General features: G+C 68.5%; 55 protein-coding genes (1 of these 55 only partly in view). 42 read left to right on the top strand and 13 right to left on the bottom strand.

All coding sequences use genetic code 11. The features are described 5' to 3' along the window. Positions 1-267 precede the first annotated feature (267 nt). From VK92_RS21630 to VK92_RS21615, 4 genes are all read left to right on the top strand, one after another. A complete protein-coding gene (locus VK92_RS21630) occupies positions 268-567 on the top strand; it encodes a YXWGXW repeat-containing protein (protein ID WP_027791779.1) in 300 nt (99 codons plus the stop codon). A 250-nt stretch (positions 568-817) separates the two neighbouring features. Beyond that, the gene (locus VK92_RS21625; RefSeq protein WP_081076237.1) at positions 818-1,582 is read left to right on the top strand and encodes an RNA polymerase sigma factor; all 765 of its coding nucleotides are present in this window, start codon (positions 818-820) and stop codon (positions 1,580-1,582) included. Further along, positions 1,579-2,001 carry a hypothetical protein gene (locus VK92_RS21620; protein WP_021162949.1) on the top strand — a complete coding sequence of 141 codons (423 nt, stop codon included), beginning with the start codon at positions 1,579-1,581 and terminating at the stop codon, positions 1,999-2,001. The genes VK92_RS21625 and VK92_RS21620 overlap by 4 nt, the downstream gene beginning before the upstream one ends. Continuing rightward, positions 1,998-2,501: a periplasmic heavy metal sensor gene (locus VK92_RS21615; protein ID WP_048025056.1), complete on the top strand. Its 504-nt coding sequence runs from the start codon at positions 1,998-2,000 to the stop codon at positions 2,499-2,501. The genes VK92_RS21620 and VK92_RS21615 overlap by 4 nt, the downstream gene beginning before the upstream one ends. A 150-nt stretch (positions 2,502-2,651) precedes the next feature. On the opposite strand, the gene VK92_RS21610 is transcribed toward VK92_RS21615, so the two are convergent. Beyond that, on the bottom strand, positions 2,652-3,497 hold the full coding sequence (locus tag VK92_RS21610; RefSeq protein ID WP_331457539.1) for an alpha/beta hydrolase: 846 nt from the start codon (positions 3,495-3,497) through the stop codon (positions 2,652-2,654). Between the two features lie 481 nt (positions 3,498-3,978). On the opposite strand from VK92_RS21610, the gene VK92_RS21605 reads away from it, so the two are divergent. The 4 genes from VK92_RS21605 to VK92_RS21590 all read left to right on the top strand — a co-directional run bounded on the left by VK92_RS21605 (position 3,979) and on the right by VK92_RS21590 (position 7,424). Then, positions 3,979-5,373: a DUF1800 domain-containing protein gene (locus tag VK92_RS21605; RefSeq protein ID WP_048025058.1), complete on the top strand. Its 1,395-nt coding sequence runs from the start codon at positions 3,979-3,981 to the stop codon at positions 5,371-5,373. Positions 5,374-5,375: 2 nt separating this feature from the next. Next, on the top strand, positions 5,376-6,533 hold the full coding sequence (locus tag VK92_RS21600) for a DUF1501 domain-containing protein (RefSeq protein ID WP_048025060.1): 1,158 nt from the start codon (positions 5,376-5,378) through the stop codon (positions 6,531-6,533). Between the two features lie 61 nt (positions 6,534-6,594). Continuing rightward, positions 6,595-6,813 carry a YXWGXW repeat-containing protein gene (locus tag VK92_RS21595; RefSeq protein WP_048025195.1) on the top strand — a complete coding sequence of 73 codons (219 nt, stop codon included), beginning with the start codon at positions 6,595-6,597 and terminating at the stop codon, positions 6,811-6,813. A 212-nt stretch (positions 6,814-7,025) separates the two neighbouring features. After that, complete coding sequence (locus VK92_RS21590) at positions 7,026-7,424, top strand: lysozyme inhibitor LprI family protein (protein ID WP_021162957.1); 399 nt, start codon at positions 7,026-7,028, stop codon at positions 7,422-7,424. A 46-nt stretch (positions 7,425-7,470) separates the two neighbouring features. Here VK92_RS21590 and VK92_RS21585 read toward each other — a convergent pair whose 3' ends face one another. Next, a complete protein-coding gene (locus tag VK92_RS21585; protein WP_048025061.1) occupies positions 7,471-8,664 on the bottom strand; it encodes a tyrosine-type recombinase/integrase in 1,194 nt (397 codons plus the stop codon). 626 nt (positions 8,665-9,290) lie between these two features. Here VK92_RS21585 and VK92_RS21575 point away from each other — a divergent pair. Then, a complete protein-coding gene (locus tag VK92_RS21575) occupies positions 9,291-9,674 on the top strand; it encodes a DUF4377 domain-containing protein (RefSeq protein ID WP_021162960.1) in 384 nt (127 codons plus the stop codon). Positions 9,675-9,683: 9 nt separating this feature from the next. Here VK92_RS21575 and VK92_RS21570 read toward each other — a convergent pair whose 3' ends face one another. Beyond that, entirely contained in the window at positions 9,684-11,072 is a 1,389-nt protein-coding gene (locus tag VK92_RS21570) for a DHA2 family efflux MFS transporter permease subunit (protein WP_048025064.1), read from the bottom strand. Between the two features lie 150 nt (positions 11,073-11,222). Between VK92_RS21570 and VK92_RS21565 the strand changes: the two genes are divergently transcribed. After that, a complete protein-coding gene (locus VK92_RS21565; protein ID WP_021159414.1) occupies positions 11,223-12,083 on the top strand; it encodes a LysR family transcriptional regulator in 861 nt (286 codons plus the stop codon). A gap of 85 nt (positions 12,084-12,168) precedes the next feature. On the opposite strand, the gene VK92_RS21560 is transcribed toward VK92_RS21565, so the two are convergent. Continuing rightward, positions 12,169-12,519: a VOC family protein gene (locus tag VK92_RS21560; RefSeq protein WP_011355015.1), complete on the bottom strand. Its 351-nt coding sequence runs from the start codon at positions 12,517-12,519 to the stop codon at positions 12,169-12,171. Positions 12,520-12,779: 260 nt separating this feature from the next. Here VK92_RS21560 and VK92_RS21555 point away from each other — a divergent pair, with 260 nt between their 5' ends. From VK92_RS21555 to VK92_RS21525, 7 genes are all read left to right on the top strand, one after another. Next, positions 12,780-13,919 carry an LLM class flavin-dependent oxidoreductase gene (locus VK92_RS21555; RefSeq protein ID WP_011355016.1) on the top strand — a complete coding sequence of 380 codons (1,140 nt, stop codon included), beginning with the start codon at positions 12,780-12,782 and terminating at the stop codon, positions 13,917-13,919. Positions 13,920-14,089: 170 nt separating this feature from the next. Then, positions 14,090-15,283: an acyl-CoA dehydrogenase family protein gene (locus VK92_RS21550; RefSeq protein WP_048025067.1), complete on the top strand. Its 1,194-nt coding sequence runs from the start codon at positions 14,090-14,092 to the stop codon at positions 15,281-15,283. Between the two features lie 10 nt (positions 15,284-15,293). Then, positions 15,294-17,054, top strand: a complete 1,761-nt coding sequence (locus VK92_RS21545; RefSeq protein WP_048025068.1) for an FAD-dependent oxidoreductase — start codon at positions 15,294-15,296, stop codon at positions 17,052-17,054. Then, a complete protein-coding gene (locus VK92_RS21540; RefSeq protein WP_021159417.1) occupies positions 17,051-17,569 on the top strand; it encodes a flavin reductase family protein in 519 nt (172 codons plus the stop codon). Before VK92_RS21545 ends, VK92_RS21540 begins: the two co-directional genes overlap by 4 nt. A gap of 15 nt (positions 17,570-17,584) precedes the next feature. Further along, positions 17,585-18,619, top strand: coding sequence for a ferredoxin--NADP reductase (locus VK92_RS21535; RefSeq protein ID WP_048025070.1), 1,035 nt, complete (start codon positions 17,585-17,587; stop codon positions 18,617-18,619). Between the two features lie 39 nt (positions 18,620-18,658). Next, the gene (locus VK92_RS21530) at positions 18,659-20,245 is read left to right on the top strand and encodes a FadD3 family acyl-CoA ligase (RefSeq protein WP_048025071.1); all 1,587 of its coding nucleotides are present in this window, start codon (positions 18,659-18,661) and stop codon (positions 20,243-20,245) included. Positions 20,246-20,277: 32 nt separating this feature from the next. Continuing rightward, the gene (locus VK92_RS21525; RefSeq protein ID WP_048025072.1) at positions 20,278-21,051 is read left to right on the top strand and encodes an SDR family NAD(P)-dependent oxidoreductase; all 774 of its coding nucleotides are present in this window, start codon (positions 20,278-20,280) and stop codon (positions 21,049-21,051) included. 68 nt (positions 21,052-21,119) lie between these two features. Here VK92_RS21525 and VK92_RS21520 read toward each other — a convergent pair whose 3' ends face one another. Next, positions 21,120-22,355 (bottom strand): acyltransferase family protein, encoded by a 1,236-nt coding sequence (locus VK92_RS21520; protein ID WP_048025074.1) that lies wholly within the window; start codon positions 22,353-22,355, stop codon positions 21,120-21,122. Between the two features lie 296 nt (positions 22,356-22,651). Beyond that, on the bottom strand, positions 22,652-23,395 hold the full coding sequence (locus VK92_RS21515) for a class I SAM-dependent methyltransferase (protein WP_165589143.1): 744 nt from the start codon (positions 23,393-23,395) through the stop codon (positions 22,652-22,654). Positions 23,396-24,098: 703 nt separating this feature from the next. Here VK92_RS21515 and VK92_RS21510 point away from each other — a divergent pair. The 23 genes from VK92_RS21510 to infA all read left to right on the top strand — a co-directional run bounded on the left by VK92_RS21510 (position 24,099) and on the right by infA (position 46,929). Further along, entirely contained in the window at positions 24,099-24,776 is a 678-nt protein-coding gene (locus VK92_RS21510) for a hypothetical protein (protein WP_053076299.1), read from the top strand. Between the two features lie 395 nt (positions 24,777-25,171). After that, positions 25,172-25,408: a FitA-like ribbon-helix-helix domain-containing protein gene (locus tag VK92_RS40420; RefSeq protein WP_021159426.1), complete on the top strand. Its 237-nt coding sequence runs from the start codon at positions 25,172-25,174 to the stop codon at positions 25,406-25,408. Further along, a complete protein-coding gene (locus tag VK92_RS21500; protein WP_021159427.1) occupies positions 25,395-25,811 on the top strand; it encodes a type II toxin-antitoxin system VapC family toxin in 417 nt (138 codons plus the stop codon). The genes VK92_RS40420 and VK92_RS21500 overlap by 14 nt, the downstream gene beginning before the upstream one ends. Before the next feature lie 199 nt (positions 25,812-26,010). After that, positions 26,011-26,907, top strand: a complete 897-nt coding sequence (locus VK92_RS21495) for a VOC family protein (protein WP_048025080.1) — start codon at positions 26,011-26,013, stop codon at positions 26,905-26,907. A 9-nt stretch (positions 26,908-26,916) separates the two neighbouring features. Continuing rightward, complete coding sequence (locus tag VK92_RS21490) at positions 26,917-27,810, top strand: CoA transferase subunit A (protein ID WP_048025081.1); 894 nt, start codon at positions 26,917-26,919, stop codon at positions 27,808-27,810. A 10-nt stretch (positions 27,811-27,820) separates the two neighbouring features. Continuing rightward, complete coding sequence (locus tag VK92_RS21485; protein ID WP_048025082.1) at positions 27,821-28,618, top strand: CoA-transferase subunit beta; 798 nt, start codon at positions 27,821-27,823, stop codon at positions 28,616-28,618. Between the two features lie 8 nt (positions 28,619-28,626). Continuing rightward, positions 28,627-29,547: an enoyl-CoA hydratase gene (locus VK92_RS21480; protein ID WP_048025084.1), complete on the top strand. Its 921-nt coding sequence runs from the start codon at positions 28,627-28,629 to the stop codon at positions 29,545-29,547. Continuing rightward, entirely contained in the window at positions 29,544-30,644 is a 1,101-nt protein-coding gene (locus tag VK92_RS21475) for an NAD(P)H-dependent flavin oxidoreductase (protein WP_048025086.1), read from the top strand. Before VK92_RS21480 ends, VK92_RS21475 begins: the two co-directional genes overlap by 4 nt. A 19-nt stretch (positions 30,645-30,663) precedes the next feature. Continuing rightward, complete coding sequence (locus VK92_RS21470) at positions 30,664-31,479, top strand: enoyl-CoA hydratase family protein (RefSeq protein WP_021159433.1); 816 nt, start codon at positions 30,664-30,666, stop codon at positions 31,477-31,479. After that, positions 31,476-32,645 carry an acyl-CoA dehydrogenase family protein gene (locus VK92_RS21465; protein ID WP_021159434.1) on the top strand — a complete coding sequence of 390 codons (1,170 nt, stop codon included), beginning with the start codon at positions 31,476-31,478 and terminating at the stop codon, positions 32,643-32,645. Before VK92_RS21470 ends, VK92_RS21465 begins: the two co-directional genes overlap by 4 nt. A 35-nt stretch (positions 32,646-32,680) precedes the next feature. Beyond that, the gene (locus VK92_RS21460; protein WP_048025088.1) at positions 32,681-33,748 is read left to right on the top strand and encodes an acyl-CoA dehydrogenase family protein; all 1,068 of its coding nucleotides are present in this window, start codon (positions 32,681-32,683) and stop codon (positions 33,746-33,748) included. Then, on the top strand, positions 33,748-34,899 hold the full coding sequence (locus VK92_RS21455) for an acetyl-CoA C-acetyltransferase (RefSeq protein ID WP_048025089.1): 1,152 nt from the start codon (positions 33,748-33,750) through the stop codon (positions 34,897-34,899). The genes VK92_RS21460 and VK92_RS21455 overlap by 1 nt, the downstream gene beginning before the upstream one ends. 41 nt (positions 34,900-34,940) lie before the next feature. Next, positions 34,941-35,819 carry an SDR family oxidoreductase gene (locus VK92_RS21450; protein WP_048025090.1) on the top strand — a complete coding sequence of 293 codons (879 nt, stop codon included), beginning with the start codon at positions 34,941-34,943 and terminating at the stop codon, positions 35,817-35,819. 2 nt (positions 35,820-35,821) lie between these two features. Further along, positions 35,822-37,153: an acyl-CoA dehydrogenase family protein gene (locus tag VK92_RS21445; protein WP_048025092.1), complete on the top strand. Its 1,332-nt coding sequence runs from the start codon at positions 35,822-35,824 to the stop codon at positions 37,151-37,153. Further along, positions 37,150-38,352: an acyl-CoA dehydrogenase family protein gene (locus VK92_RS21440; RefSeq protein ID WP_048025093.1), complete on the top strand. Its 1,203-nt coding sequence runs from the start codon at positions 37,150-37,152 to the stop codon at positions 38,350-38,352. The genes VK92_RS21445 and VK92_RS21440 overlap by 4 nt, the downstream gene beginning before the upstream one ends. After that, a complete protein-coding gene (locus VK92_RS21435; RefSeq protein ID WP_048025095.1) occupies positions 38,349-39,149 on the top strand; it encodes an SDR family oxidoreductase in 801 nt (266 codons plus the stop codon). The genes VK92_RS21440 and VK92_RS21435 overlap by 4 nt, the downstream gene beginning before the upstream one ends. Further along, on the top strand, positions 39,149-39,634 hold the full coding sequence (locus tag VK92_RS21430) for a MaoC family dehydratase (protein WP_048025198.1): 486 nt from the start codon (positions 39,149-39,151) through the stop codon (positions 39,632-39,634). The genes VK92_RS21435 and VK92_RS21430 overlap by 1 nt, the downstream gene beginning before the upstream one ends. 17 nt (positions 39,635-39,651) lie before the next feature. Then, positions 39,652-40,857 (top strand): acetyl-CoA C-acyltransferase, encoded by a 1,206-nt coding sequence (locus VK92_RS21425; RefSeq protein WP_048025097.1) that lies wholly within the window; start codon positions 39,652-39,654, stop codon positions 40,855-40,857. Positions 40,858-41,047: 190 nt separating this feature from the next. Then, positions 41,048-42,025, top strand: coding sequence for a WD40/YVTN/BNR-like repeat-containing protein (locus VK92_RS21420; RefSeq protein ID WP_048025099.1), 978 nt, complete (start codon positions 41,048-41,050; stop codon positions 42,023-42,025). Between the two features lie 64 nt (positions 42,026-42,089). Continuing rightward, positions 42,090-44,555 carry an efflux RND transporter permease subunit gene (locus VK92_RS21415; protein ID WP_048025101.1) on the top strand — a complete coding sequence of 822 codons (2,466 nt, stop codon included), beginning with the start codon at positions 42,090-42,092 and terminating at the stop codon, positions 44,553-44,555. A 68-nt stretch (positions 44,556-44,623) separates the two neighbouring features. Next, entirely contained in the window at positions 44,624-45,703 is a 1,080-nt protein-coding gene (locus VK92_RS21410) for a Rieske 2Fe-2S domain-containing protein (RefSeq protein ID WP_048025103.1), read from the top strand. Between the two features lie 290 nt (positions 45,704-45,993). After that, a complete protein-coding gene (locus tag VK92_RS21405; RefSeq protein WP_006483056.1) occupies positions 45,994-46,197 on the top strand; it encodes a cold-shock protein in 204 nt (67 codons plus the stop codon). 468 nt (positions 46,198-46,665) lie between these two features. After that, positions 46,666-46,929, top strand: coding sequence for a translation initiation factor IF-1 (gene infA / locus VK92_RS21400; protein WP_027791717.1), 264 nt, complete (start codon positions 46,666-46,668; stop codon positions 46,927-46,929). 168 nt (positions 46,930-47,097) lie between these two features. Here infA and VK92_RS21395 read toward each other — a convergent pair whose 3' ends face one another. Continuing rightward, complete coding sequence (locus VK92_RS21395; RefSeq protein ID WP_048025106.1) at positions 47,098-47,904, bottom strand: alpha/beta fold hydrolase; 807 nt, start codon at positions 47,902-47,904, stop codon at positions 47,098-47,100. A 420-nt stretch (positions 47,905-48,324) separates the two neighbouring features. Between VK92_RS21395 and VK92_RS21390 the strand changes: the two genes are divergently transcribed. Together VK92_RS21390 and VK92_RS21385 are read left to right on the top strand one after the other, a co-directional pair. Beyond that, positions 48,325-49,572, top strand: a complete 1,248-nt coding sequence (locus VK92_RS21390) for an alkaline phosphatase family protein (RefSeq protein WP_053076300.1) — start codon at positions 48,325-48,327, stop codon at positions 49,570-49,572. Beyond that, complete coding sequence (locus VK92_RS21385) at positions 49,569-49,811, top strand: hypothetical protein (protein WP_021159448.1); 243 nt, start codon at positions 49,569-49,571, stop codon at positions 49,809-49,811. Before VK92_RS21390 ends, VK92_RS21385 begins: the two co-directional genes overlap by 4 nt. A gap of 195 nt (positions 49,812-50,006) precedes the next feature. On the opposite strand, the gene dmpG is transcribed toward VK92_RS21385, so the two are convergent. The 6 genes from dmpG to VK92_RS21355 form a co-directional block, all read right to left on the bottom strand. Then, a complete protein-coding gene (gene dmpG, locus VK92_RS21380; RefSeq protein ID WP_048025108.1) occupies positions 50,007-51,038 on the bottom strand; it encodes a 4-hydroxy-2-oxovalerate aldolase in 1,032 nt (343 codons plus the stop codon). 16 nt (positions 51,039-51,054) lie between these two features. Beyond that, a complete protein-coding gene (locus VK92_RS21375) occupies positions 51,055-51,954 on the bottom strand; it encodes an acetaldehyde dehydrogenase (acetylating) (protein ID WP_048025109.1) in 900 nt (299 codons plus the stop codon). 13 nt (positions 51,955-51,967) lie between these two features. Continuing rightward, on the bottom strand, positions 51,968-52,750 hold the full coding sequence (gene dmpE / locus VK92_RS21370; protein ID WP_021159451.1) for a 2-oxopent-4-enoate hydratase: 783 nt from the start codon (positions 52,748-52,750) through the stop codon (positions 51,968-51,970). A gap of 102 nt (positions 52,751-52,852) precedes the next feature. Continuing rightward, positions 52,853-54,235 carry a DUF1329 domain-containing protein gene (locus VK92_RS21365; protein ID WP_048025111.1) on the bottom strand — a complete coding sequence of 461 codons (1,383 nt, stop codon included), beginning with the start codon at positions 54,233-54,235 and terminating at the stop codon, positions 52,853-52,855. A gap of 38 nt (positions 54,236-54,273) precedes the next feature. Beyond that, positions 54,274-55,839: a DUF1302 domain-containing protein gene (locus VK92_RS21360; protein ID WP_048025113.1), complete on the bottom strand. Its 1,566-nt coding sequence runs from the start codon at positions 55,837-55,839 to the stop codon at positions 54,274-54,276. A gap of 153 nt (positions 55,840-55,992) precedes the next feature. Continuing rightward, a protein-coding gene (locus VK92_RS21355) for an SDR family oxidoreductase (protein WP_048025115.1) crosses the window boundary here: on the bottom strand, positions 55,993-56,453 show its 3' portion. 319 nt of this gene lie beyond the right edge of the window; only the last 461 of its 780 coding nucleotides appear in the window; the start codon falls outside the window, past its right edge; the stop codon is at positions 55,993-55,995.

The raw sequence follows: 56,453 nt of genomic DNA, 5'->3' as shown, positions 1-56,453 counted from the left end.
GCGTGGCCGGGGCGTGGGCCGGAAACGAGCGGGATCCCGGTGCCGGACATTGTCGGAGCGCAGTTTTGCCGGGTTGTGACAGCACGGCAGCCCCGCGGGAACGCCGGCACCTGCCGAGCTTGCGGATCGGGGCATCCGGCCCGCGCCGACGCGCGTCCGCTTCGCGCCGATATTTATTTGCCGACATCGCGACGGATTCTGATCACTCGCGCCGTTTAACGCATGAACGGCCGCTTCCGGTCGATACCTGCCACATCGGAGTCTTTCATGAAGCTTTCCATCCCGTTGCGGTTTGCCACGGCATGCGTGGCCGCGCTGGCTGCGTCCGCTGCGTTCGCGCAGGCCGTCATCGTCGCGCCTTACGCGCCGCCGCCGCCTCGCGTCGAAGTGATGCCGGCGCCGCGCGCGGGCTATGTGTGGGACCAGGGCCACTGGCACTGGCGCCAGGGTCGTTATGTCTGGATTCCAGGCCACTGGCAAGTGGTTCGCGTCGGTTATCACTGGGTGCCGGGCCACTGGGCCGCGCGCGGTCCGGCGTGGCGCTGGGTTCCGGGTCACTGGGCCTGATGCGCACGCCGCCGCACGGCACGCGGTGCCGGCGCGGCGGCGCATTCCCGCAACGTCATGAGTCGCAGCCATGCTCTTTCGAACCGTGGTGATACTGGCAGCCGCAGCCATCGTGCTGGCCGGCTGTGTCGTCGTGCCGGCGCGTCCGGTCTATTACCGGCCCGCGCCGGTCGTCGTATATTGAGCGCGCCGGCCGCCGCTCGCGCGACCGGGCGGCCGGCATCCGATCGAACCGATCGACACGATCGCCATGCGGCCTGAAACGGATGCCGATGAAACGGACCTTGCCGAGGCCGTGCGCGATGCGTGCGGCGATCCCGAACCGCCAGCGTGGCGGGGCCGGGTAATGGCGCGGCGCATGCAAGGAGAGCACGACGATGAGCTTCGGTCTGCCGGCGGGCGCATTGACGAACGCGCCGCGGCACAGACGCGCGATGCGCTGGAGCGCCCCGCGTTGAGCGACGGCGATCCGGACGCCGCGCTGGTGGCACGGGTCGGCGCGCGCGACGCGTCGGCCGTGCGCATGCTCGTCGCGCGCAAGCTGCCGCGGCTGCTCGCACTCGCGACGCGCATGCTCGGCGACCGCACGGAAGCCGAGGACGTCGCACAGGAGACGTTCTTGCGGATCTGGAAACAGGCGCCGGGCTGGCGCGAGGGCGAGGCGCGGTTCGACACGTGGCTGCACCGTGTCGTGCTGAACCTGTGCTACGACCGCTTGCGCGGCCGCCGCGAGGAACCGGTCGACGTGTTGCCCGACGTGCCCGATCCGCAACCGGAACCGGCCGCCCGCGCGGAGACCCGCTCGCGCGACGCGCGCGTGCGGCAGGCGCTCGCGGCGTTGCCGGCGCGGCAGCGCGAAGCGCTCGTGCTCCAGTACTATCAGGACATGTCGAACATCGAGGCGGCCGACCTGATGGGCATTACCGTCGACGCGCTGGAAAGCCTGCTCGCGCGCGCGCGGCGAAACTTGCGCGCGCAACTGGCCGGCGATTCACCTAGCGAGGACATCCGATGACACCCGAACGATTTCGTACCATCGTCGCCGCGTACGGCTCGGATGCGCGGCGCTGGCCGGACGGCGAGCGCGCGGCTGCCGAGGCATGGGCGCGCGCGCATCCGGGCGACGCGTTGGCGGCGCTGGACGAGGCCGCCGAACTCGACGCGTGGCTCGCCAACGATACGGTCGCACCGCCCGCGCCGGCGCTCGTCGAGCGCATCGTCGCCACGGCGCCAGCCCCGGCGCCGCGGCGCACGCGGCGGCGGGGCACCGTGTGGTGGTCGGGCGCGGCATTCGCGGGCGTGGGCCTGGCCGGCGCGCTCGCGGGTGCGGTGGCCGTGTCGATGCTGATGCTCGGGAGCGTGCCGCCTGCGCACGAGCAGGGCTACCTGACAACGACGTTCGGCGGACCGAGCGTGGACTGGAGTGATGAATGAGTGAGCGTGGCTGGAAATTCGTTCTCGTCGGTTCGGTCGTGCTGAACGTATTCATGCTCGGCGCGATCGGCGGCGGCGCGTATCAGTGGTTCTCGACGCATCGCGACCTGCGGGCCGCGGGCGCACCTGCATCGCGCACCGCATTGCGTTTCGCCGCGGACGAGTTGCCGGACACGCGCCAGCAGGAATTCGCCGCCGCGCTGAAGGCGGCACGCAAGGACGGTCGCGATTTCGCGCGGGAAGGGCGCGACGACCGGATCACCGTGCTGGATCTGCTCGCCGCGCCGCAACTCGATCGCACGGCGATCGACGCCGCGCTCGACCGCACGCGTGCGGCCGATATCGCGCTGCGTGCGCAGGTGGAGCGCAGCGTCGTCGATTTCGCGGCGACGCTGACGCCGGACGAGCGCGCGAAGTTCGTCGACGGGTTGCGGCGTAGCGGCAACTGGCGGTTGCCGCCGAAGTTGCAGAAAAAGCAGGGCGAGGCGGGGAGTCAGTAAGGAAACGCGGCGCGGGGGACGTGCGGCGGCGCGCCTTTCCTGCGCTGTGCAACGCCTACGCGGAACGCCGGTCGGCAATGCTTTCAGGTACGCGTTCGCGAGCGATCGCAACGCGACCACGGCCGCGACCGCGTGACGCGACGGAGACATTCAACGTGCCAGCATCCAGGCGGAGATCGCGTCGACCACGCTGCTCTCCAGGCCGTTGAAGCCGTGATAGGCGAACGCTTCGCATGGATCGCCCCGGGACGTGCCGCCCGACACGATCATCCGTTCGGCCTTCGGCGATGCATCCAGTTTCTTCAACAGCGTATCCGTGTCGGACACGGGGCAATGCTTGCAGCCGTCGTTCTGGTGATGAACGACGAGCACCGGAATCCTGAGGCTGGCCAGGTTCATGTCGGTGACCGCGGTACCGCCTCGATCTTCACGGAGGATCGTGGACGTCAGCACGATACCGTCCGGCCCGCCGCCGCCGGCCAGCGCGATCGCGACGGCAGCGGCGGACTGGGTGCCGCGGCTCGTCCCGACCAGCCAGACCGGTACGTGCAGTTGCTCCCTCAACCACGCGATCACGGCACGCGCGTCGTCGGCGTGTTCCTTCGAGAGTCGAAAGCCGTTGAGGTAGGGCGCGGATTGCCGGTCGCTCGGTGCATCGATGACCGCGACAGCGATACCGTCATTCACGAACAGCTGCCTAGTGCGGACGAGAAAGTTGCCTGCGCCCCATCCGAACCGGCCGGACGGGTCCAGTTGCAGCCCGCCGTGTCCGCCGGCGTAAAGGATGGCCGCGGCTTTCGGCGCATCCGGCGCGATGAAGAGAAACCGCTGGGTGACCCCGGGGCGGGTCGGGACGTCGACGACCCTGGGTTGACCCTGCGCGTGAGCGGGATAGCCGTGCAGCGCCAGCACCATGGCGAGCAGCCACGCGCATGCGAACCGATCTGCAAAGGCGACAACGGGAGCCGGCAGCAGGATGGAGAGCAGCGTGGTCATGCCGATTTCCGGTGGCGTCGAATTCTTGTTCGGGGCGGGACGACGATACCTCCGTGACCCGGAGCGATACATTCCATTGAGTCTAGGCCGCTTTCCGGGAACGGCAAGCGCCGGGCGGATATGGGCGACAAGGCGGCATTCGACCCGTCCAGGGTTTCGGCCGACGCACGATCCGGCCGGTCCACGCCGGTCAGGCGGGTGAAAGCCTGTCGGCCGAATGTCGAAGCGTGTCCGTCCCTCGGCGGGGCACGGGGCCGCGTTGCGGCGGCTGAGCAATCCGTCGATGCGTTGCCACCGTCGGTCGAATCCGCGCAGGAAACTCGAACGGCGACACACACGCATTGAAGTCCACGCTGGAAACTCGCACGCCGACACACACGTTTTCAACCCCCGCGCGCCAAACCCGAAATATTCGTCTTCCCCGCGACGGATTTCCCGCCGGCCGACGTTTAACACGGGTACGCATCGCACGAGCCCCGCCATGGACCACCCGAACGACATCACCCCGGCCGCCATCGCGCTGAACCGCTTCGGTCTCGGCGCGCGGGCCGACGAAGCGCCGCCTGCCGACCCGAAGGCGGCGCTCGTCGCGCAATTCGACCGTTACGAAGTACGGCCAGCCGCGTGGGCCGGCGAGCCCGACGCGGTGGCGCTCGCCACGCGCTTCGCGAACGCGCGCAATGCGATGACCAGCGACGATCCCGCAACGAAGCGCGCAACCGAGCAGTCGATCAGGCGCGACGGCAACGATACGTATCGCAGCGCCGTCGTCGCGCGGGTCAACAGTGCGTTGAACACGCCTGCACCGTTCGTCGAGCGTCTCGTGCATTTCTGGGCGAACCATTTCGCGGTATCGGTCGACAAGGGGCCGGTGGCGGCCTACGCGGGCGCGTTCGAACGCGACGCGATCCGCCCGCACGTGCTCGGCCGTTTCGAGGACATGCTGGTCGCCGTCGAGCAGCATCCGGCGATGCAGCTGTTCCTCGACCAGGCGCGCTCGGTCGGCCCCGACAGCCCGGCCGCGCTGCGTGCCGAAGCGCGCAATCCGTCGAGCAGGCGCGGGCTCAACGAGAATCTCGCGCGCGAAATCATGGAGCTGCACACGCTTGGCGTACGCACGGGTTATACGCAAGCCGACGTGACGGAATTCGCGCGCGCGCTGACCGGCTGGAGCATCGCCGGCGGGCGCGGCCCGCAGCCCGGCGATGCGGCGCCCGGCGCGTTCGTGTTTCGCCCGAAACTGCACGAGCCCGGCGTGCGGATCGTGATGGGGCGCAGCTACGACCAGCCCGGCGAATCGCAGGCCCGCGCGATCCTGCACGACCTCGCGCATTCGGAGGCGACCGGTCGGCATATCGCGTTCCAGCTCGCCCGTCATTTCGTCGCCGACAATCCGCCGCCCGCGCTGACCGACCGGCTCGCCCGCGCATTCGACGCGAGCGGCGGCGATTTGCCGACCGTCTATCGCGCGCTCGTCGACGCGCCCGATGCGTGGTCGCCGGTCAACCGCAAGTTCAAGACGCCGTGGGAGTGGGCCGTTTCTTCGCTGCGCGGGCTCGGCTGGCACGACACGGGCGACCTGAAGGCCGCGCCGCTGCTTGCGCAGATCGGCCAGCCGGTGTGGCGGCCGGGCTCGCCGGCCGGCTACGACGACGTGGCCGCGAGCTGGGCCGCGCCCGACGCGCTCGTGCGCCGCGTCGAGCTGGCGCAACGGCTGGCCGCCCGCACGGGCGACCGGCTCGATCCGCGCACGCTCGGCAACACGCTGCTCGCGGGTTCGTTGAGCGCGCCGACGGCGACCGCGCTGTCGCGTGCCGAAAGCGCGACCACGTCGCTCGCGTTGCTGCTCGTATCGCCCGATTTCCAACGGAGATGACCATGGCACTGTCCCGCCGACAATTCCTGCGCGTGGCGGCCGCCGGCGCCGGCGCGATGCTCGTCGCGCCGCGAATCGTGTTCGCGAACGTCGAAACCGACCGGCGCTTCGTGTTCGTGATCCAGCGCGGCGCCGCCGACGGCCTGAACACCCTGGTGCCGTATGCCGAACCCGCATATGCGTCGCTGCGCGGCCCGCTGGCGATCGACACGGCGGCCGCGACGCGGCTCGACGGCACGTTCGCATTGCATCCGTCGCTCGTGCGGACCGCGCAGTTGTACCGCGACGGGCAGGCGCTGTTCGTTCATGCGATCGCGTCGCCGTATCGCGACCGCTCGCATTTCGACGGCCAGAACGTGCTCGAGACGGGCGGCCGCGCGCCGTACCAGGTGAAGGACGGATGGCTGAACCGGCTCGCCGCGCTGCTGCCGGCGACACGCGAAAGCGCGATCGCGCTCGCACCGACCGTGCCGCTCGCGCTGCGCGGCACCGTGCAGGCGGCGTCGTACGCGCCGTCCGGTTTGCCGGCCGCGCCGGACGACCTGCTCGCGCGCGTGTCGGCGCTCTACGAGGCCGACGCGCAGCTCGGCCCGTTGTGGCAATCGGCGATGGATGCGCGCGGCCTCGCCGGCGATGCGCATGCGCGGCAGGATCCGGCGGGTGTCGGCAAGCTCGCCGCGACGTTTCTCGCGCGCGACGACGGCCCGCGCATCGCGATGATCGAAACGGGCGGCTGGGACACGCACAGTGCGCAGAACGCGCGGCTCGCGAATCAGCTGAAAGCGCTCGACACGATGCTCGCCGCGCTGCGCGACGGCCTCGGGCCCGCATGGCAGCAGACCACGGTGCTGGTGGCGACCGAGTTCGGCCGCACGGCCGCCGCGAACGGCACGGGCGGCACCGATCACGGGCAGGCGTCGGTCGCGATGCTCGCGGGCGGCGCGGTCGCGGGCGGCCGCGTGATCGCCGACTGGCCGGGTTTGCGGCCCGGCGACCTGTACGAAGGGCGTGACCTGAAGCCGACCGCGTCGCTCGACGCGCTGATCTCGGGCGCCGCCGCCGAAAGCCTGCGGCTCGATCCGCACCGCACCGCGTCCGCGCTGTTCGCCGAAAGCGGCGCGATGCGGCCGATGAGCGGGCTGATTCGCGGCACGGCGTGATGCGCCGGGTTGCCGCTTCCGCGCCGATTCATTCACGACACAAAAGGGAGAATGCAAGATGATGAGGATCCGCTCCGTTTCGCTCACCGTGCTGGTAGCGGCCAGTGCGACGTTGATGTCCGCCTGCGTGGTCGAGCCCGTGCGGCCGCCGCAGCCGGCGCCGGTCGTCGAGGTGCCGCCGCCGATGCCCGCGCCGGGCTATCGCTGGGCGAAGGGGCATTACCGGTGGGCCGGCAATCACTGGGCGTGGGTGCCCGGGCATTGGGTGGGCGTGTACTGATCGGGCGTGACGTGCCGCGCGGCGTGCGGCGAGGGTGCGGGGAAGCGGCGCTGCGTATTGAACTGCGATGCGCGTTGCCCTAAGCTGCCGGATCGTGGCGACGGGCATCCGGCGACGGGCAACCGGCGACGGGCTTCCGGCGACGCGCATTCCCGTTCGTCCGCCACGGCGAGCCGATCCGCGGCCGCCGGTTTCTTCGTTACGGCACCCACATGAAAGCATGGCTCGTTGCGCTGGCCGTCGTCGCCGGCATGACCGGCGCGCACGCCGCGTCGTTCAACTGCACGAAGGCGTCCACGTTCGTGGAACGTGAAATCTGCACCAATCCGACGTTGTCGCGTCTCGACGATGCGCTCAACGCGGATTTCCAGCACATGCTCTACGACTTCAGCAACTATCCGGTCGAGGATCCGCCCGAGTACGAGCAGTTCATGGCGACGCAGAGGGCGTGGCTGAAGACGCGTAACCGCTGCACGACGACGCAGTGCCTGATCGACAGCTACCGCAAGCGCATCGACGTGCTGTGCGGCCAGATCGACGTGCCGGCGAAAAGCGACCGCGCGAAATGCCGCAGCAACGGCGGCCTGGGCGGGCTCGAACTCGATCACTGAGCGCCGGCGTGGCGTGGGAGCCGGGAGCCGCCAGGCCGGTGCGCGCCTACCATCCGATCCGGTGCTTCTCCTCCGTCTCGCGATGCCGCCAGTCGTCGTCCGCATGCAGGTACTGGCTCGTCGTCGTGAGCGACGCGTGGCCGAGGTTGTCGCGCACGAGCCGCAGGTCGACGCGGCCGTCGGCCATGTGCGAGCCCGCGCTGTGGCGCAGCCAGTGCGCGGATGCCTGTTCGAGCACGCGTGCCTGCTGCTCGCCGGCTTCGCCGTTCGCGCGCAGCCGGTCGGCCGCGTGCCGGAACACCTGCTTCACGATCCGGTGCAGCGCCGCGCGCGTGAGGGGCTTGTGCGCCTGGCCGACCGGCAGCACGAGCGGCGTGGACTCGCCGTCGGACGGCAACGCGGGCAGGCCGTGCGCGCGCCGGTAGCGCGACAGCTCGGCCATCATTTCGTCGGTGGCCGGCACGAGCCGCTGCCGGCCGCCTTTGCCCGTCACGTCGAGCCACCAGCGGTCGCGCCCGTCCGCGTCGCGCCGGCAGAAGAACTGGCCCATCGTCGTGTCGGCCGCTTCGGTGATGCGCAGCCCGCCGAGATACAGCAGCGTGAACAGCCACCGCGCGCGGTCCGCATGGAAGCTCGCCCGCGCGTCGTCGCGCGGCATCGCGGCGATCGCTTCCTTGACCGACTGCCACAGCGGTTGCCCGAGATGGCGCGTGACGCGCGGTGCGGGCCGGCGCTGCCGCTGGCGCGACAACGCGAGCGGATTGCCGGCCAGGTAACCGGCCTGCACGAGCCACGAGAACATCACGTTCAGGATCACCAGCGCCTGCCGCTGGCTGGCCGCCGACAGCGGCCCGTAGAACGGCCGCCAGCGCGGATCGTCGCGCGGATGCTTGCGTCCGCCGTTCGCGCACCACAGCTCGGCCGGCGCGGGCGCGAGCAGGAACTGCCGGTAGACGATCAGATCTTCGTGCGTGAGCGACGACAGCGGCTTGCCGCACGCGATCACGGCCCACAGCAGCAGGCGCTCGGCTTCCTTGCGGTAGTTCTGGAACGTGGTCGGTGTGTCGACGAAGCGCGCGAGCCAGGCGCGCACCGCGTCGAGGTCGTTGGTCGCGGCAATCTGCGGATGCGTGCCGGTCGAGCGGTTGGTGCCCGTGCGTCCATCGAGCGCGGCCGGCACGGTCAGCGCATCGATCGGCAGCGGGCGCAGCGCGGTGTCGGACGGAACGGGTGAGGTCATGCGAAGCGGGGTGCGCTGAGCGGATCGTACGCGTGGAGGCGGGCGGACGAACGCGGCGCGATCAGGCCAATCAGGAAGCGTCGATGGTACACGATCATCACACGATGAACCCGCCGTCGACGGCGATCGCCTGACGGGTAATGACGCGCGCGGCGGGCGAGCACAGCCGCGTCATCGTTTTCGCGATGCGGCGGTGACTCGCCGCGCCGCGCCATCCGCGTGGCCGGTGTGCGTTGCGCGTTGTCGTCGCGGTTTTCCGGGCGGCCGGTGCTCGTCGAACGGGCGTTGCCGCCGTGGCACACGCGGAAACCGCACTCGATTCCGTCGGGCGTGCGCAGGTCCGTGCTGGGCGAGATACGACGGCGGGGCCGCGGGCGCCGTGGACATCCGGGTTGTCTCCTGTTGCGGGCACCGGGCCGGCAGGGCTGAACAGGCCGCGTCGCCCGGCGCGCGTGTGCGAGCCTCTGGCGGTCATGCGCGCGGCTGAACCGGATCACGGTAACGTACCGGCGCGGGCGCGGCGTCCCACGAATGAAGGTGGTGGCCCGGTTTCTGTAAGGTGTTTGTGAACTTTCTTGCGGCGAGGGTTTCTAATCGGCCCGCCAACGCTCCCTGAGGAACATCAGATGATTCGCCAATCCAGAACGCTGCTCGGCGCGGCCGTCATTGCCGGCAGCACGCTCGTCGCCGGATGCCAGACCGACGCGGTCGCCACGGCGCCGAACGCGGTGCGCCCGGCCGACGACGGCAAGCCGGTGACCAGAACCGTCCAGGTCGCGCCGCAATCCGCGCGATGCACGGGCGTCGCGCCGATGGAGTGCCTGCAGGTGCGAAACAGCCCGAACGAGCCGTGGAGCCTGTGGTACGCGGGCATCGAAGGCTTCGCGTACCAGCCCGGATACCTTTACACGCTCGAAATCGACGAATACCGCGTGGCTCAGCCGCCGGCCGACGGCTCGTCGATTCGCTGGGTGCTCAAGCGCGTCGTCGAGCGCCGTCAGGTGAACTGACGGCCGCGCTTACGCGGACGGGCGCGCTGCGGCACCGGCCGCCGGCGCGACCGTGTCGATCCGCCGGAACACGACGGACGACAGCAGCGTCACCCCACCCATGCACGCGAACGACAGCATGAATCCGTGCGCCATCGAGCCCAGACGGGCGCCAAACAGGCTGACGAGGCCGCCGCCGATCGACACGCCGAGCCCCATCGCCAGCATCTGCATCATCGTGAACAGGCTGTTGCCGCTGCCGGCGTCGGCATGCGACAACCCCTTGAGCGTCACGCCGTTCATCGCCGCGAACTGCATCGAGTTCGCGGTGCCGAACACGATCAGCAGCGCACTTTCCAGTAGCGGCGCGGGCCGCACCGACACCAGCGCGAACCCCGCGATCGCGCACCCGACGATCCCCGTATTCACGACCAGGAACGCCGCATAGCCGAAGCGCTTCACGAGCGGGGCGATCCAGCGTTTCGCGATGACCCCCGCGATCGCGGCCGGCAGCATCATCAGCCCCGATTGCAGCGGCGTATAGCCGAGCTGCACCTGCATCAGCAGCGGCAGCATGAACGGCACCGAGCTCGTGCCGATCCGGCACAGCAGGTTGCCGAGCAGCCCCGAACCGAAATTCGGCTCGCGGAACAGCCCGAGCCGGAACAGCGGCTGCGCGCGGCGCCGCGCATACGGCAGGTACGCGAGCGCGCTCGCCAGCCCGAGCGCCGCGAGCCCGGCCGCCCATGCGGCGCGATGCGCGGGCATCGGCGGGTCGATCGCGAGCGACAGCGCGATCATCGCGACCGACAGCAGCGCACAGCCGACGAAATCGAAGGGCGGCGGTTGTGTCGCCTGGTCGTGCGGCAGGTAGCGCTGCACGGTGAGGAAGCCGACCACACCGACCGGCACGTTGACGATGAACACCCAGTGCCACGAAATCGCCTGCGTGAGCCAGCCGCCGAGCGTCGGCCCGACGATCGGGCCGAGCTGGCCGGCGGTCGACACGAATGCGATCGCCGCGACGTACTGTTCGCCCGGCACGCGGCGCAGCACGGCGAGCCGCCCGATCGGCAGCAGCATCGAGCCGCCGATGCCCTGCAGCGCGCGCGCGGCGACGAGCTGGCCGAGCGTATGCGACGCCGCGCAGGCGATCGATGCGAGCACGAACACGAGAATCGCAATCGAGAACACGCGGCGCGTGCCGAACCGGTCGGCCAGCCAGCCGGACGCCGGTGTGAGCATCGCCATCGTCAGCGTATAGACGACCACGACGGGCTGCATCGCGAGCGGCGACGCGTGCAGGCTTTGCGCGATCGAAGGCAGGGCGGTGTTGACGATCGTCGTGTCGAGCGACTGCATGAAGAACGCAGCGGCGACGATCCAGAGCAGCGCGGAGTGTGTGGGTTCCCGGGACATGGCGAATTCGATGGTGCAAAGGCCGGCGCGGGCGGCGCGTCGGCACGGCGCCAGCCGGTCTTCAAGCGCACGATGGTACCGATTCCGGCGGTCATCGGGAAGCTGCCTGATGACGTTGACTGTCATCGGAAACAACGATGACAATGCGGGATGCTCAATCCCGTCTGGCTCAAGACGTTCGCGACCGTCACGAACTGCCGCAGCTTCACCGAAGCGGGCCGGCAGCTCGGGCTCAACCAGTCGAGCGTCAGCGAACACATCCGTCGTCTCGAGGAAAGCGTCGGGCGGCGTCTGTTCGTGCGCGACACCCATTCGATCGCGATGACGGCCGATGGCGAGGCGCTGCTCGTGCATGCGAACGTGATCCTGCAGGCGCTGAACCGCGCGGAATCGCAATTCCGCAAGCCGAGGCTGCAGGGCCTGGTGCGGCTCGGCGCGCCGGACGACCTCGCGCTCGTCGCGTTGCCGGACGTGCTGGCCGGGTTTCGCGCCGCGCACCCGGACGTCGCGCTGGAGATCACCACCGGCATGACGAGCCGGCTCTACGAAGGGCTGGACGCGGGGGCGCTCGACCTGATGATCGGCAAGCGGCGGCTCGGCGAGCGGCGCGGCACGCCGCTCCTGCGCACGCGGCTCGAGTGGGTCGCGCGGCCCGGCACCGTCGTCGATCCGGAGCGGCCGCTGCCGCTCGTGCTGGTCGCCGAGCCGAGCGTGACGCGCGCGATCGTCCTGAACGCGCTCGCCGAGAAGGGCATCGGCTGGGAAGTCGTGTGCTCGAGCAGCAGCCAGCCGGGCTGCATCGCGGCCGCGCGCGCGGGGCTCGGCTTGACCGCGACGTCGCACTATTTGTCGACGGGCGGGCTGGCGCCGCTGGTCAACGGCGGCGCGCTGCCCGTGCTGCCCGACATCGAATTCATCGCACTGGCAGCGAAGCGGCTCAGCCAGCCGGCGCGCACGCTGCTCGAATTGCTGGAAGCGAGCGACCTGAGCACGCCGGGCGCGAACGCGTAACGGGCTCGCCACGCGCGACGCGCCCGGTTCCGGCGCCCGCGCAACGCGATGTGACGCGCTCCGTCACGCGGCCATCATGCGACCGTCATGCGGCCCGCTTCTGCGAAATCACCAGCAGCGCGCCGTTCTTGTCCTCCAGCACCGCGCGGTATTCGTGCGGCCCGGCCTGCACGGGCACGCGCACCGACGCGCCGGCCTTCACGACCCGCGCCATCGCCGCATACAGGTCGTCGTCCTCGTCGACGCGCAGCGTGAGCGCCGCGCGCTCGACGATCTGCTCGTCGCCCGCGACCAGCGCGATCGTCAGCGGGCCGCCGTCGAGCGCGCAATAACGATCGCCGTCGCGGAACTTCACGTTCAGGCCCAGCCCGTCGACGAACAGCGGCAGCGCCGTGTCGATGTCGTCGACGGGATACAGCAGCATCGATACCTTCATCCCGGATCTCCCTTGTCTTGATGTGGGCGGCGTGCAACGTGCCGCCGTTCGATGCTAGCGCGCCGTTCGCGTGCTCACGCAGTCCGATCGGATGACCGTGAAACCCCTCTGTCCCCGCACGCGTGCCGATACTCCGAACAGACGATGCCCGCGCCCGGCCGCGCGCCGACACTCCCATCCGTGGACCGTCGCTATTCGTCCGTATCGTGCGGGCGGGCTGCGCGACCCCGACTCGTCCAACATACATGGAGACGCACGCAATGAAGTTTTCCCTCATCTACGAAGCCCAGACCACCGACGCATCGCGCGAGGGCGACCACCGGGTGTTCAAGGAGACGGTCGAACAGGCGCTGCTCGCCGAGCAGGTCGGCTTCGACACGATCTGGTGCGTCGAGCACACGTCGCTGACCAACTATGCGCACATGAGCGCGCCGGAAACCTTCCTTGCGTACCTGGCCGGCCGCACGACGCGCATCGGCCTCGGCCACGGCGTCGTGTGCCTGCCGCCCGCGATGAACCACCCGATCAAGGTCGCCGAGCGCGTCGCGCTGCTCGACATCCTGTCGGGCGGCCGCGTGCATTTCGGTGTCGGCAAGGGCGGGAGCCAGCAGGAAGCCGGCGCGTTCGGCTACGACCTCAACGAGCTGCAGCCGATGATCGACGAATCGATGTACCTCGTGCCGAAGATGTTCGTGCAGGACGAGATCGAGCACGACGGCAAGTACATCAAGATCCCGAAGCGTCCGATCCACCCGAAGCCGTTCCAGGATCCGCACCCGCCGATGTACCTCGCGTGCACCAACACCGACGCGCTGCTGCGCGCCGGCCAGCGCGGGATGGGCGCGCTGGTGCTCGGTTTCGGCGGCCCCGATGAAGTCGCGAAGAAGAACGCCGTGTATCGCGAAGCGTGGGCGAACCGCAAGCCGGAAGACCAGGTCGGTTTCCGCCCGACCCAGCACCTCGCGGCACTGTGCCCGACGGTCGTGATGGCCGACGGCCAGGCCGCCCGCAAGATCGGCATCCGCGGTCAGCGCTACTTCATGGAATCGCTCGCGTACTGGTACACGGGCGGCGAGCGTCCGGACCCGGCGAAGTGGGGCGACGACCTCGTGCAGGCCGACACCGGCGAGATGGTGATCCGCTCGCGCTTCGCGTCGGAGGAAGTCGTCGTGAACTTCGCCGATCCGGCGCTCGCGATGATGAACCCGAACCACGCGTACGGCACGGTGGACGACTGCATCGGCTATGTCGGCCGCCTGCAGGAAGCCGGCGTCGACGAAGTGCTGTTCCTGTGCCAGATGGGCACGGTGCCGCACGAAGCGCAGATGGAGACGATCCGCAATATCGGCGAGCACGTGATCCCGTTCTTCAACAAGGAGAAGGAGCGGGCCTGCGCGTAAGGCGGGGCGGGCCGCGCCCGTCGTCCCGTCCGGTCGGACGATGCGGCGCGGTCGCGCGAAGCCGACCATCGGTGGTGGCGAGCATCGCCCGCGGCCAGGCCGCGCAGAACAACTTTGAACGAGAGCGGGGCGGGCGCCGCGGCGCATGCCCCGTTCCACAGGAGACATTCGTGCATCGCGACAACGATTCGAACGCATTGGCCGCCACGCTGGTCGCCCGGGCCGAGGCGCTGGCGCCGACGCTGGCCGGCCGCGCCGCGCAGGCGGAAGCGCAGGGCCGCATCCCGGCCGAGACGATCGCCGACATGCAGGCCGCCGGCTTCTTCAAGGTGCTGCAGCCGAAGCGCTACGGCGGCTACGAGCTCGATCCGCAGGCCTTCTTCGACATCCAGATGGCACTCGCGCGCGGCTGCATGTCGACCGCGTGGGTGTACGGCGTCGTCGGCGTGCACAACTGGCAGCTCGCGCTGTTCGACGAGCGCGCGCAGCAGGACGTGTGGGGCAACGACCCGGCGACGCTGATCGCGTCGACCTACATGCCGGTCGGCCGCGTCACGCCGGTCGACGGCGGCTTTCGCCTGTCGGGCCACTGGAAGTTCTCGAGCGGCAGCGAACTGTGCGAATGGGTGTTCCTCGGCGCGCTGGTGCCGCCGGCCGAGGCTGGCCAGCCGCCCGAATACCGCACCTTCCTGCTGCCGAAATCCGATTACCGGATCGAGCAGGACTGGGACGTGCTCGGCCTGCGCGCGACGGGCAGCCACGACATCGTCGTCGACGACGTGTTCGTGCCCGCGTACCGCACGCACAAGGCCATCGACGGGATGATGGGCACGAGCCCGGGCCTGGCCGTCAACGACGCGCCGCTGTTCAGGCTGCCGTTCGCGCAGATCTTCGTGCGCGCTGTGTGCACGGCGTGCATCGGCGCGCTGCAGGGCGCGCTCGACGATTTCACCGGTTATGCGGCCACGCGCGTATCGGCCAACAGCGGCGCGAAGACGACCGACGATCCGGGCGCGCAGAACGCGTGCGCGAACGCGGCCGTCGCGATCGACGAGATGAAGGTGCTGCTCAGGCGCAATTTCGCGGAACTGATGGCGTCGGTGACCGGTGGCCCGGCCGTGTCGATCGAACGCCGCGTGCATTTCCGCTACCAGTCCGCGCAGGTCGCCGAGCGCTGCGCGCAGGCGGCGAACGCGCTGCTGCGCTACTCAGGCGGCAACGGCATCTATCACCGCAATCCGCTGGTGCGCCGCTTCCTCGACCTGCATGCGGCCCGCGCGCATTACGCGAACAACGTGGACCGTTTCGGCCAGAACCTCGGCGCCGTGATGCTCGGCCGCGAGAACACCGACTTCTTCATCTGACGGAGACGCGATGAACGACCCGCAAGCACAGCAATACGTGTTCGACGTGGTGGTCGTCGGTTCGGGCGCGGGCGCGCTGCTCGCCGCGTGCCGCGCGGCCGACCGCGGCCTGTCCGTCGTCGTGATCGAGAAGACGGCGCTGTACGGCGGCACGTCGGCCGTGTCGGGCGGCGGGATCTGGGTGCCGTGCAACCACCACATCGCCGAGCTGGGCGCGACCGATTCGCGCGAGGCCGCGCGCGGCTACATCGAAGCCTGCGTGGCCGGCGCGTCGACGCCCGAGAAGCTCGACACGTATCTCGACCGCGCGCCGGAGATGCTGCGCTACCTCGAATCGAAGACCCCGGTGCGCTACCAGTCGCTGCCGAAGTACGCGGACTATTTCCAGAAGGTGCCGGGCGCGATGCCGGGTTATCGCGCGCTCGATCCGCTGCCGTTCGACGGCGCGCTGCTCGGCGACGAGCTCGACCGGCTGCGGCCGCCGTCGCCCGGCACGCTGATCGGCGGGCGCGTGGCGGTGACGTCGAAGGAAGCGCACACGCTGTTCTCGCGCGGGCCCGGCTTCATGAAGCTCGCGATCGCACAGTTCGGCCGTTACTGGCTCGATATCGGGATGCGCCGCCGCACGCGGCGCGACCGGCGCCTGACGCTCGGCAACGCGCTGATCGGCGGGCTGCGCCGCGCGCTGCTCGAGCGCAACGTGCCGGTGTGGCTCGACACGCCGATGCGCGACCTGCTCGACGTGGACGGCCGCGTGACGGGCGTGCGCGCGCAGCGCTTCGGGCAGCCCGTGACGATCGCCGCGCGACGCGGCGTGATCCTCGGCGCGGGCGGTTTCGAGCGTAACCAGCCGATGCGCGAACGCTACCTGCCGCAGCCGACGCAGGCGCAGTGGAGCGCGACGCCGCCTGCCAACACCGGCGATGCGATCGCCGAAGGCCATCGGCTCGGCGGCGCGTTGGCGCTGATGGAGCACGTGTGGGGCGCACCGACGGTCGGGGTCGCCGGCGAGGAGAAACAGCGCGCGCTGTTCGTCGAGCGCAACCTGCCGGGCTGCGTGATCGTCAACAGCCTCGGCAAGCGCTTCGTCAACGAAGCCGCGCCGTATTCCGAATTCGTGCCGGCGATGTATCGCGACCATGCGCGCACCGGTGCGAGCGTGCCTGCATGGATGGTGTTCGACGCGCGGTTTCGGCGCAAGTATCCGTGCGGGCCGATCATGCCGGCGTCGATGATGCCCGATGCGCGGATTCCGGCGGCGTTTCGCGACGTGCTCGTGAAGGCCGACACGATCGACGCGCTGGCCGCGCGCATCGGCGTCGACGCGGCCGGGCTGCACGACACGCTGCGCGACATGGCGCGCTACGCGGCGACCGGAATCGACGAGGCGTTCGGCAAGGGCGACAACGCGTTCGACACGTACTACGGCGATCCGCGGAACGAGCCGAACCCGTGCCTCGGGCCGGTCGATCAGGCGCCGTTCTACGCGGTGCGGATCGACGCGGGCGACATCGGCACGAAGGGCGGGCTCGTCACCGACGCGCTGGCCCGCGTGCTGCGCGCCGACGGCGAGCCGATCGCCGGCCTTTACGCGATCGGCAATACCAGCGCGTCGATGATGGGCGCGAGCTACCCCGGCGCGGGCTCGACGCTCGGCCCGGCGATGACCTTCGGTTTCATCGCCGCCGATCACCTGGCCGCGCACGCGGCCGACGCCGGCGGCCGGTCGGCCCGGCCATCCACGACTGAACTTGACGGAGTCCAAAGATGAGCGATCTCACCCCCCATCCGCTGCGCACCGACATGCTGCTCGCGATGCGCCGCCTCGCGCGCTCCGTCACGGTCATCAGCAGCGCGCACGACGGCCGGCGCTACTCGATGTCCGCGACGGCGGTCGACTCGCTGTCGACCGATCCGCCTTCGCTGCTGATCTGCATCAACCGCACCGCGTCGCTGTATCCGCCGCTCGATGCGGGCGCCCCGTTCTGCGTGAACGTGCTGTCGGCCCGCCACGAAGGCATCGCGATCGACTGCAGCGGCCGGCTGAAGGGCGAAGCGCGCTTCACGACCGGCGACTGGCACACGTCGCCGCACGGCGTGCCCTATCTGCGCGATTCGCAGGCGAGCCTCGTATGCGAGCAGGACGGCCGCTTCGAATACGGCACGCATACGGTGTTCATCGGGCGCATTCGCGAAGTGCTGATGTGCGGTGACGTCGATCCGCTCGTCTATCTCGACGGCGCCTACACGACGCCCGGCGCGCCGGTGGCCCGTGCGGCCGCGTGACGTGAGGAGCCGGCGATGAGCGATTCGCGCTTCCATCGGCTGACCGTCGCCGAAGTGATTGCCGAAAGCGACGACGCGTGCTCGTTCGTGTTCGACGTGCCGGCCGCGTTGCGCGACGTATTCGCGTACCGGCCCGGGCAGTTCCTGACGCTGAATGTGCCGTGCGCGGACGCGGCTGTTGCGCGCTGCTATTCGCTGTCGAGCGCGCCCGGCATCGACGCCGCGCCGAAGATCACCGTCAAGCGCGTGCGCGACGGCCGGGCGTCGAACTGGCTGTGCGACCGCGTGCGGGCGGGCGACACGCTCGAGGTGCTGCCGCCGGCCGGCGTATTCACGCCGCGCGCACTCGACGGCGACCTGCTGCTGTTCGCGGGCGGCAGCGGCATTACGCCCGTGCTGTCGATCCTGAAATCGGCGCTCGTGCACGGGCGCGGGATGCTGACGTTGATCTACGCGAACCGCGACGAGCGCTCGGTGATTTTCCGTGACGAACTGCAGCAGCTCGCGCAGCGCCATCCCGGGCGCGTGCGTGTGATCCACTGGCTCGACAGCGTGCAGGGCATTCCGCAGCAGCGCCATCTCGAGGAACTCGCGCGGCCGTTCAGCCGGCAGGAGACGTTCATCTGCGGGCCCGCGCTGTTCATGGAGAACGCGCTGGCCGCGATGCTCGGCCTCGGGCTGCCGCGTGCGCGCGTGCATGTCGAGCGGTTCGCGTCGTTGCCCGATGCACCGGCGCAGGCCGCGGCAACGGCGGCAGCGTCGTCGCCCGGCGACGGTGCGGCGATCGAGACGGTGCTCGACGGCGACGCGTTCGCGTTCGACAGCGCGCCCGGCGAAACGCTGCTCGACGCGATGCTGCGCGCGGGTGTGCCGGCGCCGAATTCCTGCCGGATGGGGCAATGCGGCGCGTGCATGTGCCGGATCGAGCGCGGCGAGGTCGCGCTCGACAGCAACCACGTGCTCGACGACGACGAGATCGCTGCCGGCTGGACGCTCGCCTGTTGCGCACGGCCCGCGAGCGATGCACTGCGCGTGGTGTTTCCCGACTGAGCCGACGCGCGCCGGCGGCGCGCACGGCCACCCTGATCTATGACGATGGACAACGAAATCCTGACCACGCCCGCGCTGATCGCGCGGGCAGCCGCGCGCCACGGCGCGCATCCGGCGATCGAGTCGGAGCACGGCCGGCTGACCTACGCGGAACTCGACACGGCCCGCGTCGACGCGGCTCGCGCGCTGCTCGCGAGCGGCATCGAGGCCGGCGACCGCATCGCGGTATGGGCGCCGAACCTGCCGCAATGGATCGTCGCGGCGCTGGCGATCCACACCGTCGGCGCGATCCTCGTGCCGGTCAACACGCGGATGAAGGGGATGGAGGTGGGCGGCATCCTGCACGACGGCGGCGCACGGCTGCTGTTCTGCTGCGGCACGTTCCTCGGCGAATCCTATCCGGCGATGCTCGCGCCGCACCGCCCCGCGACGCTCGAACGTGTCGTCGTGTTCGATGGCGAACCGCCGTGCGGCGCGCATGACGAGACCTGGAACGCGTTCCTCGCGCGCGGCGCCGAGGTGCCGCTGGACGCGGTGCGCGAACGCGAGGCACAAGTGACGCCCGACACCGTGATGGACCTGATGTTCACGTCCGGCACGACGGGCCGCCCGAAGGGCGTGATGACCGCGCACGGCCAGAACCTGCGCGCCGCGCAGGCATGGGCGGCGATCGCCGGCGTGCGTCCTGACGACCGCTACCTGATCGTCAATCCGTTCTTCCACACGTTCGGCTACAAGGCGGGCTGGCTCGCCGCGCTGTCGAGCGGTGCGACCGTGCTGCCGCATCTCGTGTTCCAGCCGGCCGACGTGCTGCGGCGCGTTGCCGTCGACCGCATATCGGTGCTGCCCGGCCCGCCGACGCTGTACTACGCGCTGCTCGACGCGCCCGATCGGGCGACGCACGACCTGTCGTCGCTGCGGATCGCGGTCACGGGCGCGGCGGCGATCGCCCCGAGCCTGATCGAACGGATGCGCGCCGAGCTCGGCTTCGAGACGGTGCTGACCGGCTACGGGCTGACCGAATCGTGCGGCTTCGCGACGCTGTGCCGTCAAGGCGACGATGCGCAGACGGTCGCCTGTACGTCCGGCCGGCCGATGCCGGATGTCGAATTACGCATCGCGGGGCCGGGCGGCGCGCCGCTCGGGCCGGACGAGACCGGCGAGATCTGGGTGCGCGGCTACAACGTGATGCGCGGCTATTTCAACCAGCCGCACGCGACGCGCGAAACCGTCGATCCCGATGGCTGGCTGCATACGGGCGATCTCGGCTGCGTCGACGCGAACGGCAACCTGAAGATCACCGACCGCATCAAGGACATGTTCATCGTCGGCGGCTTCAACTGCTATCCGGCCGAGATCGAGCGGCTGCTCGCCGCGCATCCGGCGATTGCGCAGGTCGCGCTGGTCGGCGTGCCCGATACGCGGCTCGGCGAGGTCGGGCACGCGTATGTCGTGCTGCGGCCGGGCGCGCATGCCGACGCCGACGAACTGAACGACTGGGCGCGCCGCAACATGGCGAACTACAAGGTGCCGCGCTATTTCACGTTCGTCGGGCAACTGCCGACGAGTGCGGCCGGGAAGGTGCTGAAGTACCGCCTGCGGGCGGGGACCGAGGCGGCGGCCTGAACGCCGCCGCCGTACACGAACGGGATGAACGCATGAACGACAACGGGTTTCCGCAGGGTGCGGTGCTGGTGTTCGGCGGCAGCGGCGGGATCGGGCAGGGTGTCGCGCTCGAGTTCGCGCGGGCCGGCGTGCCGGTCGCGGTGGGCTACCGCAGCAAGGCCGACGTGGCCGAGCGGGTCGCGCGCGACATTCGCGGCGAGGGTGTCGCGGCCACCACGCACTGCGTGGACGTGACCGATCCCGCACAGGTCGACGCCGCGCTCGCGGCCGCGATCGGCGCGCATGGCCGCGTGCACACGGTGGTCTGGGCGGCCGGGCCGTTCGTGAACCAGCGTCATATCGGCGACATGACACACGATGACTGGCGCCGCGCGATCGACGTCGAGACGATCGGCTTCTTCGTGGCGGCGAAGGCCGCGCTGCCGCACTTCCGTGCGTCGGGCGGCGGATCGTTCGTGACGCTCGGGTCGGCCGGGCATCTGCGCTGGCCCGACCGCGACGGACTGTCGGTCGCACCGAAGGCGGCGAACGAGGCGCTGGTGAAAGGGCTGGCGCGCGAGGAAGGGCGCTACGACATTCGCGCGAATTCGATCCTGGTCGGCGTGATCGAGGCCGGGATGTTTCCGGTGCTGCTCGAACAGGGGCAGTTCAACCAGGCGTGGATCGACGAGACGCAGAAGATGCTCGCGCTCAAGCGCTGGGGGAAGGTGCACGATGTCGGGCGGGCGGCGGTGTTCCTGGCGTCGGATCGGGCTGGTTACATTACCGGGCAGCAGTTGAATGTTTCCGGTGGGTATGGGGTGTAGCGGTGGATTGATGGCCTCGGACAGCCGTTTGCTGCGAGCTGGCCTTTCGCGTCTGTGGAACATTTTCGCTACCGATGCTCGATGCGATTCAGCTTCGAAAGCACGTCCGACGACCGGTCCGTCATGCTTCTCGACAGAACCGTGCTTTCGGCCACGGCGATATTTCCGCTTCGTTCATCGCTGTTCCCCATGATCCTGTCGCGAAGCCGGATGTAGGGCTGCTCTACAAATTGGTACGTCAGATGAGCAAACACGAAATAGCAGCCGGCAAGCGTAGCGTAAAAGATGAGCGTCGTGCGGTGACCATCGAGTGTCCATCCATATTTTGAGAACATGGCGAGCACCAGCGTGAGCATGCAGATGTGCCCTAGGTAGAGGGAATACGAAATCCGGCTGGTCCACCTGATGAAGTGATCGAGCAGAGCGCTGCCCGATGTATGAACGGTCATCGCCGCGGGAAGCAACGTGGCAATGACGACAGACAGAATCGGGTAAGCCATTGTGCGCACGACTCCACTGGTAACCAGATACGGAGCACCGCACGAAAAATAAATCGTGAATCCGATAAATAACGGCATCGAATATTTCCAGACTGATGCTGAACGTGCGAACCATTCCGGCTGCTCGATTCGGATGTAGGCGGCGATCACGCCGATGAACAGGGAGTCCAGTCGGCAAAGAACGATGGACCGAACATGGCGATCGACATCCGATAGTGATTGGGCATGCCAACCAAAGACGATTCTCGCGGCGAGAGGAACAATTAGGAATGCGACGCATGTGGCGAGCATTGCACGCCCATTCGACTTCAATGTGCCGGCCGCCGCGAGGAACACGCATGGAAGCAACAGGTAGAACCACTCCTCGACGGCGAGGCTCCATGAGTGTTCGAAGAACGGCGCTATCGGCCACGCGAGATTCTGGAGGAAGAGGAAGAACGGCCACGCCACCTCGAGAGAGGCCGGTCCATGGTAGTCGAAGCGGAGATAGACAAGCAGGAAGAACCCATAGAGTGGGAGGGTACGAGCCCAGCGACGTTTCCAGAAATCGAGAATATCGCCAGGTGCCTTGAGCTTGCCTGCTTTTCTGGACTGAATCAGCACGCTACCGATCAGGAACCCGCTTAGGACGTAAAAGATCTCGACCCCGATGGTTCCCTGTGCCGAGAAATACCACCGCAGCCACTCGGGTGGTGTTCCGTGCGCCACAGTATGGCTGGCCAGAACGAGGAGAACCGCGAGTGCGCGCAGTACGTCCAGTCCGAATACGCGCTGTTTGTCGAGGTGCGGGGCAGACTTCGTCATCGAGGAAATGGGTGTGTTGGACGGCGAAGTGTATATCAACCGCTTGGCGTATTTTGGGGGGCTATGGACGCACGGCGAAGCAGGGGGCACGTGCTTTCATTTCCGGACTCAAATGAGGGGTTGTCTATCGGGAAATGTTGCCGATGTTGGCCGGGGATCGATAACGATTTCTCATCGCAATCGGTGCGCCATGACTTTGATTGATGGGGCGCGTCGGTGGACACACGATCGTGATGTGACGTCGCGAACCGATCTGAAATTGTGCCCGGCACGCCCGGCCGCACTCGCATTGTGGATCAGAGCTTGCGCATCACGCAGCCGATAAAAGCGGCGTGATCGGGCGAGAGTGTCTCGATCATTGCCAAACCTTCTATCTCGCGATGGATACTGAAGGTCTCGTTTCGATTTGAAATCTTGAATTCGCGGCCCTCAACATGGAAGTTCCATTGATGAAACCCCTCCCAATTCTCGGCCAACGCTTCGTTCGCTGCGTGCTCCGTCGCAATGTAGCCACCGGGTTTAGTCACGGCGATCATCTGCAGAAAGGCTTCGACTGGATTGTAGCTATGGTCGAGCGTGTTCTTCGCATATGTCAGGTCGAACGTGTTTTCCGGAAACATCGAGGTCAGGCATTCGCTTTCACACTGCCGGGTTTTGATAAGAGGGAGCCCAGCGGGGAAGTTCAGGCGGCTGTACAGGTCGCCCAGCGCGTCGACCGCGGTGATATTCAGCGGTATGCCGTTCATTTTCTTGCCAAGCACCGTCATCGGGCCGGCGCCTACGTCGAGGATCTTCGGGTTCCGGATGCCGTTCAGAAGCTCGGCGATCCATTCGTGTATTTCGGTATCGGGGTTGATACGGAACTGAAAGTCTTCCGGCCATGCACCGCCCTTCGTCTCCAACCACTTTGCCCAGAATTCGATTTCGTTATCGATTCCGCTAGACCACTGCAATTTTCGCATCGTGTCCGCCCAGAGGGTATGGACGGACGATTCTATCATCCGATTGCAAGTTGTCTCGGATGCTGAAAATTCAGGCATCGCAACAATCCGTACCGTGTTTCGATTTCGCGCGGCGTACCGATCGGACTGCGATTCGCGAACTGGTCCTTTCGCGTGACCCAGGGAGTCAGCACGCGCGAGCATCCGTATTCACCCTGCCTCGTCGCGGACGATTACGCATCTGCATCGTGTGCCAAGGCTCGAGATCACTTCCTTGCAACGCATTCTTCAATACATTTCGCCACTAACGATTGACTGCAACGACGACTCACACGAGCTGAGGGCTGTCCAGCCTTGACCAACGAGCGTTGCGGCATCGATGCGTGACACGCCGGATCGCACGCTCCGGCATCGTCTGCCGAATAAGGATGCGTTCCTGAAACATTTCCTCCGATTACAACCGGCGTGAGCTTCCGTGTTTTGCGGTGACCCTTGTCCCGCTTCGATTCGCGCCGCATGGCACGTGCCTTGCTGTTGACCCGGTGCCGCTGGCGCAAACGAATTTCGCGAGAACGACGAACGCGTCGGCGGCATGCAACGACATCGAAACAAACGGGGAATCGGATCGGGCCGCGGGTGCCGCCTGTCGCGGCGTACCTGCCGCGCATGTCGTATCGGTCATGCGCATGGGCAACGTGTTCCCGATCCGTCGAACAGCAAGCGTGCTTGCAAGGTGTCGTGCCGGGGTTCGCATCACGCATGGCGACGCAGGCCGCATGCGTTGGCGAGGCGCGCCCGGCACATGTCGGGGGAGGCGCCCGTGAAAACGACAGTGAACCAATGGGCATTCGTCGCGGTGGTGTTCGCCGCGAGTGCGCATGCGCAGGAAATCTACCTGCAGGGCGGCACGCAGGGCGTCGGCATCGGCGCGGCCGTGAGCTTCAATTCGATGCTCGGTGCGCATGCGGATTTCAATGCGATCGATCTTTCGCATGACTTCACGGTGGCCGGCAATCGCTACCAGGACGACCTGAAGCTGCGCCAGGGCGGCTTGTACGCGGACATCTTTCCGTGGCGAGGCAGCGGCTTCCGCGCGACGCTCGGGCTACGCTTCAACGACGACGAGCTTCGCGGCGTATCGGTGCCGACCAATGGCACTTATGTGTTCGGCGGCAAGCGCTATCCGGCGATGCCGGGGATGTACGCGGTGGCCGAAGCGCGCTATCCGACCGTGATGCCGTACTTCGGGATCGGCTACGGGCACCGGCCGGCGTCGAAAGGGCTGGGATTCGTCGCCGATCTCGGCGTTGCGTACGGGATACCGAAATGCTCGTACACGCTGTCGCCGGAACTGGCGGCCGCGGCCGGGCCCGCGAAGAGCCAGATCCTGGCCGCGAGCGGGCTGGATTCGCTGCGGCAGGTGATGTCGCGCTACCGGTGGTATCCGGTGTTGCAGATCGGGGTTTCGTATCGGTTCTGAGCGGCGGGGCGTCGTTGCGTGTGCCGGGCGGGGAATGGCCGGCATCGCCGATCAGGCCGGGCCAACGGATGTCGGCACGCGAGGGCCGACGACCCTCGCGAGCACCGCGCGCGGAGTCGGTGAATGCAGCCGTCCCGCATCGACCGGCGCGCGCCCGCGCAGGCCATTCAGCCGTGAATAGCCGATCGGCCGTCTTTCCTGCCGTTCCGATCCGGCTTACCTTTCAAACAGCAGTTCGACGTGTCGGGCGAGCGGCGCATGCCGAAGGGTTCAGGCGGCCCGTTGCCGTTCGCTGACGCCGACCACCGTCCTCCTTCCGTTGCTGGCGATGATAGCAATGATTGCAATTCCCGGTCATGGTGCTATCATTGATATCAATCTGGATGGAGGGAACCATGGCAAATCTACTGGTACGTAACGTGGATGACAATATCGTTCAGAGCCTGCGTGAGCGGGCTGCGGCAAATGGCCGGAGTGCCGAGGCCGAACATCGGGCTATTCTGGCCGATGCGCTCGGCAGGCCGAAGCGAAAGACATTTGCGCAAGTGCTGATGAGCATGCCCGATGTCGGCGAAGACGCGGATTTTCAACGTATTCAGGATTCCGGCGAGGCCAGGCGTGTATTTGATTGATACCAACGTCATCAGTGAAATCAGGAAGGGCAAGCGAACCAACCGTGGCGTGCGGGCGTTCTTCCGTCAGGCCGCGGCGGACGCCAGCCCGCTTTACCTGTCCGTCGTGACAGTTGCTGAACTTCGCCGCGGCGTCGACCTGATCCGCCATCGCGGCGATCACCCCCAGGCGTCGGCGCTCGAGGCCTGGGTGGCAACCATCCTGGCCGGCTATGCACCGAACATCCTGCCGGTCGACATCGAGATCAGCCAGACGTGGGGGCATTTGCGCGTGCCCGATCCGACGCACGAACTCGACAAGCTGATCGCGGCCACCGCACTGATCAACGATCTCACCGTGGTTACGCGCAACGTCGCGGATTTCGCCCGCACCGGCGTCAGGTTGCTGAACCCGTTCGACTGATCCGGGTTGCCGCGTCGCGGCACCCTGTAACGGCTTCCCGTCTCCTTCCGCAGGCATGGCCCGTTCCGCCGGGCTGCCGCGCGCGTCTGCGCCGCTCCGATTCCCCGCCGCCTCTCGTCCCAACAGACGATGTAACACCACCCCCGACCGGCCAGAATCCTTTCACGAACAACGGATTCTGAACCAGGAGGAGGCCGACATGATCGATGTCCGTGCGCTTGGCTATGTCGTCGTCGAGGCGACGCGCGTCGATGCGTGGCGCCGCTACGCGGAAGACGTGCTGGGCATGCAGGCGCTCGACGCGCCCGACGGTGCGTTGTACCTGAAGATGGACGAGCGCGATTTCCGCTACGTGATCGTCCCCGGCTCGGCCGACCGCTATTTCGCGTCGGGCTGGGAACTGCCCGACGGCGCCGCGTTCGACGCCGCGCTTGCGGTGCTGCAGCGGGCAGGCATCGAGCCAATCCGCGCGACGCCCGCCGAAGCCGCGCTGCGCCGCGTGCAGGCGATGGCGTGGTGCACCGACCCGTCCGGCAACCGCCACGAGCTGTACTGGGGCGCGCGCTGCGATTTCCGCCGTTTCGTGTCGCCGCTGGGTGTTGCGCACTTCGTCACCGGCGACATGGGGCTCGGCCACGCGGTGCTGCCCGCGCCGCAGTTCGACGCGACCGACGCGTTCGTGCGCGGCGTGCTCGGCTTCGAGCTGTCCGACATCTATCGCGTGAAATTCACGCCCGATCCCGCCGAACCCGAAAAGCGCATCCACTTCATGCACTGCCGCAACGCGCGCCATCACAGCCTCGCGCTGTTCGAGATGGCCGTGCCGTCGGGCTGCGTGCACGTGATGGCCGAAGTCGACTCGATGGACGAAGTCGGCCGCGCGCTCGACCGCGTCGCCGCGCACGACGTGAAGATGTCCGCGACGCTCGGGCGTCACTGCAACGACCAGATGATCTCTTTCTACATGAAGACCCCCGGCGGCTTCGATCTCGAATACGGCTTCGGCGGCCTCACGGTCGACTGGTCGAAGCACGCGGTGTTCGAGGCCACCAAGGTGAGCCAGTGGGGCCACGATTTCAGCATCGGATACCGGTAAGCCAGCACGATGACGATGAAACCTCTCGACAAGACGATGTCCGCGCGCGACGTGGTCGCGCAACTCGCCGACGGCATGACGATCGGCATCGGCGGATGGGGGCCGCGGCGCAAGCCGATGGCGCTGGTGCGCGAAATCGCGCGTTCGAACCTGAAGGACCTGACGATCGTCGCGTACGGCGGCGCCGATGTCGGGCTGCTGTGCGCGGCCGGCAAGGTACGCAAGGTGGTGTTCGGCTTCGTGTCGCTCGACGTGATCCCGCTCGAACCGCAATTCCGCCGTGCGCGTGAACAGGGCCGCATCGACGTGCTGGAACTCGACGAAGGGATGCTGCAGCTCGGCCTGCGCGCGGCCGCCGCCCGGCTGCCGTTCCTGCCGACGCGTGCCGGGCTCGGCACTGCGCTGCTCGATCACGCGCCGCAACTGCGCACGGTGCAGTCGCCGTACGACGACGGCGAAACGCTGCTCGCGATGCCGGCGATCGGCCTCGACGTCGCGCTGCTGCACGTGAACGCGGCCGACCGGATGGGCAACACGCGTATCGACGGCCCCGATCCGTTCTTCGACGCGTGGATGGCACGTGCCGCGCAGTGTTGTTACGTGTCGGCGGAAACGGTCGACGCGTCGCTCGCGAGCGAAGACCTCGACGCAGCGAAACGCAATCCGTTCGAGCGCTCGCTCGTCACCGGCGTCGTGCACGCGCCGGGCGGTGCACACCCGACGTCGTGCGGGCCGGCCTACGGCTGGGACCTGCCGCACCTGCGCGCGTACTGCGCCAGCGCGGAAGACGATGCGAAGACGGCGGCGTACCTGCGCGACGTGGTCGGCCAGGACGAACGCCAGTACCTCGAAGGCGTCGGCGGGCTGTCGCACGTGACGACGCTGCCGTTGCCGATTCTGTAAAGGAGCGCCTGTGAGCGAATCTCTCGACCATTCCCTCGCGGAACTGATGATCGTCGCGTCCGCGCGACTCTGGCGCGACGACGGCGAAGTGCTGGCGACCGGCATCGGCACAGGCCCGCGGCTCGCGGCCGGCCTCGCGCGGCTTGCGTACAACAACGGGCTGATGCTGACCGACGGCGAAGCGTATCTCGTCGAGGAGCCGGTGCCGCTCGGCCCGCGCCCCGACGGCTACCGCGTGAAGGCGAGCGGCTGGATGACCTACGAACGCGTGTTCGACTGCCTGTGGCACGGCCGCCGCCATGCGCTTGTGATGCCGACGCAGATCGACCGTTTCGGCCAGGCCAACATCTCGTGGCTCGGCGACGACTACGCGCGCCCGAAAACCCAGCTGCTCGGCGCGCGCGGCTTCCCCGGCAACACGACGAACCACGCGAACTCGTTCTTCGTCAGCGGCCACGGCAAGCGCACGTTCGTCGAAGGCGAAGTCGACATGGTGTGCACCGTCGGCCACAACCCGGCGCGCCGGTTGCCCGGGATGAAAACCTTCGTCGACCTGCGCAGCATCGTCACCGACCTGTGCGTGATGGATTTCGGCGGCCCCGACCACGCGATCCGCGTGCGCTCGCTGCACCCGGGCGTGAGCTTCGACGAGGTGCAGGACGCGACGGGCTTCCCGTTGATCGCGCATCCGGAGCTCGGCACGACGGCCGCGCCGAACGCGGAAGACCTGCGCATCGTGCGCGCGCTCGATCCGCACAACCTGCGCGCGACGATCGTGCGCAACAATCCGGCGCCGCGCCGGGGATGAGGTCCCACATGGAAGCGACCCAGATGACGTTCGGCGACGGTGTCGTCGACTACGCGGTCGACGGCGGCATCGCGACGATCACGATGAACCGCCCCGAGTATCACAACGCGCAGAACTCGAAGATGACGTATGCGCTCGACGCGGCGTTCCGGCGCGCGGCGCACGACGACGCGGTGAAGGCGATCGTGCTCGCGGGCGCCGGCAAGCATTTCTCGGCGGGCCACGATATCGGCACGCCGGGCCGCGACATCCACGAGTCGTTCGATCGCGCATCGCTGTGGTACGACCACGTCGACAAGGACGGCGGCGAATTCCTCTATGCACGCGAGCAGGAGGTCTACCTCGGGATGTGCCGGCGCTGGCGCGACCTGCCGAAGCCGACGATCGCGATGGTGCAGGGCGCATGCATCGCGGGCGGGCTGATGCTCGCGTGGGTGTGCGACCTGATCGTCGCGTCCGAGGATGCGTTTTTTGCCGATCCGGTCGTGCGGATGGGGATTCCGGGCGTCGAGTATTTCGCGCATGCGTACGAACTGAACCCGCGCATCGCGAAGGAATTCCTGTTCCTCGGCGAACGGATGCCGGCCGAGCGTGCGTACCAGATGGGGATGGTCAACCGCGTCGTGCCGCGCGAACGGCTGCACGACGCGACTTATGCGATCGCCGCGAAGGTCGCGACGATGCCGCGCCTCGGGCTCGCGCTGACCAAGCAGGCACTGAATCACGTCGAGGAACTGCAGGGCAAGCGCGCAGCGATGGATGCGGCGTTCGCGTGGCATCACTTCGCGCATGCACACAACGAGCTCGTGAGCGGCGACCGTCTCGGCGGCTACGACGCACGCAGCATGGCCAGTTCGCAGCGTCAGCCGAACGGCGTTGATCGCGGCGACGCGTCCGCACCGGTCGCCGTCAATGGAGCGGCCGCATGAGTACGACGCTTCAAAGCCCGCTGCATACGCCTTTGTGCGAGCTGCTCGGCTGTCGTTATCCGATCGTGCAGACCGCGATGGGCTGGGTGGCCGACGCGCGGCTCGTCGCGGCGACCGCCAACGCCGGGGGCTTCGGCTTCCTGGCCGGCGCGACGCTCGAACCCGAGCAGGTCGAGGCCGAGATCCTGAAAGTGAAGTCGCTGACGGACAAGCCGTTCGGCATCAATTTCCACATGTTCCAGAAGAACGCGCAGCAGGTCGTCGAGCTGGCCATTCGGCACCGGCTGCGCGCGGTGAGCTACGGCCGCGGGCCGGATGCAAAGACGATCCGCCGCTTCAAGGACGCCGGCATCGTCTGCATGCCGACCGTCGGCGCACCGAAGCATGCGGTGAAGGCGGTCGAGCTCGGCGCGGACATCGTGACGGTGCAGGGCGCGGAAGGCGGCGGCCACACGGGCTCGGTGCCGACCACGCTGCTGCTGCCGAAGGTGCTCGACGCGGTGCGGGTGCCGGTGGTCGCGGCCGGCGGGTTCTTCGACGGGCGCGGGCTGGCTGCCGCGCTCGCGTACGGGGCGGCCGGCATCGCGATGGGCACGCGCTTCCTGATGAGCGCCGAATCGCCGGTGCCGCGCGAGACGCTCGAACGCTACGTCGCGGTCGGCGACCCGGCGCGCATCCGCGTGTCGGATGCGCTCGACGGGCTGCCGCAACGGATGATCGACAACCCGTACCTGCTGAAGCTCGAGCGCTTCGGCCCGCTGCGCCGCACGCTGTTCGCGCTGAAGACGGCCGACGCATGGCGCCGCCAGAACGGCCTGAGCACGGGCGACATGCTCGGTCTCGCGATCAAGGCGCTGCGCTCGCACGACTACACGGCGAGCCAGACGCTGATGGCGGCGAACGCGCCGTTCCTGATTCAGCGCGCGATCGTCGAGGGCCGCCCCGATGAAGGCGTGCTGCCGAGCGGCCAGGCGGCCGCGATGATCGGCGCGATCGAACCGTGCGACGCGCTGATCGCCCGGATCGTCGCGGAAGCCGGCGAGCGACTCGACGCACTGGCCGCGCTGCGCGGCACGGCGGCAGCGCAGGCCGCATGAACAACATCACAGGGAGGCAATGGAGATGACAGGATCCAACCAACCGGCCGGCGCGATGCCGTTCCGGATCGATCGCGCCGACGGCATCGCCGAACTGGTGATCGCCCATCCGCCCGTGAACGCGCTCGACGCGCAGGGCTGGCATGCGCTCTCCCGCGCGCTCGATGCGCTCGGCGAGGACGACGAGGTCCGCGTGATCGTCGTGCGCGGCGAGGGGCGCGGCTTCTGCGCGGGCGTCGACATCAAGGAGCTGGCCGCGCATCCGGAGCGGATCGTGGCGGTCAACGCGGGCAATTACGAGACGTTCCGCGCGGTGCACCGCAACCCGAAGCCGGTGATCGCGGCCGTGCACGGTTTCGTGCTCGGCGGCGGGATCGGCATCTGCGGCGCGGCGGACATCGTCGTCGCGGCCGACTGCGCGCGCTTCGGCGTGCCCGAGATCGACCGTGGCGCGATGGGCGGCGGCGCGCACCTGCAGCGGCTGTTCGGCGTGCAGAAGGTACGCGCGATGTATTTCACCGGCGAGATGATCGATGCGGCCGAAGCGTACCGGCTCGGTGCGGTCGAGCAGGTCGTGACGCGCGACACGCTGCGCGACGCGGCGCTCGCGCTCGCCCGCAAGATCGCGGAGAAGAGCCCGGCGATGGTGCGGCTCGCGAAGGAGGCGCTGAACGGCGTCGAGGACGGCGATCTCGAGGACAAGTACCGCTGGGAGCAGGGCTTCACGCTGCAGGCGTACATGACGAACGATTCGACCGAAGCGCGCGCCGCGTTCGTCGAGAAGCGCGACGCGCGTTTCGATGCGCAGGCCGCCGCCGAGGAGGCACGCGCATGAACCTGACCTACACGCCGCAGCAACAGGCGTTTCGCGCGGAGATCCGCGAATGGCTCGCCGCGCACGTGCCGCGCGAGCGGCTGCCGAGCTTCGACACCGAGGAAGGCTTCGCCGCGCACCGCGAATGGGAGCGCACGCTGCACTCGGGCCGCTGGAGCATGGTCACGTGGCCGCGCGAGCTGGGCGGACGCGGCTGCGACCTGATCGAGTGGCTGATCTTCGAGGAAGAGTACTGGCGTGCCGACGCGCCGATGCGCGTGAACCAGAACGGCATCTTCCTGCTCGGCCCGACGCTGATGGATTTCGGCACCGCGGAGCAGAAGGCGCGTTTCCTGCCCGCGATGGCGGCCGGCGAGCACGTATGGGCGCAGGGCTGGTCGGAGCCGAATGCAGGTTCCGACATGGCCGCGATCCGCACGACGGCCGCCCGGATCGGCGACGAATACGTGTTGAACGGCCAGAAGATCTGGTCGACGCGCGCGGTGTGGGCCGACTGGCTGTTCGGGCTGTTCCGCAGCGACCCGGAATCGTCACGCCACCACGGGCTCACGTTCCTGATGGTGCCGCTGTCCGCGCCGGGCATCACGGTGCGGCCGATCCGCCAACTGAACGGGCAGACGGGCTTCGCGGAAATCTTCTTCGACGACGTGCGCGTGCCGGTCGAGAACCGGCTCGCGGCCGAAGGCGCGGGTTGGCAGGTCGCGATGGCGACGGCCGGCTTCGAGCGCGGGCTGATGCTGCGTTCGCCCGCGCGCTTCCAGCGCACCGCGCAGGCGCTGCGCGACCTGTATCTCGCCCACCGCGACAGCGCGGATCGCGACCCGACGCTGCGCGAGCGCGTGGTGCAGGCATGGATGGATGCGCAGGCGTATGCGCTGTCGACCTACGCGACCGCGAGCCGGCTGCTGAAGGGCGGCCATATCGGCGCGGAATCGAGCACCAACAAGGTGTTCTGGTCGGAACTCGATCTGCGCATGCACCAGACCGCGCTCGACATTCTCGGCGCGCACGGCGAGGTCGTCCCGCAGACGGCCGCACAGCACGCGACGCTCGGCCACTGGCTCGACGGTTTCCTGTTCGCGCAGGCCGGCACGATCTACGCGGGCACCAACGAGATCCAGCGCAACATCGTCGCCGAACGGATGCTCGGCATGCCGCGCGCGTAAGCGCGCCGGCGCCACCTTTACAGAACGGACATCGTATGGATTTCGTATTCGATGAAGACCAGGAAGCGCTCGCGGACAGCGTGAAGCGCCTGCTGATGACCGAGATGACGCCCGAGCTGATCCGCGAGCTCTGGGCCACGCCGACCGGGCGTTCGGACGACCTGTGGGCGCTGTTCGCGTCGCAGGGGCTGACCGCCGTGTCGGTGCCCGAGGCGCACGGCGGCCTCGGCCTGAGCGAAGCGGAATGGGCGCTGCTCGCGCAGACCTACGGTTACTTCGGCAGCCCCGAGCCGCTGCTCGACACGGCGCTCGTCTCGGCCGGCGTGCTCGCGCGGCTGCCGGCGAGCGACTGGCGCGACGCGCTGCTGCGCGACATCGCCGAAGGGCGCGCGCGCGTCGCGCTCGTGCATCCGGCGAACCCGTATGCGGCCGACGTGCACGTCGCGCAGACGCTCCTGTGCGAGCACCGTGGCGAGCTGCACCGCGTCGATCCCGCGCAGTGCGCGTGGCGCGCGGTGGACAGCGTCGACCCGTCGCGGCGGCTGTTCACGCTCGACTGGGAGCCGTCGGCGGCCACGCGCATCGCAGGCGCCGACGAAGCCGCGCCGCTGCTGGACCGTGCGCTCGACCACGGCGCGTTCGCGGTCGCAGCGCAACTGCTCGGCCTCACGCAGCGCGTGCTCGACGTCGCGATCGACTACAGCGCGCAGCGCAAGCAGTTCGGCAAGGCGATCGGGTCGTACCAGGCGCTCAAGCATCTGCTTGCCGACGTCGCGATTCGCTACGAGTTCGCGCGGCCGGTGGTCGCGCGCGCCGCGCAGGCGATCGCCGACGATCACCCGCAGCGCGCGGTGTTCGTGTCCCACGCGAAGCTCGCGGCGACGTCGGCCGCGCAGCTCGCCGCGCGTCACTCGATGCAGGTGCACGGGGCGATCGGCTACACGTGGGAGCTCGACCTGCAGATCTTCATGAAGCGCATCTGGGCGCTCTCCGGCAGCTGGGGCGACAACGCGTTCCACAAGGCCCGCGTGGCCGACGCGATCCTCGGCGACGCGTTGCCGATCGGCCCCGCGCAGACCTTCGACCTCGAGGAATCCAACTGATGAGACAAGCCTATATCGTCGACGCGCTGCGCACGCCGACCGGCCGCCGCAAGGGCGGGCTCGCGCACGTGCATGCGGCCGACCTCGGCGGCTTCGTGCTGAAGACGCTCGTCGAGCGCAATGCGATTCCCGCCGACGAATACGACGACGTGGTGTTCGGCTGCGTCGACACGATCGGCCCGCTCGCGGGCAACATCGCACGCACCTGCTGGCTCGCGGCCGGGTTGCCGCTGCAGGTGCCGGGCGTGACGGTCGATCGCCAGTGCGGCTCGTCGCAGCAGGCCGTGCATTTCGCCGCACAGGCCGTGATGAGCGGCATGCAGGACGTGGTGGTCGCGGGCGGCGTGCAGACGATGACGCAGATCCCGATCTCGTCCGCGATGACCTGCGCGGCGCCGCTCGGCTTCGACGACCCGTTCTCGGGCAGCACCGGCTGGCGCGCGCGCTTCGGTGATGCGCCGGTGTCGCAGTTCGTCGCCGCGCAGCGGATCGCCGATCACTGGAACCTGTCGCGCGACGCAATGGAGCGCTATGCGCTCGAAAGCCACCGCCGCGCGGTCGCCGCGATCGAGGCCGGGCATTTCAAGCGGGAAATCGTGCCGCTCGAAGGCGTGCTGCACGACGAGACGCCGCGCCCCGACACGTCGCTGGAAAAGATGGCGACGCTCGAGCCGCTGACGCCGGGCGGCTCGCTGACGGCCGCCGTCGCGAGCCAGACCTGCGACGCGGCCGCCGCGTTGCTGATCGTGTCGGAGGACGCGTTGAAGCGCTACGGCCTCACGCCGCGCGCGCGCATCCATCACCTGAGCGTGCTGGGCGACGATCCGCTGTGGATGCTCACCGCGCCGATCCCGGCGACGAAGGCCGCGTTGAAGAAGAGCGGGCTCGACTGGTCGCAGATCGACGTCGTCGAGATGAACGAGGCGTTCGCGTCGGTCGCGCAGGCGTGGCTGGCCGATACGCGTTTCCCGCATGAAAAGACCAACCCGAACGGCGGCGGCATCGCGCTCGGCCATCCGCTCGGCGCGACCGGCGCGCGGCTGATGACGACGCTGCTGCACGAACTGGAACGCACCGGCGGCCGTTACGGATTGCAGACGATGTGCGAAGGCGGCGGCCTCGCGAACGTCACGATCATCGAGCGCCTGTGAGCGCGTCACTTTCACGATCTCACGATCCAAGAGGCACCAGCATGGGAATCTGTAACGGACGCACCGTCATCATCACCGGCGCGGGCGGCGGGCTCGGGCGCGAATATGCGCTCGCGTTCGCGGCCGAAGGCGCGGCGGTCGTCGTCAACGACATCCGGCGCGAGGCCGCGCAGGCCGTCTGCGACGAGATCGCACGACGCGGCGGCAACGCACTTGCGAATGCGGACGACATCACGCGCGTCGAAACGGCGCAGCGGATCGTCGACGCGGCCCGCGAAGCGTTCGGCGATGTGCACGTGCTCGTCAACAACGCGGGCATCTGCCGCGACAAGATGTTCACGAGCATGACCGAAACCGACTGGGACGACGTGATGCGCGTGCATCTACGTGGCCACTTCTGCCTGTCGAGCGTGCTGGCACGTGTGTGGCGCGATGCCGCGAAGGCCGGCCACGCGGTCGACGCGCGGATCGTCAACACGAGTTCCGGCGCCGGCCTGCAAGGCTCGATCGGCCAGTCGAACTACGGCGCGGCGAAGGCCGGCATTGCCGCGCTCACGCTGATGCAGGCGGCCGAGTTGCAGCGCTACGGCGTGCGCGTGAACGCGCTCGCGCCGGCCGCGCGCACGTCGATGACCGAAGGCGTGTTCGCCGACATGATGAAGAAGCCCGAGGACGGCGGCTTCGACTATTTCGACCCGGCCAACGTCGCGCCGCTCGTCGTGTGGCTCGGCAGCGCGCTGTCGGCCGACGTGACGGGCCAGGTGTTCGAGGTCGCGGGCGGGATGATCGCGGTCGCGGAAGGCTGGCGCACGGGCCCGAGCGTCGACCGCGGCGCGCGCTGGGCGGCGGCCGAGGTCGGTCCGGCGGTCGCGCGGCTGCTCGCCGACGCGCGGCCCGCGCAGCGCGTGTACGGGAGCTGAGCATGGATCTGGCGCTCACCGACGAACAGGCGATGATCCGCGACGCGGCCGCCGACGTGCTCGCCGAACGCAGCGCGTCCGCCGACGTGCGCCGCGCACTCGAGCAATCGGCCGGCCGCGACGATGCGCTGTGGGCTGCATTGGCGGGCGAACTCGGCTGGAACGCGCTCGCGCTGCCGGAGGCCGCGGGCGGGCTCGGGCTCGGCGCGGTCGAGCAGGCGGTGCTGATGGAACAGCTGGGCCGGCGCATCGCGTGCGTGCCGTATTTTTCGACCGCGTGCCTCGCGGCGACCGCGCTGAGCGGCTGCGACACGTCGCTGGCGACCGGCTGGCTCGCGAAGATCGCCGAAGGCGCGTGCAGCGCGACGCTGGCGCTGCCGTTCGACTGGCTATTCGGCGAGCCGGGTGGCGCGCGGGTCGGCCGGCCATATGGCCGGCCGGGTGCCAATGCGTTCGGCGCATCTTTCGGCGACTCGTTCGACGAACCGGCCAGTGCGCGACCGCTTCCGTTCATCGCGGAAGAAACCGCGGCCGGCTTCGCATTGTCCGGCGTCGCAGCACAAGTGCTCGACGGTGCGCGCGCCGACCTGCTGCTGGTTCCGGCGCGGATCGCGAACGAAGGGCAGTCGGTCGGCCTGTTCGCGATCGACATGACCACCGGCGCAGCCGGCGTTGCGGTGACGCCGCTCGACACGCTCGACGCGACGAGGCCGCTCGCACGGATTGCGCTCGACGACGTGCGCGTGAGCCGCGACGCGCTGATTGCGGGCCGCGACGCGGCGCAGATGCTCGAACGCGCCGCATGGTTCGCGGCGCTCGCGCTGGCCGCCGAACAACTCGGCGGCGCACAGCAATGCCTCGACCTGACGCTCGACTACACGAGCCAGCGCGTGCAGTTCGGCCGCGCGATCGCGTCGTTCCAGGCCGTCAAGCACCGTTGCGCGCAGATGATGGTGCTGATCGAATCGGCGCGCTCGGCCGTGCTCGGCGCCGCGCATGCATGGGACGCGGAAGCCGGCAGCGTGGTGCCGGGCAACGCATTGCGTGCCGACATCGCCGCGGCGAAATCCGCCGCGAACGACGCGTACGCGTTCTGCGCCCAGGAAGCGATCCAGTTGCACGGCGGCGTCGGCTTTACGTGGGAATACGACCCGCATCTCTACTTCAAGCGCGCGCAGGCGTCGGGCGCGCAGTTCGGCAGCACGCCGCAAGTGCTCGAATGGATCGCATGCCATGCGATCGAAGGCGGGGCATCGCAGCGTGGCGAAACATTCGAGCCACCGGCTGCAGCCGCATCCCGCCCGTCCGCCGCACGCGCAGGAGCCCTTCAATGAACAGCGAAACGCGCGAACAGCAATTGCGGCACGAAGTGGCCGACTGGGTGAAATCGCACCTGACCGGCGAATTCGCGTGCCTGAAATACCGCGGCGGCCCCGGCGACGAGGAAGCGTTTCCCGATCTGCGCAAGGCATGGGAGCGGGAACTCGCGCAGGGCGGCTGGACCGGCCTCGGCTGGCCGACCGCCGCCGGCGGGCGTGGCTTCTCGGTGGCCGAACAGGTGATCTTCCACGAGGAATACGCGCGCGCCGGAGGCCCGGGAAGGATGGGCCACATCGGCGAAGGGCTGCTCGGGCCGACGCTCGTCGCCTGCGGCACCGACGACCAGCGCGCGCGCTTCCTGCCCGGCATTCTCGCCGGCACGCAGTTCTGGTGCCAGGGCTATTCGGAGCCGGGCGCGGGTTCCGACCTGGCCAACGTGCGCACGCGTGCCGAACAGGATGCGGACGGTACGTGGCGCGTCCACGGCCAGAAGGTATGGACGTCGCTCGCACACGATTCCGACTGGATCTTCGTGCTCGCGCGCACCGACCCCGCGTCGAAGGGCAACAAGGGGCTGTCGTTCCTGCTGATGCCGCTCGACCAGCCGGGCATCGAGATCCGGCCGATCAGGCAGCTCAACGGCGGCGCGGAATTCAACGAGGTGTTCTTCGACGGCGCGCGCGCGGAAGCACGCGACCTCGTCGGCGCGCCCGGCGACGGCTGGCGGATCGCAATGACGCTGCTCGGCTTCGAACGCGGGATGTCGACGCTCGGCCAGCAGATGCAGTTCGTCCGCGAACTCGAATGGGTGATCGACGCCGCGCGCGAATCGGGCGCGGACAGTGATCCCGTGCTGCGGCAGCGGATCGGCCGCGCGTGGGCCGGGCTGCGCGTGATGCGCTACAACGTGCTGCGCATGCTGTCCGGCGCCGCCGACGCCGATGGCGGTGGCACCGCGCCGCTGCGCCGCGAGGCACTGATCTACAAGTATTTCTGGTCGAACTGGCACCGCGACCTCGGCCAGCTTGCGATGGATGCGCTCGGGCCTCGCGCGAACGTGATCGATCCGGCCGACGAAAAGCTCACCCATCTGCAGCGCGTATTCCTGTTCTCCCGTGCGGACACGATCTACGCGGGTACCAACGAAATCCAGCTCAACATCATGGCCGAGCGCGGGCTCGGCATGCCCAGGGAACCACGAGGCACAGCATGACCGAACCCCAGATCCAGAAAGCGCCGGCCTACGTGCCGGGCCACCAGCTGCTCGCCGGCAAATCGGTGCTGATCACGGCCGCCGCCGGCGCCGGCATCGGCTTCGCGGCCGCGCGCCGCTGCGCGGAGGAAGGCTGCCGCGCGCTGTTCATCTCCGACATCCACGAAAAGCGCCTCGAACAGGCGGTTCAGACACTGCGCGCCGAAACGGGGCTGCAACAGGTCTATGGCCGCCTGTGCAACGTCGCGGTCGAAGCCGACGTGCAGGCACTCGTTGCCGACGCGCAGGACAAGCTCGACGGCGTCGACGTGCTGATCAACAACGCGGGGCTCGGCGGTTCGACCCGCATCGTCGATATGGACGATGCCGAATGGTCGCGGGTGATCGACATTAGCCTCACCGGGACGTTCCGGATGACGCGCGCGATGCTGCCGCACATGCAGGCCCGCGGCCGCGGCGCGATCGTCAACAACGCATCGGTGCTCGGCTGGCGCGCGCAGGCGGAACAGGCGCACTACGCGGCGGCGAAGGCGGGCGTGATGGCGCTCACGCGCTGCGCGGCGCTCGAGGCGTCGCCCTATGGCGTGCGCATCAACGCGGTCGCGCCGAGCATCGCGATGCACGATTTTCTGAAGAAGTCGGCCCCGGCCGACCTGCTGAATCAACTGGCGTCGCGCGAAGCCTTCGGGCGCGCCGCCGAAGTCTGGGAGGTCGCGAACGTGATGGTGTTCCTTGCAAGCGATTACGCGTCGTACATGACGGGCGAAGTGCTGTCGGTCAGCAGCCAGCACGCATGATGAGCACGACCCTCGACCCCGTGCGCGCGACGCCCCGCGTGTTCGCGCATCCCGGCGAACTCGCGGCGGCCGTCGGCGACACGCTCGGCGCGAGCGCGTGGCTCGCGATCGACCAGATCCGCATCGACGGCTTCGCCGACGCGACCGGCGATCACCAGTGGGTGCACGTCGACCCGGTGCGCGCGAAGGACGGCCCGTTCGGCGCGTGCATCGCGCACGGCTACCTGACGCTGTCGCTCGTCAATCATTTCCTGCCGCAGACCGTGCGTATCGACGGCGCGCGGCTCGGCGTCAACTACGGCTGCGACAGGATCCGTTTCCCCGCGCCGGTGAAGGTCGGCGCGCGCGTGCGCGGCGTCGGCGAGCTGCTGCGCGTCGAGCCGCTCGACGGCGGCGTGCAGGCATGGATTCGCGTGACCGTCGAGATCGAAGGCGAAGCGAAACCCGGCTGCGTGGCCGACACGATCAGCCGTTACTACTTCTAGATTCAGAGAGCCAGCCCATGGAAGACGCAGTCATCGTTTCCGTCGCACGCACGCCGATCGGCAAGGCGTTTCGCGGCATGTTCAACGACACCGAGGCGCCCGCGCTGGGCGGCCACGTGGTGCGCACCGCGCTCGAGCGCGCGGGCGTCGCGCCGGCCGACGTCGACGACGTGCTGATCGGCTGCGCCGCGCAGCAGGGCACGCAGGGCTACAACATCGGCCGCCTGTCGGCGGCGGCGGCCGGGCTGCCGGCATCGGTGCCCGGCATGGCGATCGACCGCATGTGCTCGTCGGGCCTGATGTCGATCGCGAGCGCCGCGCGCAGCATCGGCGCGGGCGATGCGCGGATCGTCGTCGCGGGCGGCGTCGAGTCGATCTCGCTCACGCAGAACAAGCACAAGAACGCGTATCGCGCGCGTTCGCAGGCCGTGCTCGACCACCAGCCGGCCGCCTACATGGCGATGATGGAGACGGCTGAGATCGTGTCGCGCCGCTACGGAATCTCGCGTGCGGCGCAGGACGAATTCGCGCTGCAGAGCCATCAGCGCACGGCCGACGCCCAGGCGGCCGGCCGCTTCGATGCGGAAATCGCGCCGCTCGACGTGCGGCGCGCGCTGTTCGACAAGGAAGGCAACCCGGCCGGCCACGAGGATCTGCGTGCGGCGCGCGACGAAGGCGTGCGCGCCGATACGACAGCCGAGCGGCTCGCGGGGCTGAAGCCGTCGTGGAGCGGCGGCAAGGTCGTGGAGCAGGGCGAGTTCGTGACGGCCGGCAATGCGTCGCAGCTGTCGGACGGCGCGGCGGCCGTGGTCGTGATGTCGCGCAGCGAGGCGCTACGCCGCGGGCTGACGCCGCTCGGCGCGTTCCGCGGCCTCGCGGTGGCCGGCTGCGAACCCGACGAGATGGGCATCGGCCCGGTGTTCGCGATTCCGAAGCTGCTGGCGCGCTTCGGCATGACCGTCGGCGACATCGGGCTGTGGGAGCTGAACGAGGCGTTCGCGTGCCAGGCGCTGTACTGCCGCGACACGCTCGGCATTCCCGACGACCGGCTGAACGTCGACGGCGGTGCGATCGCGCTCGGCCATCCGTTCGGGATGTCGGGTACGCGGATGACGATGCACGCACTGCTCGAAGGCGCTCGGCGCGGCGTACGGCACGCGGTCGTGACGATGTGCATCGGCGGCGGGATGGGTGCCGCCGCGCTGTTCGAGGTCGGCGCATAGGGCACGTAGCGCACGTCTCGGACGTAGCGTACGTAGCGGCACGCGGATGGGCCGCGCCGCACACGCGGCGAACCATTCACGAACGACGATTCGAGGCCGCGGCCATGACCGGCGGCCCGGAGACTTGCAGGCGACGGTCGCCGGCGCGCACGCGCCAACGGCTGTCGAACGCAGAAACAGGAGACAAGCCATGAAACGAACCTTGCCCGGACTCGCGATGTCGGCGCTCGTGCTCGGCGCCGCGCTGTTCGCGTTTTCGCCGCGCCCGCTGCCGGCGTTCCCGGTCACCGCGATCCACGCGGACCGGCTGCAGATCAACGGGCTCGCCCGGGCCGGCGCGCGCATCGTCGCGGTCGGCGAACGCGGCGTGATCCTGCTGAGCGACGATTCGGGCGCCCGCTGGCGGCCGGCGTCGGTCACGCCCGACCAGGCATCGACGCTCACGCAGGTGCGTTTCATCACGCCGACGCTCGGGATCGCGGTCGGCCACGACGGCCGGATCGTCCGCAGCGACGACGCCGGCATGCACTGGCGTGAAGTGCACATCGACCACGAGCATTCCGATCCGCTGCTGTCCGTATGGGGCGCGGCGGGCGGCCCGCTGTTCGCGGCCGGCAGCTTCGGCCAGCTGCTGCGCTCGGACGACGCGGGCCTCACGTGGCAGCCGCTGAAGACGCCGGCCGGCGACCGTCACCTCAACGCGATCGTCGGCGACGGCCACGGCAACCTGCTGGTCGCGGGCGAGAGCGGCACGCTGCTGCGCTCGACCGACAACGGCGCCACGTGGGACAAGCTGCCGTCGCCGTACGCCGGTTCGCTGTTCGGCGCGCTGATGCTCGCGAACGGCGACTGGGTCGCATACGGGATGCGCGGCAACGTGGTGCGCAGCACCGATCGCGGCGCGACCTGGACGCATGTGGACAGCCACGTGCCGGTGTCGTATTTCGGCGCGACCCAGCTCGCCGACGGCGAACTCGTGCTGGTGGGCCAGGGCGGCGCGATCGTCGCGTCGCGCGACGGCGGGCTGACCTTCGACGTGCGCAAGCTCGGCGGCGTGCAGAGCCTCGCGGCCGTGCTCGACATGGGCCACGGCGCGCTGCTGCTCGGCGGCGAGGCCGGCGTCGCGCCGCTGGCCGGCGCGCCTGCGTCGACGCCGTCGCCGTCCTGACGCCGGCCGCACGCACCGCCAGCTTCCGTTCGTTTCGCATCGTCCGTCCCGACCCGAGAATTCCATGAACGACCTGTCACGTCCTCCTGAAGCCGTTTCCGCGTCGCGTCTCGCCGCGTTCGTCGAGCGCTGCGCCGACACGATCATCCGCCGGCGCAAGCTGCTGATGCTGCTGTGCGTCGCGGTGACGCTCGCGCTCGGCTTGTCGGCCACGCGCCTGAAGCTCGATCCGGGCTTCAACAAGATGATCCCGATGCAGCACCCGTACATGCAGGTGTTCGAGCGCTATGCGGGTGCGTTCCCCGGCGCGAACACGATCCTCGTGAGCCTGCGCTGGAAGGGCGACGGCGACATCTACAACCAGACGTTCATGGACGCGCTGCGCCACGCGACCGACGACGTCTTCTTCATCCCCGGCGTGAACCGCTCGCGCGTGTTCTCGCTGTTCACGCCGAACGTCCACTACACGGAAGTGACCGAGGCCGGCTTTCGCGGCGACGTGGTCGTGCCCGGCCAGTTCTCGAGCGCGAACCCGGACGATCTCGCGAAGGTGCGCCGCAACGTCGCGCGTTCGGGGCAGATCGGCCGCCTCGTCGGCAACGACCTGAAATCGGCGCTGATCCGCGCGGAACTGCGCGAGACCGACCCGGCCACCGGCAAGCGGCTCGACTACAGCGCGGTCGCGCGCCAGCTCGAGGAAATCCGCGCGCGTTATGCGAAGCAGGGCATCGACGTGAACATCATCGGCTTCGCGAAGCTGGTGGGCGACGTCGAGAACGGCATCGCGGGCGTGATGGCGTTCTTCGCGCTCGCGTTCCTCGTGACGGCGGCGCTGCTGTTTGCCTACACGCGCTCGCTGAAGACCACCGTGCTGGCGCTCGTCGTCGCGCTGCTGCCGGTCGTGTGGCTGCTCGGCGCGCTGCCGCTGCTCGGGCTCGGCATCGACCCGATGTCGATCCTCGTGCCGTTCCTGATCTTCTCGATCGGCGTGTCGCACGCGGTGCAGATGACCAACGCGTGGAAGCAGGCGCTGGTGCGCGGCGCGTCGCCGGCCGACGCCGCGCGCGACGCGTTCCGCAAGCTGTTCGTGCCGGGCACGGTCGCGCTGCTGACCAACGCGCTTGGCTTCATGGTGATCATGCGGATCAGGATCGACATCGTGCGCGAGCTCGGCATTACCGCGTGCCTCGGCGTGCTGCTGATGATCGTGACGAACAAGGTGTTCCTGCCGATCCTGCTGTCGTACACGCGCCTCGAACGCGGCACCTTGGCGCGCGCGCAGCGCACGGCGGCGGCCGGTGGGAGCGGAAGATGGTCGCGCTTCGCGGTATTCGCGCGGCCGGCGCCCGCGCTCGGCGTGTTCGCGGTGGCGCTGGCGCTGCTCGCGTACGGCACGCTCGAGTCGCGCAAGCTGGAGATCGGCGACATCGGCACCGGCGCGCCGGAGCTGCGCGCGAACTCGCGCTACAACATCGACAACGCGGCGATCACGCACCAGTACAACATCGGCGTGGACGTGCTCTCGGTGATCGTCGAGACGACCGGCTTCGACGACGCGTGCCTGCATTACCCGGTGATGAGCGCGATCGAGCAGTTCGAGATGAACATGCGCGGCGTGGCCGGCGTGCAGTCGGTGACGAGCGTGTCGTCGCAGGGCAAGGTGTTCATCGCCGCGTTCAACGAAGGCAACCCGCGCTGGGCCGCGTTGCCGCGCTCGAGCGACGGGCTCACGCAAGGCTCCAACGCGTTCGACCCCGACAACGGGATGAACACCGCGAACTGCAAGGCGATCCAGGTCCTGATCTACACGAAGAACCACGAAGGCACGACCATCGCGCACATCGTCGACGAGATCAAGCGTTTCGCGGCCGAGAACCCGACGCCGAACGTCGCGTTCCGGCTCGCGGGCGGCAACGTCGGCGTGATGGCGGCGACCAACGAGGCGGTCGGCGACGCGGAGATCGCGATGCTGCTGTCGATCTTCGGCGCGATCGCGCTGCTCTGCGCGGTCACGTTCCGCTCGTGGCGCGCGGTGCTGTGCATCATCGTGCCGCTCACGCTTGTGTCGATCCTGTGCAATGCGGTGATGGCGCTTCTCGGCATCGGGCTGAAGGTCGCGACACTGCCGGTGATCACGCTCGGCGTGGGCGTGGGCGTCGACTACGGGATCTACCTGTACGAACGCCTGCAGCACGACCTCCGCCACGGCGCGACGCTGCCGGACGCATTCGCCGACGCGATGCGCCAGCGCGGCACGGCCGCGCTGTTCACGGCCGTCACGATGTTCATCGGCGTCGGCACGTGGGCGTTTTCCGCGCTGAAGTTCCAGGTCGACATGGGCGTGCTGCTCGCGTTCATGTTCCTCGTGAACCTGTTCGGTGCCGTGTTCCTGTTGCCCGCGCTCGCCGCGTGGCTCGGCGTCGAGCGTGCCGAGCGCCGCGTGCAGCAGGCGCATGCGCAGCCGTCGCCGGCGGCTCCGGCAACGCTGAAACCGTCGCCCGCGCTCGAACCCGGCAACCCGATGCGCTGACCGGCGCCCCCATTTCCCCCTGCGCGCGGCCGGCCGCCGCGCGTTGTCCACAAGAGGAGTCAACCCACATGTCCGCACGCCCTTACAAGATCGAAGCCCAGCCGCTCGCGCAGCGCTATGCGCGCGGCTGGCACTGCCTCGGGCTCGCCCGCGACTACAAGGACGGCAAGCCGCACACGCTGAACGCCTTCGGCCGCAAGCTCGCCGTGTTCGCCGATTCGACCGGCAAGGTCAACGTCGTCGACGCGTACTGCCCGCACATGGGCGCCGACCTGAGCCTCGGCACGGTGCAGGGCGACAACCTCGTGTGCCCGTTCCACGGCTGGGCGTGGAGCGGCGAAGGCCAGTGCGCATCGATTCCATACTGCAAGCGGATCCCGCCGAAGGCGCGCATCGGCGCATGGCCGACCTGCGAGGAAAACAACCTGCTGTTCGTCTGGAACGACCCGGAAGGCAACGCACCGCCGCCCGAAGTCGCGATTCCGCGCCTCGACGTGTGCTTCTCCGACGAATGGTCGGGCTGGGTCGTCGACAAGATGGTGATCCAGGCCAACTGTCGCGAGCTGGTCGACAACATCTCGGACGTCGCGCACTTCGCGACCGTGCACCGCGCGCCGATCGACTATTTCGCGAACCTGTTCGAGGGCCACAAGGCGACGCAGCTGATGGTCGGCCGCAGCGAGAAGCTCGGCGGCGACGCCCTGACCGCGCTGTCGACGTATTTCGGGCCGGCCGTGCACATCACGCAGATGACGGGGCAGAGCGGCGGGCAGCCGATCCACTCGGTGCTGCTGAACTGCCACGTGCCGATCGACATGAACAGCTTCGAGCTGCGCTACGGCGTGATCGTGAAGAAGGTGGCCGGGCTGTCCGACGAGCAGAACACGGAGATCGCGAACGCGTACGTGAAGGAAGCGCAGCGCGCGTTCTACGAGGACGTCGACATCTGGCACAGCAAGACGCGGATCGACAACCCGCTGCTGTGCGAGGGCGACGGGCCGCTGTACCAGATGCGCGACTGGTATTCGCAGTTCTACCTGGACGTGGCGGACGTGCGGCCGACGAGCGTCGCGCGCAAGGCGTTCGAGATGCGGATTCGCGAAGGTGATACACCGCCGGCGCTGCATCACGTGTTCGAGCCGCGGTAAGAACCGGCGGCCCGTCCGCCGGCCGGAAAGCGGGGGCGCATCGAAATGCGTCCCGTCGGCCGGCAACACCCGCCGCGCAAGGCGCACGCGGCGGGTGTGCTTGTGCGCCGCATCAAAATGACTTGACGAAACGGCCGCTACCGCGTAGTGTCCATGGCCGAAGTGTTCAAGAAGTTCGATTGCTCATCATTGGCCGCACTCCGTGCGGCGGTCGTTGGTCTCTCCCTCTTTTGAGTCTTTCTGTGCCCGTTGCGGGCGCATGTTCAATTATTCGTATTAAGGAAGTATTTGTGGATACCGGTACCGTCAAGTGGTTCAACGAAACCAAGGGCTTTGGTTTCATCTCCCCGGACAACGGCGGCGACGATCTGTTCGCCCATTTCTCTGAAATTCGCGGCACGGGCTTCAAGACCCTGGCCGAAGGCCAGAAGGTCAGCTTCGAAGTGAAGCGCGGCCCGAAGGGTCTGCAAGCGTCGAACATCACGCCGCAGTAAGCCGCATCGGCAGCGGCCGCCAAACGGTGGCCGTCGCCGGACGGATTGGCGCGCACGGCGCCGCTTCGGCGGCAGCCGGCGCGTTTCCGATGCGCACGACCGATGCATCGCGACATTCACGATGCATCGGTCGTGTCGCCTCCCTCATCGCATGCCTGTACGGCGTGCGACGCAACGCCCTCGCGAAGCGCCCGCCGCTTCGCCAGCGCATCACCGCTTCAACGCATCAACCCGAGCAGACCGCCGCCATGCCTTGCCGGCGCGGTCCCGACTTGCGCGGCGCCGTATGCGCCGCCGCCACCGACCGCCTGAACGCCGCAACGCGCCGGGCTCCGATCGCAAGACAGGCCCATGGCCCGTCTGAACGAACCGATCCCCGGCAGCCTGCCGGCCGCCGTCCCGTTGCGGGACACGGCGCCGGGCAGATCGCCGCGGCTGCGGTCAATTACCTTGTCTGGAGGAATTGGTTTGGCAAAAGAAGAACTGCTGGAACTGGACGGAATCGTCGACGAAGTGCTGCCGGACAGCAAATACCGTGTCACGCTGGAAAACGGCGTCGTGGTGGGCGCATACGCGTCCGGCCGCATGCGCAAGAACCACATCCGCATTCTCGCGGGCGACCGCGTGACGCTGGAACTGTCGGTCTATGACCTCACCAAGGGCCGCATCAACTTCCGGCACAAGGACGCGAATTCGCCGCGTCCGCAGCGCACCGGCGGGCCGCGTCGTTAAGCGGCAACGATCGGCGCGCAACCGCGTGCCGATCGAATCCCGTCCGGCCTCCACGGCCGGACGAACCGGATGAACGGCCCGTTGCTTGCCGTTTACCGGCCGCCGGCGGCGTCGTCATGCCGCAGCGGCCCACATCGCCTTCACCGGCCGCCGCGCGTGCGCCAACGCTCAGGCAGCCGCGTCCCGCAGGAAATCCTCGATGACCATCGCGAAATACGGCGGGCACTCCTGCATCGGGTAATGCCCGCTATTCGGTATCGTCGCGACCCGCGCGTTCGGGTGCCACGCGAGGAACGTCGCCTGCATCGCCGCTTCGTCGAGCCCCGGATCCTTGTCGCCGACGATCACCAGGAAGCGCGTCTCGAGCCCGCGGATATCGTCGACGAAATCCGTTCCGGTCAGCATGTCGAGATACGCGAGCCGGCAGGCCGGCGCCACGCGCTCGCGGTTCTGCCGCAGTTTCAGGTCGGCCCAGCGCGCCGACAATCCACCCGTCACGAATCGCATGAGCCGGCGAAACGCATCGTCATCGACGGCCGTGCTCGCGAAGAACGCGCGTGCGTCGTCGTTCAGGCGGTTGCCGGCGGCCGACACCGGGCACACGGCGATCGCGCTCTTGATGCGGGAGGGCGCATCGGCGGCGAGCCGTTGTGTCGCCATGCCCGTCATCGAATGGCCGATCACGTGAAAGCGCGGCCAGCCGAGACGGTCCGCGAGCGTGAGGCAGTCGGCCGAGATCTCGTCGACGGTACAGGTGCCGCTCAGGTGGATGGATTCGCCGTAGCCGCGCAGGTCGACGAACACGTACGTGAATGTCGATTCGTCGAGATACGGGAGTAGCGCCGCGTAGTTCGTATGGTCGCCGAGCCAGTCGTGCAGGACCATCACGCATTCGGGGCCGGTACCGTGCCGCAGGTAGCCGAGGCCGTCGTGGTCGGCGTTCGGCGCGGAGGAGAGGGGGTCGATACGGTTCATTTCAAGGCGTTTCCTTTTGGTGGGTGAACCAAAACGAAACGCCCTCCCGGCGGACCGGGAGGGCGTCTTGAAAGTGCATCGATCGTATCGGGCCGATCGGCGAAAGTCAACGTTCGACGCGCTATCCCGCCCGATACGTCGATGCGGCGCGCATTGGCCGTTGTCGTCCGACAGCCGCAACGCGATCGTCAGCCCGATGTCGTGACGCGGAAAACCGCGCCGGCAGGCGGCTGACCGCACGCGCGGCGACGCGGTTCGCGTGCGGCTCACGTATGGCTTTACGTGCGGGCCGGCGCGGTCGTACACTCGTCGGCAATTCGCGGCCCGCGCCGCGCGTGCGGCTTTCAATCCCTTCAGCGTCTTTCAGCGGGCCAACGGCCGTGCCAGCCGGACTTTCGTCGCGCGACGCCAGGAGGCGCCATGAGTGCAGACGCAGCCCCCGCATCCCCGTCGGTTCAGGACCGCATCCAGCACGTGTTCGTGCTGATGCTCGAGAACCGCTCCTTCGATCACCTGTTCGCGCTGTCGGGCTACCCCGACATCGTCGCCGCGTCGCCGGGCAACAGCAACGCGTATGGCGGCGCGGTCTATCCGTTCGGCGGCGGCGCGCCCGACCGGATGCCGACCGATCCGTGCCACGAATTCACCGACGTGCTCGAGCAGCTCTGCGGCGCGGGCGTGCCGTTCGTGAAAGGGCAGGCCTATCCGCCGATCCGCAATACCGGATTCGTGTCGAACTACGCGACGTCGCGTTCCGAAGGCAAGCCGCCGCAGCCGGCCGACGCGGGCAAGATCATGCAGGGCGTCGACATCGCGACGCAGGCCCCTTCGCTGCACGCACTCGCGAACGCGTTCGTGCTGTGCGACGCGTGGCACGCGTCGATGCCCGGGCCGACCTGGCCGAATCGCTTTTTCCTGCACGGTGCGTCGTCGGCCGGGCTCGACCATTCGCCGACCAAGGAAGAAATGGCCGGATGGGACGCGTTCGACGGTTTCCCGTATCCGAAGGGTTCGATCTTCGCCGCGCTCGGCGACGACAACTGGCGCATCTACCAGGACCAGACGGGCAATCCGCTCGGCCACGTGCCGCAGGTGGCGTCGCTGAAGGGCATCAGCTTCTTCGACATCGACGACCTCGCGCATTTCGAGGCCGATCTCGCGGCGGGCTATACGGCGCGCTATACGTTCATCGAGCCCGGTTACGGCGACATCGTGCACGGCACCTACCAGAACGGCAGCTCGCAGCATCCGATGGACGGCCTCGCCGGCGGCGACCAGCTCGTCGCGCGCGTGTACAACGCGATCCGCAATTCGCCGGTGTGGAACAGCAGCCTGCTCGTGATCTGCTACGACGAGCACGGCGGCTTCTACGATTCGGTCGGGCCGGGCGCTGCGCCGCCGCCGAACGATGGCGCGGCGGCGACGCTGAACGCGAGCGGCTTCGGGTTCGACGTGTACGGCGTGCGGGTGCCGGCGATCGTGATTTCGCCGTGGGTCGCGGCAGGGCGGGTCGACCATACGGTGTACGACCATGCGTCGGTCGCCGCGACGCTCGAGCGGTTGTTCGGCCTTGCGCCGCTGACCGACCGCGACCGTCTCGCGAACGACCTGCTGGCGCTCGTGACGACTACGTGCCGGACGGATTGTCCGCAAAGGATCGGAACATGAGTACGACACCGGACCCGCGCGATGCGCTGCCCGTGCGCGACGGCACGAGCCTGATCGCGTACCTGCACATCCTGAAGAAAGCGCATGCGGCGCTGGTCGGCCATGACAAGGCCCATCAGCGCTTCAGCGAGATCGTGACGCGAGGGCAGGCGCGGCAATACATCGAGGAACTGATGCCGTCGCTGCTGCAGGCGCGCGAAGCGCATCGGCGGCGCAGGCACGGCGGGAAGCATCGGTGATGCGGCGAGCGGCACCGATATCGAAGGCGCGAGCGCGCACGGCAGCGACGCGACGGTGAAGGGGGCCGTGCCTGCGATGACGATGCGGCGCCGGCCGTGCAAATCGGCGAGCAGCCGGCCCGTCGGCAGCAGTGCCGCGCAAGCGAGGTTGTCGATGCCGACAACCCGTTGCACTGCGCCGACGCAGGCGTTCGCTTACGCCGCCACCTCCCGCGCCCGCACCATCGTCAGCGCCGCATCCTCGATCATGTCCTCCTGCCCGCCGACGAGCCGCTGCCGGCCCAGTTCGACGAGGATGTCGCGTGCGGGAATCCCGTACTTCGCTTCCGCGCGCTTCGCGAACAGCAGGAACGACGAGTAGACGCCCGCATAGCCGAGCGTCAGCGCATCGCGGTCGAGGCGGATCGGCGCATCCATGATCGGCACGACGAGATCCTCGGCGACGTCCGAGATCGCGAACACGTCGACGCCTGTCTCGATCCCCATCCGGTCGCATACCGCGACGAACACTTCCATCGGCGTGTTGCCCGCGCCGGCGCCGAGGCCGGCCGCGGCCGCATCGATCCGGTTCGCACCGGCCGCCACGGCCGCGACCGAGTTCGCGACACCCATCGCGAGGTTGTGATGGCCGTGGAAACCCAGCTCCGTCTCCGGCTTCAGCGCGTCGCGCACCTGGCCGATCCGCGCGGTCACGTCGTCGGGCAGCATGTGGCCGGCCGAATCGGTGATGTAGATGCAGTTCGCGCCGTACGATTCCATCAGCTTCGCCTGCACGACGAGCTGCGCCGGCGACGACATGTGCGCCATCATCAGGAATCCGACCGTATCGAGGCCGAGCGTGCGCGCGAGGCCGATGTGCTGTTCCGATACGTCCGCTTCGGTGCAGTGCGTCGCGACGCGAATCGTGCCGACGCCGAGTTCGTGCGCCATGCGCAGATGCTCGACGGTGCCGATGCCGGGCAGCAGCAGTGCCGACACCTTTGCCTGCTTCAGCTCCGGGATCACGGCGCCCAGGTACGCCTCGTCGGTGTGCGCGGGGAAACCGTAGTTGACCGAGGCGCCGCCGAGCCCGTCGCCGTGCGTGACCTCGATCAGCGGCACGCCGGCCGCGTCGAGCCCGCGCGCGATGCTGCGCATCTGGTCGAGCGTGATCTGGTGGCGCTTCGGGTGCATCCCGTCGCGCAGCGACATGTCGTGGACGGTGATCTTCTTGCCTGCAAGTGACATCGTGTGACTCCTCGACTCAAGCGGTGGCGGCCGTCGCGGCCAGCATCTGTTCGGCGAAACGCTCGGCCGTGGCGGCCGCGGCGGCGGTCATGATGTCGAGGTTGCCCGCGTACTTCGGCAGGTAATCACCGAGCCCTTCGACCTCCATGAACACCGACACGCGATTGCCGTCGAACACCGGGCCGTTCTTCAGCGTATAGCCGGGCACGTAGCGTTGCACTTCCTTGACCATCGCATGCACGGACGCGGTGATCGCGTCGACGTCGGGCGGGCCGTCGGTCAGGCAGTGGATCGTGTCGCGCATGATCAGCGGCGGCTCGGCCGGGTTGATCACGATGATCGCCTTGCCCTTGCGGGCGCCGCCGACCTGTTCGATCGCGCCGGACGTCGTGCGCGTGAATTCGTCGATGTTCTTGCGCGTGCCGGGGCCGACCGAGCGCGACGATACCGTCGCGACGATCTCGCCGTACGCGACCGGCTGCACGCGCGACACCGCGTACACCATCGGGATCGTCGCCTGGCCGCCGCACGTGACCATGTTCACGTTCATCTGCGCGCTGTCGAGATGCGCGTCGAGGTTCACCGGCGGCACGCAGTACGGCCCGATCGCGGCGGGCGTCAGGTCGATCATCTTCACGCCGAGCGCGGTGAGCTTGTCGGAGTTGTCGCGGTGCACGTAGGCCGACGTCGCGTCGAACGCGATGCGGATGTCGTCGGCGGCGACGTGCGGCAGCAGCCCGTCAACGCCCTTGTCGGTGGTCTTCAGGCCGAATTCGCGGGCGCGCGCGAGGCCGTCGGAGGCCGGATCGACACCGACCATCCACACGGGTTCGAGCACCGGCGAGCGGCGCAGCTTGAACAACAGGTCGGTGCCGATGTTGCCGGGCCCGATCAGTGCGCATTTGATTTTCTTCATCAGGATGGTTCCTTTAGATAAAGCGGACGTCGCAACTGCCGATGCCGGAGATATGCATCGACAGTGCGTCGCCGGCCGTGACCGGAATCAGTTTCGCGAGCGAGCCGGACAGCACGATCTCGCCGGCAAGCAGCGGCACGTCGTACGCGGCGAGCGTGTTCGCGAGCCACGCGACCGCGTCGGCGGGATGGCCGAGCGCCGCGTCGCCGCGGCCTTGCGCGACGGGCTCGCCGTTCTTCTCGATCGTCATCTCGCACGCGGCGAGATCGAGCGTGCGCGGGTCGACGCGCGTTTCGCCGAGCACGTACACGCCGCACGACGCGTTGTCGGCGACAGTGTCCTCGATGCGGATCGCCCAGTCGCGGATGCGCGAGTCGACGATCTCGAAGCAGGGCGCGACGGCGGCCGTCGCGGCGATCACGTCGGTGCGGTCGATGCCGGGGCCGCGCAGGTCGCGCGCAAGGATGAACGCGATCTCGCCCTCGGCGCGAGGCGCGATCAGCGAATCGGCGGCGATCGCCTCGCCGGCCGCGTAGTGCATGCCCGACAGCAGGATGCCGAAATCGGGCTGGCGCACGTTCAGCATGTCCTGCACGGCCTGGCTCGTCACGCCGATCTTCTTGCCGACGACCGCCTCGCCGTGTTCGACGCGGCGTTCGATGAAGCGCTGCTGGATGCGGTACGCGTCGTCGAGCGACAGGCGGCGCGCCCGGCCCGACAGCGGCGCGACCGGTGCGCGTGCGTGCCATGCGGCGTACAGCTCGTCGCCGAGCGTCGTATGCAGGCGGGAAGACATGAAAGGGCCCTCGAATGGAAATGGCCGCCGTCACGGGCGGCGTCGTGCGCCGGAGCGGGGCTCCGGCGCGTGAGTCACGGGCATGCCGCGTCGGTCGGTCGATCAGTTGCCCGAACTGCGGATCGCGTCAGGCGAGAAATACGCCTCGTTGAACTGCGGGCTGTTGTCGAGCTTCGGCATCGGGCCTTCGTTCGTCAGGCGGTCGGCCATGTACGCGCCGGAGATCAGGTCGTGGAAGAACACCGCGCTCGGGTAGAACACCTTCGCGTCGTAGGCGTACAGCGACGTCGCGACGTTGGTGCGCCACAGCTGGCCGCGCGCGTCGTAGTTGTCCGCGAGCAGCGATTGCCACGAATCCTCGTCGATGTACAGCACGCGCTTCGCGTACTGGTGACGGTAGCCGCTCTTCAGCGTGGCCTGCAGCACCCACACGCGATGCAGTTCGTAGCGGATGTAGCTCGGGTTCTCGTGGCCTTTGGTCAGCAGTTCGCCGTACTTCACCGCGCTGTCCATCACCTTGTAGTTGTTGTACGGCACGTAGATCTCGCGCTTGCCGACGATCTTCCAGTCGTAGCGATCGCCGGGGCCGTTGTACAGGCGGTCGTCGTCGACCGTGCGGAAGCCGCCCGGGCCCTGCGGCTGGTCGTAGCCGTATTCGGGCGCCTGGCGCACGCGCCGCGTGCCGGGGTTGTACATCCACGTGCGCGACGAGTTGTCCGCGCCGGCCTTGTCCCAGTTCGTGAAGCCGACGATCAGCGAGCCGCGGTCGGACAGCGGCAGCTCCGTCGCGTTGCGGTAGTACGTGCGGTTGTTCAGGTCGCTCTTCACGTCGTACTTGCCGACGTTGCGCGGCGAGTAGATGTCGTAGCGCACCTTGCCCCACGCGATGTTGCCGTCGGAGTAGACGACCGCCTGGTCGTAGGTGGCCTGCTCGGTGCCGATCGACGACGAGAAGCGCTGGTTCCACAGCAATTCGGCGGCGGTCTTCGGGATCGGATAGGGCACCGTCGGCGGCGCGTTCGTGAGGCCGTTCGCGTCGGACGTCATCGTCGAGTCCGGCGCGTACGTGCGAATGTCCTTGTAGACGGAATCCGGGTAGCGGAAGTCGCGGTGGGTCGGGTAGACGACGATCTTGAACGTGGCCGGATAGCGCTTGAACATCGCCTTCTGGCCGTCGGTCAGGTGCTCGGCGTACTGCGCCATGTTCTCCGCGGTGATCGTCGCGACCGGCTTCTCGCTTGCGTACGGATCGGGGTAACGGCTGCCGCGCTTGTACTGCACGTCCGGCGGCGTGCCGAGCCACTTGCCCGACCACTCGGGCACGCCGCTGTCCTTGCTTGCGGCGCGCACGGCGCCCATCGGGGGCAACTGGCCGTCGAGCGCCTTCAGGTCGTCCGGCGTGACCTTCGGGTACGACGCCGTCGCGGCGAGTGCGCACGCGGCGATCGCCGACGCGCGCAGGAGGGGGAGACGAATTCGCTTCATGACAAATCCTCTTGCTGAGTGACGAGCGGCCGGGCCGCTCAGAAGTGATAGGTCGCCGTGGCCAGCACGTAGTCGCGATCCGCGAGCGGGCGCGTGACCGGGTTCGGCGAGCCGAGGAACTTCGCGTAGACGAGCGACAGCTGCAGGTTGCTCAGGCGCGTGAACGTCACGCCGGCCGTCACGCGGTGGTCGCCCTGGCCCGTCAGCGAGCCGAGCGCGCCGGCGAGCGACGACGTGCCCGTCAGGTCGTGCGTGTAGGTCAGCGGCACGTCGAGATCCCAGCCGTTGAACACGTTCTTGTAGCTGAGCGTCCACGCGATCTCCATTGCGAGCGCGTTGCGAGAATTCGCGAGCGTGGTCGACCCGCCTTGCTCCGAGATGCTGCCCGCGTGCACGTACGTGAGTTCGCCGATCAGCGACTGCGAATTCGCGAGGAAACTCGGCCCGATCGAGTAGATGCCGGACAGGTTGGTCTGCAGCACGTTCGCGCGCGTCGACTGCGGGCCCATCGCGGTATTGACGAGCACGGCCGCGCCCTGGCGGTACGACACTTCGCCCGCGACGTTCACGGGGCCGACCTGCGTCGAGAAGCTCGCACCGGTCAGCTTGATGTTGTTGAAGTAGGTCTGCTGGTACTGGAGCGTCGGGAAGTACGTCGTGACGACACTCGGGTTCATGTCGTTGTAGTGCAGGTGATACACGCCCAGCTCCGTGTCGCCGAACACGCGGAAGCGCGCGCCGATCCCCCACTGGTTGCGTGCGCTCGGCTTGTCGTCGGCGCCGCGCGGAATGATCATCCCGCCCGGGCCGATGATGAACTGCGCGCCCGGGCCGACCACGTCCGAATAGCTCCAGTAGGTGCCCGGCGCGGTGAGGCGGTTCTCCTTGAACGCGAACTGGTAGTACGCGAGCAGGCTGAAGTTCGGCGTGATCTGCCACTGCGTCGAGATCTGCGGCACCGGCAGCAGGATGTCCTTCACCTCGGCGCCGGCCATGTACGACTTGGTCGCGTCGGCGGGGCCCTGCGCGCCCGCGATGTTCGGGAAGAACAGGCTTTCGCCCCACGCGACCACCTGATCGCCGACCTTCACGTTCAGGCTCGTCGAGCCGATGTGGAACGTGTTGTACGCATACGCGGCGAGCAGCGTCGTGTGGCCGCCCGACCAGTAGCGCGCGTCGCTCGTGAAATTGTTGTACTGGCCCGACTGGTTCACGGTGCCCGGCGCGTCGTTGTAGTTCGGGCGGTGGTACGCCTGGTCGTAGAACGTGTCGGCCCGCACGAACACACCCCAGTCGTCGTGCTTCAGGTTCACTTCGCCGAGCAGGCTGACCTGGTTCTCGATCAGCTTGTTCTTCGCGAAGTTGCGATCGCCGTCGTCGCCGTTGATGTTCGCCGGCGTGAGGAGATTGCCGCTCGGTGCGCGGGTGCGCATGCCGAGGCCGTAACTGAGCGTGAACGTGTAGTCCAGCGTCGTGTCGGCGCCCAGCTCGATCGTGCTGCCGGCGTGCGCGTCGGGAACGGCGCACGTCAGCAGCGCGGCGGCCAGCGTCGACAGCGTGGCGGTTGCCCGCTTGCCGGTACGGCGCGAAATCCGTTGATGCATGGTGTCTCCTCTTGGGGGTATCGACGACGGTCGACTATGTGTTGTCGTGAGAGGCAGAGTAGGGAGATCGCGGTAGCAGGGAATCGTCAAAATGAACTAGATGACTTCCCTAGGACTGGCAACGATCGCGCGAGGCCGCATGCGCGGCGCGTGTCATCGCGCGTTCGCCTGTGCCGCCGACAGGAACGCGGGCCGTTCGCCGCCGCCGTCGAGCCGCAGGTTCGCGCCCGACGTGTACGACGCGTCGGGCGACGCGAGAAAGAGGCACGCGGAGGCAACGTCGTCGGGTGTCGCGAGGCGGCCGGCGGGAATCGTCGTGCGGATCGCGTCGAGCGCATCGTCGTCGCCGTAGTGGCCTTCGGTGGCCGATTCCGTCTGCACGAGGCTCGGGCTGATCGCACACACGCGCACCCGCGGCGCCCACTCGACCGCGAGCGACGTGACCGCATTGACGAGGCCCGCTTTCGCGGCGCCGTACGCGGCCGTGCCGGGCGACGGCCGCGACGCGCTGACGCTCGCGATGAACAGCATCACGCCGCCTTCGGGCTGCGGCTGCATGATCGCGTTCACGCGCTGCGCGAGCTGCAGCGGTGCGATCAGGTTCAGCCGCACGA

This window comes from Burkholderia sp. LK4, assembly GCF_001043615.1.
GTDB lineage: Bacteria > Pseudomonadota > Gammaproteobacteria > Burkholderiales > Burkholderiaceae > Burkholderia > Burkholderia cepacia.
Note: the sequence above shows the minus strand (reverse complement) of the source record. Positions and strands in the feature narration are given on the sequence as shown.

What these genes read in the sequence shown, in the direction of transcription:
- VK92_RS21410 (WP_048025103.1), top strand. Translation starts at nt 44,624, where the DNA reads ATGTCCGCACGCCCTTACAAGATCGAAGCCCAGCCGCTCGCGCAGCGC.
- VK92_RS21545 (WP_048025068.1), top strand. Translation starts at nt 15,294, where the DNA reads ATGAACGACCCGCAAGCACAGCAATACGTGTTCGACGTGGTGGTCGTC.
- VK92_RS21385 (WP_021159448.1), top strand. Translation starts at nt 49,569, where the DNA reads ATGAGTACGACACCGGACCCGCGCGATGCGCTGCCCGTGCGCGACGGC.
- VK92_RS21360 (WP_048025113.1), bottom strand. Translation starts at nt 55,839, where the DNA reads ATGCATCAACGGATTTCGCGCCGTACCGGCAAGCGGGCAACCGCCACG.
- VK92_RS40420 (WP_021159426.1), top strand. Translation starts at nt 25,172, where the DNA reads ATGGCAAATCTACTGGTACGTAACGTGGATGACAATATCGTTCAGAGC.
- VK92_RS21490 (WP_048025081.1), top strand. Translation starts at nt 26,917, where the DNA reads ATGACGATGAAACCTCTCGACAAGACGATGTCCGCGCGCGACGTGGTC.
- VK92_RS21540 (WP_021159417.1), top strand. Translation starts at nt 17,051, where the DNA reads ATGAGCGATCTCACCCCCCATCCGCTGCGCACCGACATGCTGCTCGCG.
- VK92_RS21430 (WP_048025198.1), top strand. Translation starts at nt 39,149, where the DNA reads ATGAGCACGACCCTCGACCCCGTGCGCGCGACGCCCCGCGTGTTCGCG.
- VK92_RS21365 (WP_048025111.1), bottom strand. Translation starts at nt 54,235, where the DNA reads ATGAAGCGAATTCGTCTCCCCCTCCTGCGCGCGTCGGCGATCGCCGCG.
- VK92_RS21615 (WP_048025056.1), top strand. Translation starts at nt 1,998, where the DNA reads ATGAGTGAGCGTGGCTGGAAATTCGTTCTCGTCGGTTCGGTCGTGCTG.
- VK92_RS21520 (WP_048025074.1), bottom strand. Translation starts at nt 22,355, where the DNA reads ATGACGAAGTCTGCCCCGCACCTCGACAAACAGCGCGTATTCGGACTG.
- VK92_RS21605 (WP_048025058.1), top strand. Translation starts at nt 3,979, where the DNA reads ATGGACCACCCGAACGACATCACCCCGGCCGCCATCGCGCTGAACCGC.
- VK92_RS21625 (WP_081076237.1), top strand. Translation starts at nt 818, where the DNA reads ATGCGGCCTGAAACGGATGCCGATGAAACGGACCTTGCCGAGGCCGTG.
- VK92_RS21620 (WP_021162949.1), top strand. Translation starts at nt 1,579, where the DNA reads ATGACACCCGAACGATTTCGTACCATCGTCGCCGCGTACGGCTCGGAT.
- VK92_RS21455 (WP_048025089.1), top strand. Translation starts at nt 33,748, where the DNA reads ATGAGACAAGCCTATATCGTCGACGCGCTGCGCACGCCGACCGGCCGC.
- VK92_RS21390 (WP_053076300.1), top strand. Translation starts at nt 48,325, where the DNA reads ATGAGTGCAGACGCAGCCCCCGCATCCCCGTCGGTTCAGGACCGCATC.
- dmpG (WP_048025108.1), bottom strand. Translation starts at nt 51,038, where the DNA reads ATGTCACTTGCAGGCAAGAAGATCACCGTCCACGACATGTCGCTGCGC.
- VK92_RS21585 (WP_048025061.1), bottom strand. Translation starts at nt 8,664, where the DNA reads ATGACCTCACCCGTTCCGTCCGACACCGCGCTGCGCCCGCTGCCGATC.
- VK92_RS21535 (WP_048025070.1), top strand. Translation starts at nt 17,585, where the DNA reads ATGAGCGATTCGCGCTTCCATCGGCTGACCGTCGCCGAAGTGATTGCC.
- VK92_RS21375 (WP_048025109.1), bottom strand. Translation starts at nt 51,954, where the DNA reads ATGAAGAAAATCAAATGCGCACTGATCGGGCCCGGCAACATCGGCACC.
- VK92_RS21495 (WP_048025080.1), top strand. Translation starts at nt 26,011, where the DNA reads ATGATCGATGTCCGTGCGCTTGGCTATGTCGTCGTCGAGGCGACGCGC.
- VK92_RS21465 (WP_021159434.1), top strand. Translation starts at nt 31,476, where the DNA reads ATGAACCTGACCTACACGCCGCAGCAACAGGCGTTTCGCGCGGAGATC.
- VK92_RS21445 (WP_048025092.1), top strand. Translation starts at nt 35,822, where the DNA reads ATGGATCTGGCGCTCACCGACGAACAGGCGATGATCCGCGACGCGGCC.
- VK92_RS21600 (WP_048025060.1), top strand. Translation starts at nt 5,376, where the DNA reads ATGGCACTGTCCCGCCGACAATTCCTGCGCGTGGCGGCCGCCGGCGCC.
- VK92_RS21510 (WP_053076299.1), top strand. Translation starts at nt 24,099, where the DNA reads ATGTCGGGGGAGGCGCCCGTGAAAACGACAGTGAACCAATGGGCATTC.
- VK92_RS21470 (WP_021159433.1), top strand. Translation starts at nt 30,664, where the DNA reads ATGGAGATGACAGGATCCAACCAACCGGCCGGCGCGATGCCGTTCCGG.
- VK92_RS21475 (WP_048025086.1), top strand. Translation starts at nt 29,544, where the DNA reads ATGAGTACGACGCTTCAAAGCCCGCTGCATACGCCTTTGTGCGAGCTG.
- VK92_RS21610 (WP_331457539.1), bottom strand. Translation starts at nt 3,497, where the DNA reads ATGACCACGCTGCTCTCCATCCTGCTGCCGGCTCCCGTTGTCGCCTTT.
- VK92_RS21395 (WP_048025106.1), bottom strand. Translation starts at nt 47,904, where the DNA reads ATGAACCGTATCGACCCCCTCTCCTCCGCGCCGAACGCCGACCACGAC.
- VK92_RS21420 (WP_048025099.1), top strand. Translation starts at nt 41,048, where the DNA reads ATGAAACGAACCTTGCCCGGACTCGCGATGTCGGCGCTCGTGCTCGGC.
- VK92_RS21595 (WP_048025195.1), top strand. Translation starts at nt 6,595, where the DNA reads ATGAGGATCCGCTCCGTTTCGCTCACCGTGCTGGTAGCGGCCAGTGCG.
- VK92_RS21575 (WP_021162960.1), top strand. Translation starts at nt 9,291, where the DNA reads ATGATTCGCCAATCCAGAACGCTGCTCGGCGCGGCCGTCATTGCCGGC.
- VK92_RS21565 (WP_021159414.1), top strand. Translation starts at nt 11,223, where the DNA reads ATGCTCAATCCCGTCTGGCTCAAGACGTTCGCGACCGTCACGAACTGC.
- VK92_RS21525 (WP_048025072.1), top strand. Translation starts at nt 20,278, where the DNA reads ATGAACGACAACGGGTTTCCGCAGGGTGCGGTGCTGGTGTTCGGCGGC.
- VK92_RS21570 (WP_048025064.1), bottom strand. Translation starts at nt 11,072, where the DNA reads ATGTCCCGGGAACCCACACACTCCGCGCTGCTCTGGATCGTCGCCGCT.
- VK92_RS21460 (WP_048025088.1), top strand. Translation starts at nt 32,681, where the DNA reads ATGGATTTCGTATTCGATGAAGACCAGGAAGCGCTCGCGGACAGCGTG.
- VK92_RS21480 (WP_048025084.1), top strand. Translation starts at nt 28,627, where the DNA reads ATGGAAGCGACCCAGATGACGTTCGGCGACGGTGTCGTCGACTACGCG.
- VK92_RS21630 (WP_027791779.1), top strand. Translation starts at nt 268, where the DNA reads ATGAAGCTTTCCATCCCGTTGCGGTTTGCCACGGCATGCGTGGCCGCG.
- dmpE (WP_021159451.1), bottom strand. Translation starts at nt 52,750, where the DNA reads ATGTCTTCCCGCCTGCATACGACGCTCGGCGACGAGCTGTACGCCGCA.
- VK92_RS21590 (WP_021162957.1), top strand. Translation starts at nt 7,026, where the DNA reads ATGAAAGCATGGCTCGTTGCGCTGGCCGTCGTCGCCGGCATGACCGGC.
- VK92_RS21515 (WP_165589143.1), bottom strand. Translation starts at nt 23,395, where the DNA reads ATGCCTGAATTTTCAGCATCCGAGACAACTTGCAATCGGATGATAGAA.
- VK92_RS21530 (WP_048025071.1), top strand. Translation starts at nt 18,659, where the DNA reads ATGACGATGGACAACGAAATCCTGACCACGCCCGCGCTGATCGCGCGG.
- VK92_RS21555 (WP_011355016.1), top strand. Translation starts at nt 12,780, where the DNA reads ATGAAGTTTTCCCTCATCTACGAAGCCCAGACCACCGACGCATCGCGC.
- VK92_RS21450 (WP_048025090.1), top strand. Translation starts at nt 34,941, where the DNA reads ATGGGAATCTGTAACGGACGCACCGTCATCATCACCGGCGCGGGCGGC.
- VK92_RS21440 (WP_048025093.1), top strand. Translation starts at nt 37,150, where the DNA reads ATGAACAGCGAAACGCGCGAACAGCAATTGCGGCACGAAGTGGCCGAC.
- VK92_RS21415 (WP_048025101.1), top strand. Translation starts at nt 42,090, where the DNA reads ATGAACGACCTGTCACGTCCTCCTGAAGCCGTTTCCGCGTCGCGTCTC.
- VK92_RS21425 (WP_048025097.1), top strand. Translation starts at nt 39,652, where the DNA reads ATGGAAGACGCAGTCATCGTTTCCGTCGCACGCACGCCGATCGGCAAG.
- VK92_RS21560 (WP_011355015.1), bottom strand. Translation starts at nt 12,519, where the DNA reads ATGAAGGTATCGATGCTGCTGTATCCCGTCGACGACATCGACACGGCG.
- VK92_RS21435 (WP_048025095.1), top strand. Translation starts at nt 38,349, where the DNA reads ATGACCGAACCCCAGATCCAGAAAGCGCCGGCCTACGTGCCGGGCCAC.